Annotated in this window: 55 protein-coding genes, 2 tRNA genes, 1 rRNA gene and 1 pseudogene (1 of these 59 running past the window's edge); 29 read left to right on the plus strand and 30 right to left on the minus strand. The window is 34.2% G+C overall.

Translation table 11 applies throughout. From position 1 onward, the window contains the following. Positions 1-195 precede the first annotated feature (195 nt). The 8 genes from rrf (at position 196) to bshA (ending at position 7,196) form a co-directional block, all read left to right on the plus strand. Positions 196-307 (plus strand): 5S ribosomal RNA (gene rrf, locus BLW20_RS00855). Between the two features lie 127 nt (positions 308-434). Next, complete coding sequence (locus BLW20_RS00860) at positions 435-854, plus strand: PaaI family thioesterase (RefSeq protein ID WP_091095369.1); 420 nt, start codon at positions 435-437, stop codon at positions 852-854. Then, the gene (locus BLW20_RS00865) at positions 851-1,906 is read left to right on the plus strand and encodes an isochorismate synthase (RefSeq protein ID WP_091095371.1); all 1,056 of its coding nucleotides are present in this window, start codon (positions 851-853) and stop codon (positions 1,904-1,906) included. The genes BLW20_RS00860 and BLW20_RS00865 overlap by 4 nt, the downstream gene beginning before the upstream one ends. 64 nt (positions 1,907-1,970) lie before the next feature. Next, positions 1,971-2,687, plus strand: a complete 717-nt coding sequence (gene bshB1, locus BLW20_RS00870) for a bacillithiol biosynthesis deacetylase BshB1 (RefSeq protein WP_091095373.1) — start codon at positions 1,971-1,973, stop codon at positions 2,685-2,687. A gap of 64 nt (positions 2,688-2,751) precedes the next feature. Then, positions 2,752-2,827 (plus strand) — tRNA-His (locus BLW20_RS00875). A 39-nt stretch (positions 2,828-2,866) separates the two neighbouring features. Then, positions 2,867-2,942, plus strand: a tRNA-His gene (locus BLW20_RS00880). A 216-nt stretch (positions 2,943-3,158) separates the two neighbouring features. After that, the gene (locus tag BLW20_RS00885) at positions 3,159-6,044 is read left to right on the plus strand and encodes a glycoside hydrolase family 3 N-terminal domain-containing protein (RefSeq protein WP_091095375.1); all 2,886 of its coding nucleotides are present in this window, start codon (positions 3,159-3,161) and stop codon (positions 6,042-6,044) included. 18 nt (positions 6,045-6,062) lie between these two features. Next, the gene (bshA, locus tag BLW20_RS00890) at positions 6,063-7,196 is read left to right on the plus strand and encodes an N-acetyl-alpha-D-glucosaminyl L-malate synthase BshA (protein WP_091095377.1); all 1,134 of its coding nucleotides are present in this window, start codon (positions 6,063-6,065) and stop codon (positions 7,194-7,196) included. 34 nt (positions 7,197-7,230) lie between these two features. On the opposite strand, the gene BLW20_RS00895 is transcribed toward bshA, so the two are convergent. The 6 genes from BLW20_RS00895 to BLW20_RS00920 form a co-directional block, all read right to left on the minus strand. Then, complete coding sequence (locus BLW20_RS00895; RefSeq protein WP_091095379.1) at positions 7,231-8,820, minus strand: T9SS type A sorting domain-containing protein; 1,590 nt, start codon at positions 8,818-8,820, stop codon at positions 7,231-7,233. A gap of 203 nt (positions 8,821-9,023) precedes the next feature. Next, on the minus strand, positions 9,024-10,565 hold the full coding sequence (locus BLW20_RS00900) for a M28 family peptidase (RefSeq protein WP_091095381.1): 1,542 nt from the start codon (positions 10,563-10,565) through the stop codon (positions 9,024-9,026). Positions 10,566-10,641: 76 nt separating this feature from the next. Then, positions 10,642-11,718, minus strand: coding sequence for a peptidylprolyl isomerase (locus BLW20_RS00905; protein WP_091095383.1), 1,077 nt, complete (start codon positions 11,716-11,718; stop codon positions 10,642-10,644). A 13-nt stretch (positions 11,719-11,731) separates the two neighbouring features. Next, on the minus strand, positions 11,732-12,796 hold the full coding sequence (locus tag BLW20_RS00910; RefSeq protein WP_091095385.1) for a peptidylprolyl isomerase: 1,065 nt from the start codon (positions 12,794-12,796) through the stop codon (positions 11,732-11,734). Between the two features lie 2 nt (positions 12,797-12,798). Beyond that, positions 12,799-13,335 carry a gliding motility-associated peptidyl-prolyl isomerase GldI gene (gene gldI / locus BLW20_RS00915; protein WP_091095387.1) on the minus strand — a complete coding sequence of 179 codons (537 nt, stop codon included), beginning with the start codon at positions 13,333-13,335 and terminating at the stop codon, positions 12,799-12,801. A 4-nt stretch (positions 13,336-13,339) separates the two neighbouring features. Continuing rightward, positions 13,340-14,353: a DHH family phosphoesterase gene (locus BLW20_RS00920; protein ID WP_091095389.1), complete on the minus strand. Its 1,014-nt coding sequence runs from the start codon at positions 14,351-14,353 to the stop codon at positions 13,340-13,342. Between the two features lie 140 nt (positions 14,354-14,493). Here BLW20_RS00920 and rlmD point away from each other — a divergent pair, with 140 nt between their 5' ends. From rlmD to BLW20_RS00935, 3 genes are all read left to right on the plus strand, one after another. After that, entirely contained in the window at positions 14,494-15,906 is a 1,413-nt protein-coding gene (rlmD, locus tag BLW20_RS00925) for a 23S rRNA (uracil(1939)-C(5))-methyltransferase RlmD (protein ID WP_091095391.1), read from the plus strand. 73 nt (positions 15,907-15,979) lie between these two features. Beyond that, positions 15,980-16,474 (plus strand): DUF6452 family protein, encoded by a 495-nt coding sequence (locus tag BLW20_RS00930; RefSeq protein WP_091095393.1) that lies wholly within the window; start codon positions 15,980-15,982, stop codon positions 16,472-16,474. Beyond that, positions 16,428-17,168: a DUF6048 family protein gene (locus BLW20_RS00935; RefSeq protein ID WP_143037710.1), complete on the plus strand. Its 741-nt coding sequence runs from the start codon at positions 16,428-16,430 to the stop codon at positions 17,166-17,168. The genes BLW20_RS00930 and BLW20_RS00935 overlap by 47 nt, the downstream gene beginning before the upstream one ends. 53 nt (positions 17,169-17,221) lie before the next feature. Here BLW20_RS00935 and BLW20_RS00940 read toward each other — a convergent pair whose 3' ends face one another. The 8 genes from BLW20_RS00940 to uvrA all read right to left on the minus strand — a co-directional run bounded on the left by BLW20_RS00940 (position 17,222) and on the right by uvrA (position 26,007). Beyond that, entirely contained in the window at positions 17,222-18,037 is an 816-nt protein-coding gene (locus tag BLW20_RS00940) for a YoaK family protein (RefSeq protein ID WP_091095397.1), read from the minus strand. Continuing rightward, positions 18,021-18,509 (minus strand): hypothetical protein, encoded by a 489-nt coding sequence (locus BLW20_RS00945; RefSeq protein WP_091095399.1) that lies wholly within the window; start codon positions 18,507-18,509, stop codon positions 18,021-18,023. Before BLW20_RS00945 ends, BLW20_RS00940 begins: the two co-directional genes overlap by 17 nt. Further along, positions 18,506-19,012 (minus strand): adenine nucleotide alpha hydrolase family protein, encoded by a 507-nt coding sequence (locus tag BLW20_RS00950; RefSeq protein WP_091095401.1) that lies wholly within the window; start codon positions 19,010-19,012, stop codon positions 18,506-18,508. The genes BLW20_RS00945 and BLW20_RS00950 overlap by 4 nt, the downstream gene beginning before the upstream one ends. Positions 19,013-19,122: 110 nt before the next feature. Next, positions 19,123-20,499 carry a sensor histidine kinase gene (locus BLW20_RS00955; RefSeq protein WP_091095403.1) on the minus strand — a complete coding sequence of 459 codons (1,377 nt, stop codon included), beginning with the start codon at positions 20,497-20,499 and terminating at the stop codon, positions 19,123-19,125. Next, positions 20,496-21,194 carry a response regulator transcription factor gene (locus tag BLW20_RS00960; RefSeq protein ID WP_091095405.1) on the minus strand — a complete coding sequence of 233 codons (699 nt, stop codon included), beginning with the start codon at positions 21,192-21,194 and terminating at the stop codon, positions 20,496-20,498. Before BLW20_RS00960 ends, BLW20_RS00955 begins: the two co-directional genes overlap by 4 nt. 67 nt (positions 21,195-21,261) lie before the next feature. Next, positions 21,262-21,633 carry a VOC family protein gene (locus BLW20_RS00965; RefSeq protein WP_091095408.1) on the minus strand — a complete coding sequence of 124 codons (372 nt, stop codon included), beginning with the start codon at positions 21,631-21,633 and terminating at the stop codon, positions 21,262-21,264. A gap of 5 nt (positions 21,634-21,638) precedes the next feature. Next, on the minus strand, positions 21,639-23,120 hold the full coding sequence (locus BLW20_RS00970) for a DUF805 domain-containing protein (RefSeq protein ID WP_091095410.1): 1,482 nt from the start codon (positions 23,118-23,120) through the stop codon (positions 21,639-21,641). Between the two features lie 85 nt (positions 23,121-23,205). Then, positions 23,206-26,007, minus strand: a complete 2,802-nt coding sequence (uvrA, locus tag BLW20_RS00975; protein WP_091095412.1) for an excinuclease ABC subunit UvrA — start codon at positions 26,005-26,007, stop codon at positions 23,206-23,208. Positions 26,008-26,210: 203 nt separating this feature from the next. Here uvrA and BLW20_RS00980 point away from each other — a divergent pair, with 203 nt between their 5' ends. Further along, entirely contained in the window at positions 26,211-26,795 is a 585-nt protein-coding gene (locus BLW20_RS00980) for an RNA polymerase sigma factor (RefSeq protein ID WP_091095414.1), read from the plus strand. Between the two features lie 223 nt (positions 26,796-27,018). Here the strand turns inward: BLW20_RS00980 and BLW20_RS00985 are convergent, their stop codons facing one another. Next, a complete protein-coding gene (locus BLW20_RS00985) occupies positions 27,019-27,678 on the minus strand; it encodes an endonuclease III domain-containing protein (protein WP_091095644.1) in 660 nt (219 codons plus the stop codon). A 15-nt stretch (positions 27,679-27,693) separates the two neighbouring features. Further along, a complete protein-coding gene (locus tag BLW20_RS00990; protein ID WP_091095416.1) occupies positions 27,694-28,416 on the minus strand; it encodes a DUF4919 domain-containing protein in 723 nt (240 codons plus the stop codon). A 49-nt stretch (positions 28,417-28,465) separates the two neighbouring features. Between BLW20_RS00990 and bcp the strand changes: the two genes are divergently transcribed. Both bcp and BLW20_RS01000 read left to right on the plus strand, forming a co-directional pair. Next, positions 28,466-28,918 (plus strand): thioredoxin-dependent thiol peroxidase, encoded by a 453-nt coding sequence (bcp, locus tag BLW20_RS00995; RefSeq protein WP_091095418.1) that lies wholly within the window; start codon positions 28,466-28,468, stop codon positions 28,916-28,918. A 217-nt stretch (positions 28,919-29,135) separates the two neighbouring features. Next, on the plus strand, positions 29,136-29,990 hold the full coding sequence (locus BLW20_RS01000; protein WP_091095421.1) for an aldo/keto reductase: 855 nt from the start codon (positions 29,136-29,138) through the stop codon (positions 29,988-29,990). Positions 29,991-30,171: 181 nt separating this feature from the next. Here BLW20_RS01000 and BLW20_RS01005 read toward each other — a convergent pair whose 3' ends face one another. Beyond that, the gene (locus tag BLW20_RS01005; RefSeq protein ID WP_091095423.1) at positions 30,172-30,888 is read right to left on the minus strand and encodes an NRDE family protein; all 717 of its coding nucleotides are present in this window, start codon (positions 30,886-30,888) and stop codon (positions 30,172-30,174) included. A gap of 251 nt (positions 30,889-31,139) precedes the next feature. Continuing rightward, positions 31,140-32,174 carry a peptide-N-glycosidase F-related protein gene (locus tag BLW20_RS01010; protein WP_091095425.1) on the minus strand — a complete coding sequence of 345 codons (1,035 nt, stop codon included), beginning with the start codon at positions 32,172-32,174 and terminating at the stop codon, positions 31,140-31,142. A gap of 117 nt (positions 32,175-32,291) precedes the next feature. On the opposite strand from BLW20_RS01010, the gene recG reads away from it, so the two are divergent. Then, positions 32,292-34,400, plus strand: a complete 2,109-nt coding sequence (gene recG / locus BLW20_RS01015) for an ATP-dependent DNA helicase RecG (protein ID WP_091095427.1) — start codon at positions 32,292-32,294, stop codon at positions 34,398-34,400. Positions 34,401-34,405: 5 nt separating this feature from the next. Continuing rightward, a complete protein-coding gene (locus tag BLW20_RS01020) occupies positions 34,406-34,981 on the plus strand; it encodes a non-canonical purine NTP diphosphatase (RefSeq protein WP_091095646.1) in 576 nt (191 codons plus the stop codon). A gap of 7 nt (positions 34,982-34,988) precedes the next feature. Here the strand turns inward: BLW20_RS01020 and BLW20_RS01025 are convergent, their stop codons facing one another. Together BLW20_RS01025 and BLW20_RS01030 are read right to left on the minus strand one after the other, a co-directional pair. After that, on the minus strand, positions 34,989-35,489 hold the full coding sequence (locus BLW20_RS01025) for a hypothetical protein (protein ID WP_091095429.1): 501 nt from the start codon (positions 35,487-35,489) through the stop codon (positions 34,989-34,991). Positions 35,490-35,599: 110 nt separating this feature from the next. Further along, entirely contained in the window at positions 35,600-36,370 is a 771-nt protein-coding gene (locus tag BLW20_RS01030) for a DUF2490 domain-containing protein (RefSeq protein ID WP_177165005.1), read from the minus strand. 232 nt (positions 36,371-36,602) lie between these two features. On the opposite strand from BLW20_RS01030, the gene BLW20_RS01035 reads away from it, so the two are divergent. After that, complete coding sequence (locus BLW20_RS01035) at positions 36,603-38,399, plus strand: DEAD/DEAH box helicase (RefSeq protein ID WP_091095434.1); 1,797 nt, start codon at positions 36,603-36,605, stop codon at positions 38,397-38,399. Between the two features lie 77 nt (positions 38,400-38,476). After that, positions 38,477-39,193, plus strand: coding sequence for a peptidase associated/transthyretin-like domain-containing protein (locus tag BLW20_RS01040; protein ID WP_091095436.1), 717 nt, complete (start codon positions 38,477-38,479; stop codon positions 39,191-39,193). Between the two features lie 57 nt (positions 39,194-39,250). Here the strand turns inward: BLW20_RS01040 and BLW20_RS01045 are convergent, their stop codons facing one another. The 6 genes from BLW20_RS01045 to BLW20_RS01070 form a co-directional block, all read right to left on the minus strand. Next, a complete protein-coding gene (locus tag BLW20_RS01045; RefSeq protein ID WP_091095438.1) occupies positions 39,251-39,613 on the minus strand; it encodes a CoA-binding protein in 363 nt (120 codons plus the stop codon). A 58-nt stretch (positions 39,614-39,671) separates the two neighbouring features. Next, entirely contained in the window at positions 39,672-41,057 is a 1,386-nt protein-coding gene (gene glmM / locus BLW20_RS01050; RefSeq protein WP_091095440.1) for a phosphoglucosamine mutase, read from the minus strand. A gap of 212 nt (positions 41,058-41,269) precedes the next feature. After that, a complete protein-coding gene (locus BLW20_RS01055) occupies positions 41,270-41,887 on the minus strand; it encodes a WG repeat-containing protein (RefSeq protein WP_091095442.1) in 618 nt (205 codons plus the stop codon). A gap of 44 nt (positions 41,888-41,931) precedes the next feature. Then, positions 41,932-43,521: a ribosomal protection-like ABC-F family protein gene (abc-f, locus tag BLW20_RS01060; RefSeq protein WP_091095445.1), complete on the minus strand. Its 1,590-nt coding sequence runs from the start codon at positions 43,519-43,521 to the stop codon at positions 41,932-41,934. A gap of 128 nt (positions 43,522-43,649) precedes the next feature. After that, positions 43,650-44,465 (minus strand): ZIP family metal transporter, encoded by an 816-nt coding sequence (locus tag BLW20_RS01065; RefSeq protein WP_091095446.1) that lies wholly within the window; start codon positions 44,463-44,465, stop codon positions 43,650-43,652. Continuing rightward, positions 44,465-45,196, minus strand: coding sequence for an SAM-dependent methyltransferase (locus tag BLW20_RS01070; RefSeq protein WP_091095447.1), 732 nt, complete (start codon positions 45,194-45,196; stop codon positions 44,465-44,467). Before BLW20_RS01070 ends, BLW20_RS01065 begins: the two co-directional genes overlap by 1 nt. 82 nt (positions 45,197-45,278) lie before the next feature. On the opposite strand from BLW20_RS01070, the gene BLW20_RS01075 reads away from it, so the two are divergent. From BLW20_RS01075 to BLW20_RS01125, 10 genes are all read left to right on the plus strand, one after another. Continuing rightward, complete coding sequence (locus BLW20_RS01075; RefSeq protein ID WP_091095449.1) at positions 45,279-46,448, plus strand: THUMP domain-containing class I SAM-dependent RNA methyltransferase; 1,170 nt, start codon at positions 45,279-45,281, stop codon at positions 46,446-46,448. Beyond that, entirely contained in the window at positions 46,441-46,680 is a 240-nt protein-coding gene (locus BLW20_RS01080; RefSeq protein WP_091095451.1) for a hypothetical protein, read from the plus strand. Before BLW20_RS01075 ends, BLW20_RS01080 begins: the two co-directional genes overlap by 8 nt. Positions 46,681-47,463: 783 nt before the next feature. Beyond that, positions 47,464-49,785: a hydrogen gas-evolving membrane-bound hydrogenase subunit E gene (gene mbhE, locus BLW20_RS01090; protein ID WP_091095455.1), complete on the plus strand. Its 2,322-nt coding sequence runs from the start codon at positions 47,464-47,466 to the stop codon at positions 49,783-49,785. Continuing rightward, entirely contained in the window at positions 49,766-50,203 is a 438-nt protein-coding gene (locus BLW20_RS01095) for a Na+/H+ antiporter subunit B (RefSeq protein WP_091095457.1), read from the plus strand. The genes mbhE and BLW20_RS01095 overlap by 20 nt, the downstream gene beginning before the upstream one ends. 1 nt (position 50,204) lies before the next feature. Further along, positions 50,205-50,558, plus strand: a complete 354-nt coding sequence (locus tag BLW20_RS01100) for a Na+/H+ antiporter subunit C (protein ID WP_091095459.1) — start codon at positions 50,205-50,207, stop codon at positions 50,556-50,558. Beyond that, complete coding sequence (locus BLW20_RS01105) at positions 50,555-52,066, plus strand: proton-conducting transporter transmembrane domain-containing protein (protein ID WP_091095461.1); 1,512 nt, start codon at positions 50,555-50,557, stop codon at positions 52,064-52,066. Before BLW20_RS01100 ends, BLW20_RS01105 begins: the two co-directional genes overlap by 4 nt. A gap of 6 nt (positions 52,067-52,072) precedes the next feature. Continuing rightward, the gene (locus BLW20_RS01110) at positions 52,073-52,552 is read left to right on the plus strand and encodes a Na+/H+ antiporter subunit E (RefSeq protein WP_091095463.1); all 480 of its coding nucleotides are present in this window, start codon (positions 52,073-52,075) and stop codon (positions 52,550-52,552) included. 1 nt (position 52,553) lies between these two features. Then, positions 52,554-52,829, plus strand: a complete 276-nt coding sequence (locus tag BLW20_RS01115; RefSeq protein WP_091095465.1) for a monovalent cation/H+ antiporter complex subunit F — start codon at positions 52,554-52,556, stop codon at positions 52,827-52,829. Next, positions 52,822-53,196 carry a monovalent cation/H(+) antiporter subunit G gene (mnhG, locus tag BLW20_RS01120; RefSeq protein WP_091095468.1) on the plus strand — a complete coding sequence of 125 codons (375 nt, stop codon included), beginning with the start codon at positions 52,822-52,824 and terminating at the stop codon, positions 53,194-53,196. The genes BLW20_RS01115 and mnhG overlap by 8 nt, the downstream gene beginning before the upstream one ends. Before the next feature lie 54 nt (positions 53,197-53,250). Then, on the plus strand, positions 53,251-54,009 hold the full coding sequence (locus BLW20_RS01125) for a glycerophosphodiester phosphodiesterase (protein ID WP_091095470.1): 759 nt from the start codon (positions 53,251-53,253) through the stop codon (positions 54,007-54,009). On the opposite strand, the pseudogene BLW20_RS01130 reads toward BLW20_RS01125, so the two are convergent. Beyond that, positions 54,004-54,689: pseudogene (locus BLW20_RS01130) on the minus strand (SIR2 family NAD-dependent protein deacylase). The gene BLW20_RS01125 and the pseudogene BLW20_RS01130 overlap by 6 nt on opposite strands. Before the next feature lie 44 nt (positions 54,690-54,733). Between BLW20_RS01130 and BLW20_RS01135 the strand changes: the two are divergent. Beyond that, complete coding sequence (locus BLW20_RS01135; protein ID WP_091095472.1) at positions 54,734-55,414, plus strand: TrmH family RNA methyltransferase; 681 nt, start codon at positions 54,734-54,736, stop codon at positions 55,412-55,414. 181 nt (positions 55,415-55,595) lie between these two features. On the opposite strand, the gene BLW20_RS01140 is transcribed toward BLW20_RS01135, so the two are convergent. From BLW20_RS01140 to BLW20_RS01150, 3 genes are all read right to left on the minus strand, one after another. Continuing rightward, positions 55,596-56,291 carry a LytR/AlgR family response regulator transcription factor gene (locus BLW20_RS01140; protein ID WP_091095474.1) on the minus strand — a complete coding sequence of 232 codons (696 nt, stop codon included), beginning with the start codon at positions 56,289-56,291 and terminating at the stop codon, positions 55,596-55,598. After that, positions 56,288-57,079: a sensor histidine kinase gene (locus BLW20_RS01145; protein WP_218143505.1), complete on the minus strand. Its 792-nt coding sequence runs from the start codon at positions 57,077-57,079 to the stop codon at positions 56,288-56,290. Before BLW20_RS01145 ends, BLW20_RS01140 begins: the two co-directional genes overlap by 4 nt. A gap of 370 nt (positions 57,080-57,449) precedes the next feature. After that, positions 57,450-57,671, minus strand: partial view of an isopenicillin N synthase family dioxygenase gene (locus tag BLW20_RS01150; RefSeq protein ID WP_091095479.1) — the end only. It continues 729 nt past the right edge of the window; 222 of the gene's 951 nt are visible here — the last part of the coding sequence; the start codon falls outside the window, past its right edge; it ends in the stop codon at positions 57,450-57,452.

Raw genomic sequence — 57,671 nt, forward strand, 5'->3', positions numbered from 1 at the left:
CCCGTAAGCTTATGTGCTCTGGGAGTTGCTTTGTATAATGCTGACAGCAGTCAGTAATCAGATAAAGATTCTACAAAACAAGTATCGAAAATATGTTAACAATATTGCAGCAAAGCTGCGTTTAGAGTTTAAAGTTCAAGGTTTAAAGTTTTCAAGAACCTTAAACAAAAAAACATTAAACTTTAAACAAAAACTTAAGGTGGTTATAGCGTCGGGGCTCACCTCTTTCCATTCCGAACAGAGAAGTTAAGCCCGGTTGCGCAGATGGTACTGCGTCATAGCGTGGGAGAGTATGTCGCCGCCTTTTTTTGAAACCCTATCCATTTATTTGGATAGGGTTTTTTGGTTATATAAAATATTCAATTTAATTCATCGAAATCTATTTTATCAGTAAAAGTTTGTAAATTGGGTCTGAAATAATAAAGGAGAATTAAATGAATAAAAATGATATTTTAGAAAAGTGCAACGCTATTTCTAAAAATACTTTAATGAGTACTTTAAATATTGAATATGTTGATGTTGGTGAAGATTATCTCGTTGCAAAAATGCCTGTGAATAGTAGAGTGCATCAGCCAATGGGATTATTGCATGGCGGGGCATCTGTTGCTTTGGCTGAAAGTGTGGGAAGTGCTGCTTCGATGCTTTTTGTTGACTTGCAAGAATATGAAGTTCGCGGAATTGAAATTTCGGCCAATCATTTAAAAAGTAAGCGAGAAGGTACTGTTTTTGCTACTGCCCGAATGATTCACAAAGGTAACAAATTGCATTTATGGGAAATTAAGATTACCAATGAAGACAATCAATTAATATCTTTGTGTAAATTAACAAATATGATCTTACCTAAAAGAAAATGAACGATTTAATTAAAAAAGCGTTGTCTGAACAATTACCTTTTATTCTTTACAGAAAACCAAATGAAGAATCGTATTATGGTTGGTTTCAACAAACTATCATTTTAAATAAGGTTGCTGAATTAACAAAATCATGTTTCGTTTTCGCTCCGTTTTCTTCTGATGAAAAAATAGTTTTTTATCCTGAAGATTGTCAACTTATAAAAGAAAAAATCCATTTTTCAGTGGGGTTCTCTGAAGAGGAATCCTCATTAGAACCATCAAATAAAGATAAATCTTTTCATGTTCAATTGGTTTCAAAAGGTATTGAAGCCATTAAATCAAATCATTTTGAAAAAGTTGTCTTATCACGCAGAGAAGAAATTTCTATTCATTCAGATAAATATGAAGTCTATTTTCAACGTTTTTTAAAGAAATATCCCACCGCTTTTGTGTATTGGTTTTATCACCCAGAAGTCGGAATGTGGATGGGGGCGACTCCCGAACAATTGTTAAAAATTAATTATGATACTGTTGAAACCGTTGCATTGGCTGGTACAATGATTGATTCCGGAATAGATATGAAAGATGTGGTGTGGGGTGAAAAAGAACAACAAGAACAGCAAATTGTGACCGATTTTATCATTGATCATTTAAAATCTTTTTCAAAAAAAATCGATCAAACCAAACCTTACACACATCGTGCCGGATCTTTATTGCATTTAAAAACAGATATTAAAGCAGAATTGATACATCCAGAAAATGCTTGCCAGATGGTTGAATCTTTGCATCCAACACCCGCATTATGTGGTTTTCCTAAGGACGCAGCACGTGATTTTATCATTAATAATGAAGGGTACAATAGAGAGTATTACGGCGGATATTTAGGAGAATGGAAGTTTAATAACCTAGATTATTCCAATAAAAGCGATCTGTTTGTAAATTTGCGGTGTATGAAAATTATAAACGATAAAGCTTATCTCTTTTTGGGTGGCGGAATTAATAAAGACAGCAATCCGGAAAGTGAATATTTTGAAACAGTAAATAAAAGCAAAACAGTAAAAAGTATTCTATAAGATGTGTTTAGGTGATTCATCAAATAATTCACTAAAACATCTGATCATAAAAATAAAATAGCAAATGAAGTTAGATATATTAGCCTTTGGCGCGCATCCTGATGATGTTGAATTAGGTTGTGGAGCAACGCTGGCAAAAGAGATTTCAACAGGCAAAAAAATAGGGATCGTAGATTTAACCCGAGGCGAATTAGGAACCCGTGGATCGGCTGAAATCAGGGATAAGGAAGCTGCAAAAGCCGCAGAAATTTTAGGAGTGTCTGTTCGTGAGAATTTACGTTTCAAAGATGGATTTTTTGTTAATGATGAAAAACATCAGTTAGAAATCATTAAAATGATCCGTAAATACAAGCCCGAAATCGTTATTTGTAATGCCATAGATGACCGTCATATTGATCATGGCAAGGGAAGTAAATTAGTTTCAGATGCTTGTTTTTTATCTGGTTTAAGAAGAATTGAAACATCTTTAGATGAAAAAGTTCAAACTGAATGGAGACCAAAATTGGTCTATCATTATATTCAATGGAAAAACATCGAACCCGATTTCGTGGTAGATGTTTCTGGTTTCATGCAAAAGAAAATAGATGCAGTAATGGCATATAGTTCGCAATTTTATGATCCAAATTCAAAGGAACCGGTTTCTCCAATTGCCACAAAAAATTTCACAGAAAGCATTGAATACCGGGCAAAAGATTTGGGAAGATTGGTTTTTGTTGATTATGCAGAAGGATTTACAGTTGAAAGATATGTGGCAGTCAATAGCTTAACAGATTTGAAATAAAAAACTAAAAAAATGTTTGTCAAGCATTGAAATATCTGTATATTTGCACTCGTTAAACAAATACGGTGATTGTAGCTCAGTTGGTTAGAGCGTCGGATTGTGGTTCCGAAGGTCGCGGGTTCGAGACCCGTCTTTCACCCAAAAGCTCAGAGTTGGCTTTAAAAATAAAACTCTCACACGGTGATTGTAGCTCAGTTGGTTAGAGCGTCGGATTGTGGTTCCGAAGGTCGCGGGTTCGAGACCCGTCTTTCACCCGAAAAAAGCGATTCTGATAATGGATCGCTTTTTCTATCCTTTTTATTTTTCTTACAAAAGGCAACAATACATTAAATCAGGCAGACTGGGCTATTCTTACAATCTTATTGAACAGAATAATACTTCAAAAACTATTTTAACGGAAAATTCAGAATTAAAATTATAGAATTCAACTTCAAAAGTTTATTTTTGGAATTGTTTTATTTAAATCTGTTTATGAAAAAAATCTGGGTAGCATTACTACTTACTCCATCAATTTTATTTGCACAACCGAAAAAAAAATTTCAAACTCCTGATAAATGGGTCGATAGCATATACAATCAAATGTCGTTCAATGAAAAAGTGGGACAACTTTTTATGGTTGCAGCTTATTCAAATCGAGATGAAAAGCACGTAAATGAATTAATGGATTTAGTTAAGTCTAAAAATATCGGTGGGGTTATTTTCTTTCAGGGTGGACCGGGACGTCAGGCAAAAATCACCAATAAATTGCAGGCTGCTTCTAAAGTACCTTTGTTTGTCGGAATTGATGCGGAATGGGGATTAGGTATGCGGTTAGATTCAACTTATGTGTATCCGTGGAACATGACTTTGGGATCCATTCAAAACAATGATTTAATAGAACAAATGGGAAGCCAGATGGCAGAGCAGGCAAAACGAATGGGTATTCAGTTTATGTTTGCACCTGTGGTCGATGTGAATATCAATCCTTTAAACCCTATTATTGGCAATCGTTCGTTTGGTGAATCTAAAGAAAATGTTACCGATAAAGCCGGTGCTTTAATGAAAGGTCTGCAGGAAAATCAGGTATTTGCTACTGCAAAACACTTTCCCGGACATGGCGATACCGCAACAGACTCGCATCATTCTTTACCTGTTATAGATTTTGATAAAAAGCGTTTAGATAATATTGAACTGTATCCTTACAAAAAACTGATTAAAGAAGGATTGGCATCTGTTATGGTAGCCCACTTGTCGGTTCCGGCGTTAGAACCTGATAAAAAAATTCCTACTTCTTTGTCATACAATACCATTACAAACGTTTTAAAAAAGGAGCTGAATTTTAAAGGATTGATTTTTACCGATGCCTTGAATATGAAAGGTGTGGCAAATTACAAATCGCCCGGCGAAGTTGATTTAGCCGCATTTTTAGCAGGGAATGATGTGTTGCTTTTTGCAGAAAATGTTCCTTTGGCAATTGAAAAATTTAATGAAGCTTTTACTAACGGTGATTTTACCGAAGAACGTTTGGCACATTCGGTAAAAAAAATCCTGTTGTATAAATACAAAGCAGGCTTAAATCAATATAAACCAATCAATACGCAAAATTTATATCAGGATTTAAATAAACAAGAATACACCGATTTAAGCTACAAGCTATACGAAAACATTGTAACGATTTTAAAAAACAATAAAAACATTTTACCATTTAAAACAAATGACCCCAAACAAATCGCTTACGTGAAACTAGGCGATGATGTGAATGATACGTTTATTGAAGCATTACAGGCAAATCAACAGGTTACGGTGTTTAATCATTATCAGATTGAGGATCATTTAGACGATTTAAAAGCTTTTGATGTGGTTATTGTGGGCTATCACAAAGCTGATGGCGTATGGAAAAAACACGATATGGTAGCTAATGAAGTTGATTTATTGGCGAACATTGCCCAAAACAATAAGACCATTTTTGTGTCTTTTGTAAAACCGTATGCTTTAAGTGCTATTAAGGACTTTTCTAAATTTGAAGCAGTTGTTTTAGGTTATCAGAACAATGTTATAGCTCATAGAAAAGTAACCGATGTACTTTTTGGAATGCAGGGGGCTTCAGGAAAATTACCGGTTTCAATAGGTAATGCTTTTAAAGCGAACGAAGGAATTACAACTAAGGCAAACAAAAATCTGAGTTATGGTAGGGCAAGCGAAGCAGGTCTTGATGAAGCCAAACTAAAAGAAATCGATGCTTTTGTAAATACAGCCGTAAAAAACAAATATACTCCGGGAGCACAGGTTTTAGTAGCTCGCAACGGGAAAATCGTTTACAATAAATCGTTTGGAACAATGACTTATACTGATAAAGTAGCAGTTAACAATCAAACCATTTATGATTTGGCATCGTTGACCAAAATGTTGGGAACATTGCCCATGGTAATGAAAATGTACGATGACGGAAAGTTGCGTTTTGACCAGAAATTAGGTGATTTATTACCCGAATTTAAAAAAACAGATAAAGGAAATATTACCGTAAAAGAATTATTAACACACAATTCGGGCTTAATTGCATGGATTCCTTTTTACAAGGAAACATTAGACGCGAACGGAAAACCGAAAACCGATTTATATAAAAATACGTTTTCAAACGAATTTGATACACAGGTGTCAGAAAATTTGTTTTTAAAATCGGGCTATAAAAAAACAATTTTAGAAACCATTGCTGCATCAAAATTAGGCAGGAAAACTTATAAATACAGCGATTTAAACTTTATTTTGTTGGCTGAAATTGTTGAAAGACACTATAAAAAGCCAATGAATGAATTGGTTAACGAATATTTTTACGAAAAAATAGGTGCGAACAATTTAACCTATCTTCCGCAAACAAAATTTGACCTGTCGCAAATTGCCCCGACCGAAATCGATAATTATTATCGCTATACAACCGTTCAAGGGTATGTACACGATATGGGTGCGGCAATGTTTGGCGGTGTTGCAGGGCATGCCGGTTTATTTGGCAATGCGTTAGATGTAGCTAAAATGATGCAGTTATTTTTAGATGGTGGCGTTTTTAACGGTGAACGATTATTATCGCAAAAAACCATCGACGATTTCAATACGTGTTATTATTGCAAAGAGGGGAACAGGAGAGGAGCTGGTTTTGACAAACCGCAATTAGGCGAAAGCGGACCCACGTGTGGCTGTGTTTCAATGAAAAGTTTTGGACATACTGGTTTTACAGGAACCATGGCGTGGGCAGATCCCGAAAAAGATTTAATTTACGTGTTTTTATCAAACAGAACTTATCCTAATGCCGATGACAATAAATTGTCAAAAGCAAATACACGAGAAGACATACAGCAAGTAATTTACGATGCTTTAACTAATTAACAAACAGAACTTTAAAACATGAAAATAGCCATAGTTTGCTATCCAACCTTTGGAGGTAGTGGAGTAGTAGCCACCGAATTAGGTATTGAATTGGCAAAGCGCAATCACGAAGTCCATTTTATAACGTACAGCCAGCCTGTTCGTTTGGCACTTTTAAATAAAAATATTCATTATCACGAAGTGGTAGTGCCCGAATATCCGTTGTTTCATTATCAACCTTATGAATTGGCGTTATCAAGTAAGATTGTTGATACGGTAAAAGAATTCGGTATCGATTTGTTACATGTGCATTATGCCATTCCGCACGCCTTTGCCGGTTATATGGCAAAGCAAATGCTGGCTGATCAAGGCATCAAACTGCCAATGGTAACCACTTTGCACGGAACCGATATTACGTTGGTAGGAAACCATCCGTTTTATAAAACAGCGGTAAGTTTCAGTATCAACCAATCGGATTATGTAACGTCGGTTTCGGCAGATTTAAAAAAATCGACATACGAATTATTTGATACTACTAAGGAAATTGCTGTAATTCCAAACTTTATAGAAGATAAAAACACAGGCGATCTGCACATTCAATGCAGAAGAAGCTTATTTGCTAACGATGAAGAGCGTATTGTTACCCACGTGAGTAATTTTAGAAAAGTAAAACGAATACTTGATGTGGTACAGATCTTTAATGGCATTCAAAAAAAACTTCCAGCAAAATTAATGATGGTGGGCGATGGTCCAGAACGACAAGAAGCAGAACAATTAGTAAAAGATTTAGGCATTGAAAATAAAGTGATTTTCTTTGGAAACTCGTCAGAAATAGATAGTATTTTAAAATATTCCGATTTGTTTTTATTGCCGTCTGAAACCGAAAGTTTTGGTTTGGCAGCCTTAGAAGCAATGGCAAATAAAGTTCCTGTAATTTCATCAAACACCGGCGGATTACCCGAAGTAAACATTCAAGGTGTTTCAGGGTTTTTAGATAACATTGGTGATATTGACGGAATGGTAAACCACTCGTTACAAATTTTAAAAGACAATGAAACCTTAAACCAATTTAAAGAACAAGCCTATCAGCATTCTAAAGAATTCAGTGTGGAAAAAATCGTTCCATTATATGAAGTTATTTACAATAAAGCATTAAAAAACACGCTTGTTTAAGCGTGTTTTTTTGTTTTTATGATATTGTTTCGTATTATTTTACAATTACTTTTTTGGTGGCTTTACCTTGATTGGTTACAACCTGTACATTGTATATACCTTTTGCAAAGGCACTTACATTAATTGTTTTTTCGGTAGTTTCTTTTACCAATTTTCCGGTTGTATCGTAAACAAGAACTTTTTCTAAAGTTAAGTTTTCTTTCAATTCAATATTTAAAATATCTGTTGTTGGGTTAGGGTAGATATTGAAATTTTCTAATACAAAGGTATCAGATGATAAAATGCCTGATAAATCATAAACTTGTACAGAACCTGCTGTACCACTACCTTTTGCTTGGTAATTATTTGTTATGGATAAATTATCTGTAATCAGTTGCTCTTCAATATTTTTTGATGGTTTAGCTCCAACGCTGCCACTACCATAATTTCCAATAGCTAAATTGTGTCCGTCTTTAGAAAGAGCTATGGACCAACCAATTGCATCACCAGCATTTTGACCAATTACACTTCCTTGTTCTACCCAATTTCCTTGTATATTTTGAAAAACACGCACCTTACCGGTATCTGTGCCGTTTGCTGTATCAGCACCTGTACTACCTACTGCTAAAATATTTCCATTGGCGGATATAACTAAACCTTGACCACAAGTGTCTGATGCTGCTTCACCTACAATATCATTTCCTATCTGTATCCAATTATTACCATTAATTTTATAAACTTCTACGTTACCGGAATTTGTACCATTATTATCTGAATATCTTGCACTAATTGCCAAAACACTCCCATTATCAGAAAGAACTACTCTATGTCCAAAATCTGTATCGTAACTTTTTCCTGAAATCGTATTTCCTACTTTTATCCATGTTCCTAATAGATATTTATATACAACTACATATCCTATTTCGGTGGAAGAAGCACCAGTAGCAAGACCCGTTAAATCGCTAATGGCTATAGTATTTCCGTCACCTGATAATGAAACATTCCAAGCATAGTCCCCCCAAGATTGCCCGTCTTGATGTGTTAATGGTGAAATTTCACCTAGTTTAGTCCAATTTCCTGATGAAAATTTATAAACAATAACTTTATTATTATAATTTAAAGGACTATTCTGTCCAATAGCAATTGTGGTTCCGTCTGAAGATAAAGATAAAGACAAACCAAATCCGAAAGTTTGCCCAAAAATTGGCATTGGATCATCCTCTCTTAATTCTTGACCCATTTGTACCCAGGAATTATTTATATTTTTATAAACTTTTACAAAACCACCATAGCTAATATTATTTATCGTATATTTTGAATAGAGAGCAGAAAAAGCTAAAGTACTACCATCGTCAGAAAGTGCTATTTTATAGCCTATTTTGTCATCAAGGTTAGGTCCTTCAATATCTTGCCCTATTTGTGTCCACGTACCAGATGTTTTAGAATATACCCGAATATGTCCGGCATCGGTTCCGTTATTGTCATTATTAGGTGCTGAAACAGCTAACACATTTCCATCGGCAGAAAGGGCAACACCCCAGCCAAAGTTATCATCTGGCATATCTCCAACAATATCCTGCCCAATTTGTGTTTGTGCATTACTTATTGTAACAATTAATAATGCGAAAAGTAGTTTTAATTTCATAATTAAATTTTGTGTTAAGTATCAAATATAAAAATTAATTTACAAAAAAAATGAGAAATAATTAAAAGAGCGTGTCCGAAAAGTGTCATTTTGAGCGAAACGGAGTGAAGGCGAAAAATCTAAACTACTGACTATATGAGATTCCTCCTTCGTCGGAATGACAACGATACTTATATTATTTGACTTTTGGGACACCTTCTTTATTAATAATCTTCAGCACTCCGTTTAGGCTCTTTTACCGTTGGCCATTCGGTATCTTTTGGTAAAACCCTTTTTTCGTTTGAAATTTCGTTGGGATCATTCGCTGCTTCTAAAGTCAATAGGGTAGTGGTAATCACATTTTTTTCCAGTTCTTCAAAAACAATTTTATCGTAGGTATCCCGGTTAGTATGCCAGGTATATTGTCCGTAATCCCAGTTTTGTGTATTTAAATTAAAAGCGGGAATTCCGGCTGCTACAAACGATGCATTGTCTGTACCACGGCTTTGCGGCATTCCCGGAAAATCGGTTTTAATGTGTTTGCGAATGTGTTCGGGTACGCTTTGCAACCAGTTACCTAAATAATCGTATGAATTTACAAATCCTTGTCCGCCAATGTAATTAATCCGTCCGGTACCGCTATCTTGATTAAAAAGAACTTTAATCTTCTGTACTTCGGTAGGATGATCCATAATGTAGACACGCGATCCGTTTAAACCTTGCTCTTCGCTTCCCCAGTGACCAATAACAATGGTACGGTCGTTATTTGGGTGGTATTTTTGAATCAATCGGGCAACTTCCATCATTAAAATCGTTCCTGTGCCGTTATCGGTTGCTCCCTGAGCACCATCCCACGAATCTAAATGAGCAGAAAGCATCACGTATTCGTTCGGTTTGGTTTTTCCGGGAATAGTTGCAATGGTGTTAAAAGTTTTTGTTGTTCCTAAATTTTTTGATTGTGTATTGATTTTTATTTTGGGGCTTTTACCATTTGCCGCCAATCGATACAACAATCCGTAATCTTCTAAACTGACATCGACCATTGGAACCGTTTGAGCAAAACTGTAAAAAATGCGGTTAGCTCCCATTGTTCCTGTGTTATAAGACTGAACAAAACCTGCAGCACCCTTGGTCTCTAAATATTTAACCAGCTCGCGTAACGATTTTTCGGTGGCTTTAATGCTGTTGTTCCAAGCGGTTAAATCATCTGTTTTTTCTTTTTTATAGGTATCAAAATCTTCTTTGGTAGCGTGTTCTTTCCATTGATTTTCCGGACGTCCTGATTTTTGATATTGTGAAATCATTACTATTTTTCCTTTTACAGAACGAGCCCAATTTTCAAAATCATTTTTGGATTGAAAAACAGGCATTGCTACCACTTCGGCTTCTACGGCTTTTTTGCTATTGATATTCCAGGCCAATTGTGTGCCTTCAATCGATTTTATTCTTGGCGAAGTCATTGTAATTTCTGTTGTTCCACGCTGCCATGATTTCCATTCGCCATAAGGGATGTTTTCAGCTTTAATGTTCCATTTTTTGTAAGTAGCTACAACCCAATTATGAGCTTGTTCCATTTGGGGCGATCCCACCAAACGCGGACCGATCTCGTCTAACAATTCAAATGCGAGATGTTCTAATTGATTATTGGTTTCAACTTCGTTAATTATTTGATTGTAAACAGCTTGTTTGTTTTGTTGGAAATTTTGAGCATTTATAGTAACAGATACGAATGCGGTTAATCCTAAGAAGGCGTATTTTTTGTTCATTTGAATGATTTTTTGATTCGTAAATATATAACTTTCGATAGGAAATAAAAAAAGAGGCTTTTGCCTCTTTAGAAAATTATTTAGTTACGTGAATTTCAAAAATTAAATCGGTATTTGGTGGAATCATTCCCTGACCTCTTTCGCCATATCCTAAATGCGACGGAATAAAGATATACGCTTTGTCGCCAATATTTAACTGTTCGATTCCTTCGATGAACCCGGGAATCAAACCTGTTTTTTGACCATATTCAAACGGAATAGGAATGTATTGGTTCATTGCTTTTCTTTGGTTGTCTAACATATTGTATTTTGTAGCAATCTCTTCTAAGCTGGTATCAAACAAACGTCCGTCTTCAAAAAATCCGGCATACGCCACATTGATTTTATCACCGGCTTTTGGTTTTTCGTTTGTGCCTTTTTCAAAGATGTAATAGGATAAACCCGAAGTGTTTTTTGTAGCTTTTGCTTTTGCATCAGCCAAAGTAGCCTGCATTTCTTTTGAAACGTTTTCTAACGCTTTAGCGGCTTCTTCCTGTTTTTTTTGATTTTCATCTTGTTTTTCTTTAAACACTTTTGGTGCATCAAAAGCTTTGGCTTTATCGCCTGAACGAATGATTTTAACCGATTCTATTTTATCGCCTTGTGCAATGGTGTTTACCACTTCTTGTCCTTCAATAACGTGACCAAAAACACTGTGCTTTCCGTCTAAATGCGGTGTAGCTACGTGTGTAATAAAGAATTGCGAGCCATTGGTATTAGGTCCGGCATTTGCCATTGATAAAATTCCCGGTTTATCGTGTTTTAAATCATTGTTGAACTCATCAGCAAATTTATATCCCGGTCCGCCTTCCCCGGTTCCTGTTGGATCACCACCCTGAATCATAAAATTGGCAATTACGCGGTGAAAGGTCAATCCGTCATAAAAAGGTTTGTCTTTGTATTGTGCATCGACAAAAGGGTTGTTTCCTTCTGCTAAACTTACAAAATTAGCCACAGTTAACGGCGTTTTTTCGTACTCTAACTGTGCAACAATTTTACCTTTACTGGTGTTTATTTCGGCATATAAGCCTTCGGGTAGATTGGTTTCGTTGTCTTTTTTACACGAAACAAATAATGTGGCTGCTAATACAGCTACTGCTAAAATTTTCTTCATTGTTTATGATTGATTAAGGTTTAACATCTACGTAAAAAACAAGGTTTGAGTTTGCCGGAATAGGTCCCATGGCTCTTTCGCCATAACCTAATTGATACGGGATAAAAATATACGCTTTATCGCCTTTGTTTAATTGCAACAAGCCTTCGGTCATTCCCTGAATAAAATTACCTTTTTCGCCAAAAGTATAGTTTAACGGTTGGTAAGCATTAGCGTTTTTTCTTTGCGGATTTAGAATGCCGTGTTTTTCTGCCAAAGTTTCAATTCCGGTGTCAAACAACTTACCGTCTGCTAAATATCCGGCATAATCAAACGAAACATTTTCCCCTTCGGTTGGTTTTATTCCCGCACCTTTTTCGGCAACATATACTTTTACGCCCGATGGCAAAGCGGTTGCCTGAGCCTCATACGTATCAAACATTTTTTTTGTTTCTGTTTTTAAGGCTGCGGCTTGTTGTTTTTTTAATTCTTCTTCTTTTTTTATTTTTTCCATAGTAGCAGCAAACGTTTTCGGAGCATCAAACTTTTTGGCTTCTTTACCCACACGGATGATTTCAACTTTTTCAATCACATCGTTTTGCTGAATAGCATCAACAACATCTTGTCCGCTAACTACTTTTCCAAAAATGGTATAACCGCCGTCTAAATGTGGTGTGGCAACGTGCGTGATGAAAAATTGCGAACCATTTGTATTAGGCCCGCGGTTTGCCATTGACAAAACACCCGGACCGTCATGCTTTAATGTGGGAACAATTTCATCGGGAAACAAATAACCCGGCTCACCGGAACCATCACCCTTAGGATCACCTCCCTGAATCATAAAATCTGCAATAACACGGTGAAATTTTAATCCGTTGTAATAAGGTTTTCCTTTGTATTCTGCTTTTACTTGTGGATGATTGCCTTCTGCCAAAGCAACAAAATTGGCAACCGTTAACGGGGTTTCGTTATAATATAACTGTGTGGTAATGCTACCTTTTTGGGTAACAAAATTAGCGTACAAACCATCGGTTAAATTGTTTTTTTGTGCAAATACCTGTACTGAAATTAAGGCAAATAGAAATAATAACTTTTTCATTTTTATTCTGGTTTAATGTCGTTAAGAGTTACTTTACAGATCAGGGGAACGTTTGTTCCGATTTTTTGCTTATCACCCAAATAGCCATATGCCATGTGCGAAGGAAAAATAAACGAAATGGTTTCGCCTTTGTGCATTAATTTCACGGCATGACGCAAACCTACCATAATTTCTTGTTTATCAATAGCATATACTTTTGGAGCTGTTTCTGCTTTACCATAAATTAAATTGTTGTCTATATCGTAGATTTCAAAATCTAATTTAACGATATCTCCTTTTTTAGGCAAAAGACTGTCGGTGGTTACAGCTACATCATATTTATACCAAAACCCCAAATTTGATTGATAATAATGATGTGCCGAATCTTTTTTTATCACACTCTGAATAATTTTTTCTTCGTCCTGAACGATATTTTTATTGCGTTGAACCGATTCTTTAATAAATGTTCCAGAGCGATAGGTGATTGGTTTACGTGCTTCGGGTTGTTTACAGGCAAACAATAAACCGGTGAATGCCAAACACATTATTAATTTTTTCATATCGTTATTGTTTGTTGGTTTCTTTTAAAATGGTTTCAAACTTTAAAACAGTTTCATTTAAGCTGTCAAAAGATTTTCCGCCGGCAGCGTTAATGTGTCCGCCACCGTTAAAATAAGATCGGGCAAATTCATTCACATCAAAATCACCTTCTGACCTAAAAGAGATTTTAATCATGCCTTCTTCTTTATTCTCAATGAAAATGGCTGCCAGATTGATGCCTTTGATCGATAAACCGTAATTTACAATACCTTCGGTATCTCCTTTTTGATACTGAAATTCATCTAAATCCTGCTGTGTTAAAAAAGTATAAGCCGCACTGTGATTGGGCATTACTTTTAACTGTTGCAAGGCTCTGCCTAACAATTGCAGCTGATTGTATGAAGATGTATTGAATAACAAGCCATGTACTTTGGGGTTGTCAACACCTAAATCAATTAATCGTGCAACAATTCGGTGAGTATCGCCAGTGGTTTTAGTAAATTTAAACGAACCGGAATCGGTAACAATACCTGTATAAATACAAGTTGCCGCATCGGTGTTGATGTATTGTTGTAAATTTAATTGTTCTAAAAAGCGATACAGAAGTTCGCAGGTAGAACCAAACGATGTATCTGAAACGGTGATTTTTGCATAACCATCGGGCATTTGATGATGGTCAATCATCACAAAAGGTTTCCGTAGTTTTTCTAAATAAGAACCCATTTGATCACCTGCACGATGTAATGCATTAAAATCTAAGGTAAAAACCAAATGGCTTCCTTGTAAAAAAGTCTTGCAGTCATCAAAATTTTTTTCAAAAACCAACACCTTATCTGCTTCGGGCAGCCACGAAATAAATTCGGGAAATTCATTTGGTGAAACAACTTTTACCGTATGATTTAATTGTTTTAAAACGTGATAAAGTCCCAAACACGACCCTAAAGCGTCACCATCGGGGTTGCGGTGCGGTATTATTGCTATTTGTTTCGGCGTTTTTAAAAAATCGGTTAAAAACGCAACATCATTTGTGTTCATCATACTGCGAAAATAAACAAATTAGCAGTTACTTTAAAAAAGCTTGCTGAAATTTATTGTGCTAAATTTTAAAACCATTTTTATAAACAATCTAAATAACGCTTGCCATAGCATTTAATTAAACAATGTAGTATTTTTGCAAAATGGCACGAAAAAAAACAGATAAAATCGTATTCGAAAACGTAGAAGTCCTTGATGCAGGTGCAAAAGGCGTATCGGTAGCAAAAGCTGACGATGGTAAAATTATTTTTATTCCCAATGTGGTTCCTGGAGATGTGGTAGATGTTCAGACCTTTAAAAAACGTAAATCATATTACGAAGGCAAAGCGGTAACTTTTCACAAGTTATCAGATAAGCGCGTAGAGCCGGTTTGTGAGCATTTTGGAGCTTGTGGCGGTTGTAAATGGCAAAATATGGGTTACGAATTTCAGTTGGGATACAAACATCAGGAAGTTGAAAACAATTTAAAAAGAATTGGAAAAATACAACTACCCGATTTTGAGCCTATCCTGGGTTCTGAAAAACAGTTTTTTTACCGTAACAAGATGGAATTTTCTTTCTCTAATGCCCGTTGGTTAACCGATGCTGAAATTCAGTCGGGAGAAGAATTAGGAAAAGAAAATGCTTTGGGATTTCATATTCCTAAAATGTGGGATAAAATTCTCGACATCAAAAAATGTTATCTGCAACAAGATCCGTCAAATGCTATTCGGAATGAAATTCGTGATTTTGCAAATGAAAACGGATTGGAATTTTATAATCCGCGTGAAAATACTGGCTTATTGAGAACATTGATGATCAGAACGGCATCGACAGGAGAAATCATGGTATTGATCCAGTTTTTTAAAGAAGACAAAGAAAAACGTGAAATGCTGTTGGATTTCCTTAAAAATCGTTTTCCTGAAATCACATCGTTGCAATACGTTATCAACAGTAAATTAAACGATACTATTTACGATCAAAAGGTAATTTGTTATCATGGTCGTGATTATATTTTAGAAGAAATGGAAGGATTGCAGTTTAGCATCAATGCCAAATCGTTTTATCAGACCAATTCAGAGCAGGCTTATGAGTTATATTCCATTACCAGAGATTTCGCCGGGTTAACGGGTGAAGAACTGGTTTACGATTTATATACCGGTACGGGAACCATTGCCCAGTTTGTTTCTAAAAAAGCCAAAAAAGTAATTGGTGTTGAAGCGGTACCCGAAGCCATTGCCGATGCAAAAGTAAATGCAGACCGCAATAACATTACCAACTGCGAATTTTTTGTAGGCGATATGAAAAACGTGTTTAACGACGATTTTATTGCTCGGCACGGTCAGCCCGATGTGATCATTACCGATCCACCGCGTGATGGTATGCACAAAGATGTGGTTGCACAAATTTTAAAAATTGCACCGAAAAAAGTGGTTTATGTAAGTTGTAATTCGGCAACACAGGCACGAGATTTGGCGTTAATGGACGAAATGTACAAAGTAACCCGGGTGCGTCCGGTTGATATGTTTCCGCAAACACATCATGTTGAAAATGTGGTATTGTTAGAAAAGCGATAAAATATAGAAGAGCAGTGTAAAGCTGCTCTTTTTTAAAAATGATTTTGTATTTTTACTGTATATTATCCACCTTATGAAAAAAATCTGGTTTGTTTCTTTATGTATTTTTGGTTTTTTAGCCTGCGAAAAAGATGATATTTGTGCCGGCGAAGAATCGGAGACACCCAATATCATTATTGATTTATATGACCAAATAGAACCTGATAACTTAAAACAAGCAGTAAAAATTGCAGCTGTGGCAAATGGTTTTACGGACACTCTTTTTTTTGAGAGAACTTCTAAGATTGAACTCCCTTTACAAATAAATACCAATGCAACCGATTGGAATTTAACCCTGTACGAGCTTACTCCAACCAATGATACCATCTTTAAAAAAGATGAATTAAAGTTTACTTATACCACGGAAGCGTTATACGTTTCAAAAGCATGCGGTTATAAAACTATTTTTCACGAATTTAACGCCGTAAAAAGTCCAAATACAACAAATAATCCTTGGATACAGAGTATTTATAAGGTAACAAATGAAATTACAACAAACAACAATGCGCACATTCAGCTTTATTATTAGTCTTTTTTGTGTGTGCTCTTTGCAGGCACAAGAACAAGTTCCGCAGGTATATCCGGAAATATACGGATTGCGTATTGGTACCGATTTAATAAAAGCATCGCGCAATTTTTGGGATAAAGATTATAAAGGTTTTGAAATCTCTGCCGATTATCGATACAATAAACGCTGGTACCTGGCTGCTGAAGCCGGTTATGAAAACCGTTTAAAAACAGACGATCAGCTTTCATATACTACCGATGGAATGTTTTTAAAAATTGGAGCCGAAAAAAACTTTCACCAAAACTGGCTGGATATGAATAATTTAATTTATGTTGGTGGTCGGTATGGTTTTAGTTTGCATAGTCAAACACTGCATAGTTACCGAATAAATACGGGTGATGCCTATTTTGATGAAGAAATGCAGTATCCCGAATTGAAATCAACCGGATTGATGGCTCATTGGTTAGAAATGATTGTCGGCATAAAGGCTGAAGTGGTTGATAATTTATATATCGGAATGAATGTTCAGTTAAAAGGATTGTTCTACCAAAAACAACCCGAAGGTTTTGAAAATCTTTACTACCCGGGATTCGGACAAAAATACAGCGGAAATATTGGTGTTGGTTTTGGATACGGCATCAGCTATATGATCCCTTTTAAAAAGAAAATTATTCAGCCTGTTAAACAACAAGAAAATGAAATTAAAAAACGCTAAAGTTTCTCAGACCTTAGCGTTTTTTCTTACATGTAAACTAATTATATTATCTTTTAATAACAGGTGTTTTGTTCCGTTATGTTAGAATTTTGCTCTTCCTGAATGTTGTTTTTACGTTCTCTAACTTCTTGTTTTAAGCTAAAAAACTTTTTATGATTGTATTTCAAAACAGTTAATTTATAATAATCGTAGAAAATAATCACAGTTAAAACAAAACACACAATGTAAAAGGTGTAGTTTCGAATAGTGTTGTAAAGTATGCCCGTAATTACGCCACCAATTACATAAAAAAACATAATTGAACTTAAAAGCTGAATTTTTTCAATTACTTTTTCGTCTTTTCGGTAATGCTTTTTAGTAATCATGGAAAGTGCAATAGCCAGATCGGTAGTCAACCCTGTTAAATGGGTTGTTTTTACTGCCGAATTAGAAATACTTGCGGTTAATCCGTTTTGTAATCCCATTGCAAATAACAATAATCCAACTAAAAATTCGGTTTCCTGTAAACTTTCGGTATAAAAGTTCTGAAGGTAAATTCCAACTACAAGTAAACAAATAATTTCCAGAATAATTGGTATCGCGTGCGATAAATATCTGCCAATGTATTTGTTTCCATGAATAATGACAAAGTTTGATGTGAAGCTTCCAAAAAAGAATAGTATAATCCACAGAATGACAATAGCTGCCTGAAACCAGTTTCCTTTAGCAAGTTCCTGTGCAAAAACAGCATAATGTCCCGTGATGTTTGATGTAAAAGCAAAAAATACGATGACAGATATAACATTGACCATTCCTGCCGAAAAAGCAGTAAGCCCGCCAATTTTCAAATTATCTTTATGTGTTCTGTGTGTACTATATTTTCTGAGCATAATCTTGTTCTTGTACTTTTTTAAAGGTAATTTTTACGCTTCCCCTCATTTGTAAATCAAAATTGTAATAAATAACCATTGTATCTTTGGTTAGCTTATGTACCTGGTAACTTTCTACGGTATTGTTGCCGTATTTAAGTTCTAAAATATTTCCTCTGCCTTTTAAAAACCATTTCAGCTTTTTTTCTTCAAACGGGTCTTTAGACTTTAAGGTTAATTGTTTTTTGTTACAAAACTCCCATTCTTCTGCCTGATGAATCATCATGTTATTGTACAGCTCCTTTTTCTGATAAGACAGCAAGTTACCGTCTAACTTTGCAGAATCTACACTTATACGTTCAAAATTCCATGCTACTTCTTTCCATTTACCTACAATCAGATCTTCAGGACTATTGCCCTTAATCAGTGCGGTTCCAGAACACAGCAACACTATTAAAATTAAACTATAAGCTATTGGTACTGTTTTTTTCATTGTTCTATACCTGATAATAAAACATCGGCAAGCTGTTCCGAATGTTCCAGTTCTGACACAACATTCTGTGTACTTTCTATATTAATCAATGCTACTTTTGAAGCTTTTAAATAAGGCAGCAGGTTAAAACTGTTTTTTGATTTAAACTTCATCTTGTAATCGTTACTGCAAACAATACAGTCTATCTTATTTGCTTCCAAATAATTTTTAACGTAACGTTTGGTACTTCCCGTTAAAATGCCAAATTTTATTTTTGTTAAGCGCGACTGGTAGGTGTTTTCGATCAGTTTACATGATTCTCGAAATTCTTCGGACTGAATTTTTTTAAGAAGTTTATATTCCGAATAAAAGAGCAAATCCGATATCGAATAAGACATATCATACCCGTGCGCCAATGTAACTTCAAATTGGTCGGCTGGGTTTCTTCTTAAAAATTCTAACAATACATTTAACGATTTAACATTGAAATCGGTAGGAATCAAAACTTTTTTTACTGCGTTCATCTTTTTAAATAATGTTTGAAACAAAATTACGACCGCAGGTATTAGAAGGATTTAAAAATGAAATTATAAAGTTATTAGAAAAACAGGCAGTTATTAAAATGTTATTAGAATTACAGCTGGTAGTTTCCCGTTGGTAAAATAATTTGAACGGTAGTCCCTATTTTTTCGACAGATTTAATAAGCAATTCGCCATTGTGCATTTTAATAATGTTGCGGCTTAAAGGTAGCCCAATGCCGTAACCTTCGTAATTAAAGGTGTTCGATGCACGAAAATATGGATCAAAAATATAAGGCATTTCCGATTCGGGAATACCGATACCGTTGTCTTTAACAACAATCACAACAGATTGTTCGGTAGCACCCAGCGCAAGATAAACCTCGTTATTGTCTGAATATTTGCAGGCGTTCGATATAATGTTTGAAATAGCCAGGTGAAGCAGCTGCTGATTTCCTTTTATTTTCAGTTTTTCAGGACTTTCGGGTAACAGGCTAAAATCCATCTTAATTTTTAAATTCTTGTTTACCTTTAACAGGTTTTGTTGCACTTCCATTAAAATTTCGTCAACACGCACTTTATCAAAACGTTGGGTATTTTCGGTATAACCTGTGCGGGCTAAAAAAAGCAGGGCTTTGGTTTTCTCTTCTAATTTTTCGGCTTCCAGCAAAATATTCGTCAGTGCTTTTTCGTATTCGGGAATCGACCGTTCTTTAGAAAGAATCAGATCCGCCTCGCCTATGATCGATGTCAGCGGTGTGTTTAATTCGTGCGAAGCGTTGCTTATAAAATTCTTCTGGGTTTCAAAAGATGTCTCAATTCTGTTTAACATATCGTTAAACGTATATTTAAGTTCGCTTATGGGATCTTTATGTTTTATGGCTGATACTTCCAACCGAAGGTGTAAATTTTCCGACCCTATTTTATTTACTTCTTTAATGATGGATTTTACGGGGCGAATTAACGTACGAAGCACAAAATGAGAAATAACGAAAATGAGAAACAGAGAAAACAGCAGTGATGTTATTAATAAGTTACGCAGATAAATGATATGGTGGCTGTAAAAATAATTTTCTGCCGAAACCACTACAACATACTCGTTTTTTTGGGCATCTTTATAAATTAATCCTGTATAAAACTGATCTGCCTTGTTGTGATTAAAAGAGGTGCTTTTTAAGGTATTACTTATTACTTTAAAAGGAATTTCCGCCGGAATTTTGTCTGCAATCCGGTTGTTCTGAACCGGTAAAATATAATACTTTTGGTTGGGAAGGTTTTCTAAAAAATTTTCATAGGTTTCTTTTACTTTAAGTGATTCAGCTGGTTCACCCAATTTCATGGTAGCAATGGTTCCGGCTCTTAATTCTAAACGTTTGTAGAAATCTTCAAAAGCAAAGTTTGAAAAAGAATAGTAAATGTAGCCGGTAAAAATTAAAGTGTAAACAACAAAAATCAGTACAATTGTCAACACTGTTTTGTTATACGTTTTCATGCATCGTTTTTTAAAACATACCCCATACCGGTAACGGTGTGTATTAACTTTTTGGTTCCGAATTTATCAAGCTTTTTACGCAGGTAATTTACGTAAACATCTACCACGTTTGTGCCGTTGTCAAAATTTATTCCCCAAACGTTATCCAATAAATCGCCACGGTTTAAAACCTTTGTAGGTTTTTTCATAAACTCTAACAGCAAGCGGTATTCTGTAGAGGTTAATGAAACTTCATTGTTGTTGCGGGTTACTTTTTTGGTGTAGTCGTTTAGTTCTAAATCGGCAAATTTGTACACATCGTTTATAACAGAACCGTTTGCGTCAAAAAATTCACTTCGTCTTAAAAGATTTTTAATTCGGGCTTTCAGTTCAATCAACTTAAAAGGTTTAGCCAAATAATCATCGGCACCGGTATCAAAACCTAAAACAATATTTTCTGCACTACCCAAAGCCGTTAAAATAAGTACGGGAAGCTCGGTATATCCGTCATTACGTATCTGTCTGCAAACTTCCAACCCATTCATTTTTGGCAGTAAAATATCTAATATTACCAGCTGGATATTTTTGGTTTTAATTAATTCTATTCCTTTTAAACCATCAGCAGCATGGAGTACTTTATAACCCTCTTCTTCCAAACTTTGCTTAATCAGGTCGGCTACGTGTTGTTCATCTTCAATTATTAATATTGTACTCATTATTTTTAGCTGTAATTGTCAAAAATAAAATTTGTTCATTTAACATTCATTAAAATTGCATTAGAATTTATTTAATGACTGCCGATATATGCCATAGAACGCCATTTAAATCTATTAAATGACAAACGCGTTTTCCCCACGGAAAATTCTGAGGTTCACGTACATTGGACCCGGGATATTTCTGATTAAGATTTAATTTTTTAAGCTTCTCATACCAAGCATCGGCATCGTTAACCTCAAGAATAATCATAAAATTACCATGCATCCACTCTGCAGGATATTTTTGGAGAATAATTTTGTTTTCATCAATAATCATAATGGCAATTTCATCATCAGTATAATCTAGAGAAAACCCTATTTCGGTATAAAATTCAATTGCTTTCTGTAAATCGCTTCCGGCAGAAATAAAAGTTGTTATATTGTTCGTTTTTAAGCTCATAATAATTAAAAAATGGTGTGATATATACCGTAAAGATACACCATAAACGAAAAAAACATGTATCCCTTAGTAAATGCTAATTCATTTGGTGCTGTTAAGTTATTAAAAACATATAACTGACTTAAGAAAAGCAAAGAAATAAGTAGCAATAATGGATTAGAACTATGCAAAACACCAAAATTAATTCGGGTGTCTTTATCGGTATTTGAATTGATTAACCGAACGTATTGAATTTCATTTGTATTATTTCTTGCAATCTTGTACGTATCGTATTTTCTTTTTGATAAAATTTCATAAAAATCATTTTCGGTAACATTTACTGAAATTTCATCATTAAAAACCACAAAATAATCTCTGTATATACGCCCGTTCGATTGCGGTCTGGAAGTTTCTATGTAATGCGATGTTAACCGTACTTCTGTTTCATTAAAGCTTTTAATCGTTTTAAAAAAGACCAGTAGTACCAAAAGTGCAAAAGATCCAAATGATATCTTATAGATAAAAGGCATTCGGTTATTTAGTTGTTTCAGCTTATCTGAAATCCAATTTAAAAAGGTCTTGCTTGACTGTTTAGGCGGTAATCCAAATTTATTTTCGGTGGCTTCGCTATCTGAGACCAACAATTCTTTCACGAGAAAAAGATTATACAAAGGAATAAACAATTGCCACACATTGTTTTTTAACTTTTCTATATCGTGTATTCTTTTGTAACACTGGCTAAAAATAACCCAAAGAAGTACTATATGTATTAAAAAGGATACTATTTGTATGGTTGAAAATAAAAACAAAAACGTATTTAAAACCATTGGAATACTCAAAAAGACAAGCCGGTTTTTAAACTCATTTTTATTGATACGGGCATTCATTCCAAAAAACGTCTCCTTTTTAAAATGAGCTTCGTCCACATCAGGAAACTGCAATTTTATTTTTTGAAATGCCTTTTCTGCCGGATTGCTATTATCGTATAAAAGTTTTATTTGATATTTGTATGCTGTGTTATCTAGACCTGTAATGGTCATTAAAATAATGATTTCATCAGCAAAATGATCCATTTTTAAATAATGGGTTCCGGCAAAAGAAACATTGCCCAGCACATTTATATGTACAGCCTTACATTGGCTCACATTCCACTGCAAAAGAACAAGGTCATTTACAGCAAAATGTTTTTTATTTACCTGAAAAACATGAATTAAAGGTTTGGTAACCGGAGGGGAATACTGCCTGTTTTTTTGTAGATTACTTTGAGTGTAATTTGTTTTTGTTGATGCTTGATTTGCTACCGCGTGTAAATACTGATGCAGCAACATGCGTTTGTTGGCATCCATTAAAAAATCGTAAGCTTCATTAATTTTCAGGAAATAGGTAGTGGCAAACGGATCTTTATTAATATCGGGATGATATTTTTTAGACAACGTTCGGTACGCTTTCTTAATGACGGCTTCATCAGAAAAATTCGGAATTTCTAATACAACGTAATAGTTAATCATTAATAAATAGCAATGTTTTTACTCGTCGTTTTTATCGTTTCAAGGTACTAAAAATAGTGATAAATATTAAAAAACAAATGATTATCTACAACTTCTCTTTCAAATACTTTCCGGTAACTGATTTTTTATTTTTTGCAATTTCTTCGGGCGTTCCGGCAGCAACAACGGTTCCACCATTTTTACCACCATCGGGACCGATATCAATCACATAATCGGCACATTTTACCATGTCTAAATTGTGTTCAATAACAATAATTGAATGCCCTTTTTCTATCAATGCCTGAAACGATTGTAATAATTTCTGAATATCGTGGAAATGTAAACCTGTGGTGGGTTCATCAAAAATAAACAATGCTCGTTCTTTAACCGCTCCTTTTCCTAAGAAAGTAGCCAGTTTTACACGTTGTGCTTCACCGCCCGATAAAGTTGACGAGGATTGCCCCAATGCAACATATCCCAAACCAACATCTTGCAGAGGCTGAATTTTCTGTGCTATTTTTTCCTGATTATTTTTTGTAAAAAATTCAATGGATTCATCGACTGTTAACGTCAAAATATCATAAATGTTTTTTCCTTCAAAATGTACTTCAAGAACTTCTTTTTTAAAACGTTTTCCTTTACAAGCATCACACTCTAAATGAACATCTGCCATAAACTGCATTTCAATGGTCACCACACCATCGCCTTTACAAACTTCGCAACGACCGCCGTCTACGTTAAAAGAAAAATGTTTGGGTTGGTAGTTTCTTATTTTTGAAAGCTTTTGTTTTGAAAACAAATCTCTGATGTCATCATAGGCTTTAATATATGAAATGGGATTAGAACGCGAGCTTTTACCAATAGGATTTTGATCTACGTATTCTATGTGTTTAATGTGCGAAAACGAACCTGTTATTCCGTTGAATTGTCCGGCTTTTTCACTCGTTCCGGTTAAATGTTTTTCTATTGCAGGATACAAAATCTTTTTAACCAAAGTTGATTTTCCGCTACCCGAAACACCTGTAACCATGGTTAAACAATCTAACGGAAATACAACATCAATATTTTTTAAATTGTTTTCCCGTGCGCCTTTTACCTCAATAACGTTTTTAACCGGTCTGCGTTTTTCAGGTACTTCAATTTTTAAGGTCCCGTTTAAATAATTGGCAGTTAATGTATCGCTCTTTAAAATTTCATCAAACGTACCTTGCGCCACCAACTCACCGCCAAGCACACCCGCTTCAGGACCAATGTCGATGATTTCATCCGCAGCCTTCATAACATCTTCATCGTGTTCCACAATGATAACGGTGTTGCCCAAATCGCGAAGATTTTTAAGCACATCGATTAATTTTTCAGAATCACGTGAATGCAGACCAATACTTGGTTCGTCTAAAATATACATAGAACCTACCAAACTACTTCCCAATGAGGTTGCCAGATTAATGCGTTGCGATTCACCGCCCGAAAGTGTTGAAGATTTACGGTTTATGGTCAGGTAATCTAACCCCACATCGCTTAAAAACTGTAAGCGGTTGTTGATTTCAAGCAGTAAACGTTTGGCAACTTTTTCTTCAAATTCATTTAACTGAACGGTTTTAAAGAAATCGCGTAATTCATTAATTGGCAAGTCAACTAAATCAGAAATGGTTTTACCGGCAATTTTCACGTAATTAGCTTCAGGTCGTAAACGTTTTCCGTGACAAACGGTACACTTTGTTTTTCCTCGGTAACGTGAAAGCATTACCCTGTTTTGAATTTTATAATTATTGGCTTCTAAATCTTTAAAAAAATCATTTAAACCGGTGAAATAACTGTTTCCTTCCCAAATTAATTTTTTCTGATCGTCAGATAATTCATAATAAGGTTTGTGAATAGGGAAATCGAATTTATGAGAATTATTTACCAATTGATCGCGGTACCACGACATGCTTTCTCCACGCCACGGATAAATCGCGTTTTCATAAACAGATAATGCGGTATTTGGAACGACCAGATCTTCGTCGATACCAATAGTGGTGCCAAAACCATCGCATTTTGGACAAGCACCATACGGATTGTTGAAACTGAATAAATGAACATTTGGTTCTAAAAACGTGATGCCGTCCAGTTCAAATTTATTGTTAAACTCTAATTGATTTCCTGTTCCCAATTCATAAAGATACAAAACACCTTTTCCTTCAAAAAACGCCGTATCCACAGCATCTGATAAACGATTGTAAAAATCTTCTTCGTGACGGACAACCAAGCGGTCAATAATCAACTGTACATTAGCTGCTTTAATGGTTTTTGGAGAAAACTGTTCTATAAATTCATCAATCCTGTGTGTTTCGTTTTTATAAAATAAACGTGCAAAGCCTTGTTGTAAAGCTATTTTTAATTGATCGATAACAGACCGTTCTTTCAATTCGTAAATCGGTGCAAGCAATAACCATTTAGAGGTTTTGTCGAACGTTTTAACCGTATCAGTAACATCGGTTACTGTGTGTTTCTTTACTTCATTACCCGAAATTGGAGAAAAAGTACGACCAATGCGTGCGTAAAGCAATTTTAAGTAATCATAAATTTCGGTTGATGTACCCACGGTTGACCGTGCATTGGTAGTGTTCACTTTTTGTTCAATAGCAACAGCCGGTGCAATACCTTTTATATATTCTACTTTGGGCTTGTTGATACGACCAAGAAATTGCCGAGCATAAGAAGACAAACTTTCCACGTAACGTCGCTGACCTTCGGCGTATAAGGTATCAAAAGCCAAACTTGATTTACCAGAACCCGATAAACCGGTAATGACAACCATTTTATTGCGCGGAATAACCACATCTATATTTTTTAAATTATGTAGATGTGCACCCTTTATAATGATATTTTGTTTTGGATCGATTGTAGAAAAATCTGGTTTTTTCATTTTTTATAAAATAACTACAAATTTACGAATTATTAAGAGAAGATGCTTTGTGGTTGTGCTACAATAATTTTAAAAAAAATCAATAATATTTTTATTAAGTTTTTTTTAAGAAATATTTTTTTATATATTTGTTCATAACTCTTAAAAAAAAGAAGCCTATAACACATCTGTACTTATAATAAAAACCTAAAACATAAGTGAGGATGGCAAAAGAAATTTTGTCAGATGCGGTATTATTAAATGAATACGCTTCTGGAAACGAATGGGCTTTGGCGCAGTTAATTGAGCGTCATAAATCAAAATTATACAGTTTTATTTTTTCTAAAGTAAAAGACAGGGATTTATCTGACGATATTTTTCAGGATACTTTTATTAAGGTAATCAATACCATTAGAAAGCAAAATTATAATGAGGAAGGAAAATTCTTGCCTTGGGTAATGCGTATTGCCCATAATTTAATCATTGATCACTTTAGAAGGCAGTCAAAAGTTAAAATGCAACGCGAAAAAGAAGAATTTCCTCTTTTTAGTAAAATTCTTGATAGTGAAATGAATATTGAAGCCCGCATTATAACCGGGCAAATTGAAGATGATTTACAATCATTGGTATTAAAATTACCCGAAGACCAACAAGAAATAATACGGTTGCGGTTATATGACGATTTAACGTTTAAGGAAATTGCAGAATTAAACGGTATCAGTATCAACACAGCTCTGGGCAGAATGCGTTATGCCATTATTAATTTGCGTAAAATAATCAATCAAAAACAAATTATTTTAAACGATTAAACAATATAAAGAAAGGTTGTGGCGTTATATCATAAAATTAAGTTTTATTCTATGATAAAAAATTACAAAAGCAACAGTAAACAACAAAACAATCTATTACCTAAAAAGAGTACCATTGATTTTGTTTTAAATTATTCAAAAAGTACCAAAATGGTAAAAAAAGACTCTTTTAATTTCATAACTTTTCAAAACTAAAAAAGGAACTTTTAATAAGTTCCTTTTTTTATTGCTTATTGGTTTTCAACAATTCATTGATAAGAGATTTCTTGCCAATGGTTCGGGTAATGATGTCTTTTTCCAGTTTCCAGCCACGTGCCGGCGAATACTCTCTGCCGTACCAGATCATCTGTAAATGTAATTTGTTCCAAGTGTTTATAGGGAAAAGTTTTTTGGCGTCCATTTCGGTTTGAACAACACTTTTTCCTGAACTTAGATTCCAGCGGTACATCAATCTGTGAATGTGCGTATCTACAGGAAAAGCAGGAATGTTGAAGGCTTGCGACATGACCACAGATGCCGTTTTGTGCCCCACGGCAGGTAATGTTTCTAATATGTTTATATCTGCCGGTACTTCGCCTTTATATTGATCGATTAAAATTTTACTTAAACCGTAAATTCCTTTGGATTTCATGGGTGATAATCCACACGGACGGATAATATCTGCAATTTCTTCCACAGTAAGTTTAACCATATCATACGGGTTATCGGCAATAGCAAATAATTTTGGCGTTATCTGGTTCACGCGTACATCGGTACATTGAGCAGAAAGCAAAACCGCAATTAATAAGGTATAAGGATCTTTGTGATCTAACGGAATAGAAACTTCAGGATATAATTTCTCTAAAGTGTCAATTACAAACTGAACTTTTTCTTGTTTTTTCATATTCATTAAATAGAATTATTTGAATCGTTCGGCATATAATTCGAATAGCCTTGTTACATCAAAATAAAGACCTTCTAGTCGGTCAGCATTCTCTGTTTCTTCCTTATCATCATCAGTGTATTTAACAGCCAAAAAATCATAAGATCTACCTTCGTTGTCAGTTAACAAGCTTTGTCCACTTACATTTAAATCTAACGTTTGCATTATGTAATATTCGTGTGTTGTAGAAATCACATCCATTGCTGTTTCTTGGGTAAGTCCATTACCGGTTTCAAGTAAAGCACCTAATAGTTTGTCATATAAAGCACCTAATTTATTATATTTATCAAGATTGTTTGTAATATGATATGCTGTTAATAAAATGTCGAATGCTTCAAAATCAATAAATAACTCTTTTGCTATCAGGTTTTCATTATAAGTAATAATTTCATTCCATTGTTCGTCAGAGATATTTTCAGATTGGTAATATTTAAGAATTTTTTCATCAAGAGTATGACGATTGTGAACCTTGAAATCATTCATTAAAGAACTACCATAATACAGATGGTGTAAATGGGTAGTTGTTAATGTAGTATCTAATTCAACAAATCGCTTTTTTAGATTTTGGAAATAGAATTCAGAATCTTTATTCTTAATTTCTTTTTCAATAGATTTATAATCTACTTTTTTTGTATTAGGACTTTGTTGAGAGAAAACATTTAAACTAAATATTAAAAAAGCTAGAGTAATAATTTTCATAAAGTATGGGTTTATTTATAATTTTACCAAAAATAGTAAATTTTAATTTATGACCACATTACAAACAGGCGATAAAGCTCCAAACTTTTCAGGAATTGATCAAAATGGAAATACTGTAAATTTATCAGACTTTAAAGGTAAAAAAGTAGTGTTGTTTTTTTATCCAAAAGCTTCAACTCCTGGTTGTACTGCCGAAGCTTGTGATTTACAAAACAATATTGAGCGGTTTATTGCGGAAAATTATCAAATTGTTGGTGTAAGTGCCGATTCTCAAAAAAGACAATTGAATTTTGCTGTAAAAAATAATCTGAATTATCCGTTAATCGCCGATGAAGACAAAACAATCATTAATGCGTTTGGCGTTTGGGGACCAAAAAAATTTATGGGACGCAAATACGACGGAATTCACAGAACTACCTTTATTATCAATGAAAAAGGAATTATTGAAGATATTATCTCAAAAGTAAAAACAAAAGAACACAGCAACCAGATTTTAAAATAAAATGAGTGCTACTTATTTTATACCAAGATATGTTTAAACTCGCCACTTCTGGTAGCGTAACAAAGTGAAGCCTTTCTACAAGCTCAAAACAGGCTATGGAGAAGTCTTTGAAATTATAAGATCTCGACTTCGCTTGAAGTGAATAAAATATTAATTATATTCTATTTTGGTGTAAAGTTCGTGATAATCATAATATTTAATAATAAATGTTTGAATCATGAAGTATATTCAATTAAATAACGGCAACAAAATACCGTCTATTGGCTTTGGCACATACAAAGCAACGGAGCAAGAAGGGATAGAATCGGTAAAGCAAGCCTTGCAAAACGGTTATCGGTTATTAGATAGCGCAGCTAAATATGAAAACGAAGAAGCGGTTGGGTTAGGTATTAAAGAAAGTGGTATTCCGCGCCAAGAGATTTTTGTTACAACAAAGGTTTGGAGAGAAAATTTAGGATACGAACCGACTAAAAAGGCTGTGGAAGAATCTTTAAAAAAACTTCAATTAGATTATATTGATTTGTATTTGATTCATTGGCCGGCAAACTTTAAAAATTTTGGTAACGACTGGAAAAAGGTAAATGCGGAGACATGGCGTGCCATGGAAGAACTGCAACATGAAGGAAAATTAAAATCAATTGGTGTAAGTAATTTCTGGATCGAACATTTAGAAGCTCTTTTGGAAACTGCAAAAGTTATGCCTGCAATCAACCAGATCGAATTTCATCCCGGGTATTGGCAGCCTGAACTAAAAGATTATTGTAATGCTAAAAATATTCTAACAGAAGCTTGGTCGCCCTTAGCAAGAGGTCAGGTTTTCTCGAATGAATTGCTCCAAAATATTGCACAGAATCATCAAAAATCAATTTCACAAGTGTGTTTGCGTTGGTGTTTGCAACATCAGGTTATTCCAATTCCTAAGTCAACAACTTTAGAAAGAATTAAAGATAATATTGACGTTTTTAATTTTGAACTAACCCCAGAAGAAATGGAACAAATCAATCAAATTCCAGCAATGGGTTTCAGTGGAGAATTACCCAACGAATGGCCTGATCGTGTTCCTGTCAGCTAAAACACATGCAAAAAGAAACCATTGAACCCTATACATTCGTTTTTGGCAGAAACAATTGCCCTTTCATTAATCGTTGTTAAAATTCTACCAAACGACAGATCAATTCCTTAAATTTCAGAAAATTTAACTGCGACAGATTATTCAACATAACAATTAATATATACTACGAAAACTATTGTATTTACAGTACTTTATCAACAAGTAAGTTCTTATCTAAATCTTCATATTTGTATTTTATGATGTCGTCTTTTACAAATTGTGTAATACTTTTGGTGCGGATAAATCCTCTGTCCATGATAAAATCGGTTGTTTTAGTACCATTTCCGGCTGTATGGTGGAAATCCCAAATTTTATCAGGAGAAATCTGTGGTGTTTCATTGATAAACTGGTTAAACCATGCTGTTCTGTTTTGGTGGACTTCTCTTGTGTAAAGTGGAGTGGAAGACCATATTTTAGGTTTCCATGCTAATTCAGTAACGTGAAGTTTTTCTTCGTCCCAAATCAATTCAAAAGCTTTAAATTTCTCAGTATTTGCTTTGTTTTGCGGTTCTATTAATACAATAGTGAAAGGTTCAATGCCGCTAAAATCAAATGTTTTTAGAAATTCCATTATATTTTTTGCTTGAAGCAGTTCTGTCATTGCAATCCCTCTGCTAAGTCGGTAGCTGTCTTTTCTTTCGTGTGGTACTTTTCCTCCGTTCATCAAACTGGCAACTCTACCGTTTTTATTGGCACCAATCCAGGTTCCGCCTGCTTTTTTGTCTTTCGGATAAATCAAAATATCTCCATTGTGTTCGTATTCCATTGGTGGAATGGTTTCACGCATAGGTTGTTCATCCCGATTGCTCGTCAAAACAAATTTATCATCGGTTATAGGGAAAAATGTAAGCGTACACATAAGATGCTATTTTTTACTTATCAAATTTACAATTTATTCATAAGATTATGTAAGATCAATACCGCATCTGGATTTTTAAGGTATTTTGAGTTTGAAAAAGAGAAGATAAAAAGTGTAGAAACCGGAAGATATTCTGAAATTGCAGGAGCTCCGTAGATGAAACATGGATAATGTATAGTATAGTAAAGACAATCTTTCAATTTTATATTAAATTGAAAAAAAAGACTTCCGATTGGGAAGTCTTTCTATGGTTAATCTGTAACCACAGGTTTTGTAATTGGATTATTGCTTTTAACCACCACAAAAGTAGAAATGGCATAATACGCTTCACCGTTACCGTTATTGTTTGTCCAATCTTCAAATTCATATTCAAATCCAAAACTAGACCCGAATAATGTTTTTTGAAGGTTATCAAAACGAACCGGAACAACCATTCCCGGACACCAGCCCGCACGATCCGGCTTCCAGTTACCTGGTGATTGATTGTTAATTGGATTGTCTGCACAACCAATCCCCTCTAAATTATGTTCGAAAGTTTGTGTACCGTTAATGTTGATATGATGGGTTCTGTAACACCATTCGGCACATCCGCGTCCATCGGTATCGTTTGGTGTGGCGTGCCCCCAACCTGAAATAATCGTTCTTAAATAAGCAATTTCGGTAGTTGCAGCAATGTTTATCTGTTTGTCCATATCAAAATCATGTGTTTTACCATAAGGAACACCGTCAATTGACGATTTGTTATACTGAAAAACAGGAACCACAGCTGAATATTTATAATCAGGAGTTCCATATTCAAAATCAAAATCAACGCTGTAAGTTCTTCCTTTCGCGTTCCATGTTTCGGTATAAATTTTTAGTTCGGTTGAGCCTGTTAATAAAGATTTAAAATCGGTTACGTCAATTTCATATCCTCTTTCTAATTTTTCGGTTCCCACCCAATATGGAGTAATAAAACGTCCGATTTCATACCATTCGTTCGAAGTTTTATCTTTTACATAGATGTTTGCAAAACGATCCCACTCATCACAATCTTTATTCGGACAAAAATCTTGAATGTACATTTTCACCGTTTTAATATTCTCAATATCTGTAGGAAAACTAACTGTCTTTTCTGCACTTTGCGATGCACCATCTGCAAAAGCTACTTTTACTTTTTCAAATGTTTTTACATTGGTAATTTTTGGTTCGTCAGGTTGTGGTTCATCTATGTCTTTTGGTGTGTTATCATCTCCGCAAGACATCATGGTTAAGATTAACCCTAATAAATATAAAGTTTTCTTCATAAAAGATATAGTAAATGTTAATGAATTGTAAATATACTTTAATTTGTAATATAATCTGTATTTCTTTAGAAATTTTAAAAATTAACGAAATACGTTTAACTTTACAAAAAAGTAAAAATGCAGTACAATATTTTAGATACACCTATTGAATACCTGAAAGGAGTTGGTCCTCAAAGAGCTGATGTATTGAAAAAAGAATTGCAGATTTTTACGTATAAAGACCTGGTTAACTTTTATCCTTATAAATATCTTGATCGTACCAAATACTATAAAATCAACGAATTAAATGCGGGGTTGAATGCAGAAATTCAAATTGTTGGGAAAATTATCAGGTTAAAAACCGTTGAGCAAAAAAGAGGCAGTAGATTAGTTGCTGTGTTTACCGATGGTTATGGTGAAATGGAATTGATATGGTTTCAGGGACAAAAGTGGATGAAAGAAAATTTACAAATCAATCAACCGTATGTAATTTTTGGAAAGATCAATCATTTCAACGGAATATTTTCAATGCCACACCCCGAAATGGAAACCGTTGAAGAGCACAAAAAAAGTTTGCAATCTGCTTTGCAACCCGTGTATCCATCTACAGAAAAATTAACCAAAAAGAATATTTCTAACAGAAGCATTACCAAAATGATGCAGCAGGTTTTTATAGAAACACATCATTTATTCAAAGAAGTTTTTCCTGAAAATTTAATAAACGAACTGAGGTTGTTGCCTAAAAATGAGTCATTTTTTAATATTCATTTTCCTAAAAGTTCTGAATTATTGAACCGGGCACAATTTCGGTTAAAATTTGAAGAATTGTTTTTTATTCAGTTGCAATTGCTGTCTAAAAATGTGGTACGTAAACAGAAAATTAAAGGATTTGCCTTTGAACAAGTGGGCGATTATTTCAATATGTTTTATCACGAACATTTGCCTTTTCCGCTGACCAATGCCCAAAAACGGGTTTTAAAGGAAATCAGAACCGATATGGCACGCGAAGCTCAAATGAACCGTTTATTGCAAGGCGATGTAGGGGCCGGAAAAACCATTGTTGGTTTTATGTCAATGTTACTGGCGTTAGACAACGGTTTTCAGGCATGTTTAATGGCTCCGACCGAAATTTTAGCCAATCAGCATTTCATCGGAATAAAAGAAATGGCTGATAAAATAAGCATCAATGTGGCACTCTTAACCGGATCTACAAAAACAAAAGAACGCAACCAGATCCACGAAGATTTGCTCAATGGAAGCATTCATATTTTAATAGGAACACACGCTTTATTAGAAGATAAAGTGCAATTTAAAAATTTAGGATTATCCATCATCGATGAACAGCACCGTTTTGGTGTGGAACAACGTTCTAAAATGTGGAAGAAAAATATATTACCACCCCATGTGTTGGTTATGACCGCCACTCCAATTCCCAGAACACTTGCAATGAGTTTGTACGGCGATTTAGATGTTTCGGTGATTGATGAATTACCGCCGGGAAGAAAACCCATTCAAACACTTCATTTCTTTGAAAGCAAACGCTTACAAGTATGGCAGTTTATCAAACAGGAAATCGCAAAAGGCAGACAAATCTATATCGTTTATCCGCTGATTCAGGAAAGTGAAAAATTGGATTATAAGAATCTGATGGAAGGTTATGATGCTGTCAGCCGTGATTTTCCATTGCCTGATTATCGTGTAAGCATTGTGCACGGACAAATGACTCCGAAAGATAAAGATGCCGAAATGGAACGTTTTGTAAAAGGAGAAACCCATATTATGATTGCTACTACGGTGATTGAAGTGGGTGTTAATGTGCCCAATGCATCGGTAATGATTATTGAAAGTGCAGAGCGTTTTGGGTTGAGCCAGTTACACCAGTTACGGGGAAGAGTAGGGCGTGGTGCCGAACAAAGCTATTGTATTTTAATGACCGGCAATAAATTAAGCAATGATACCAAAATACGTATGGATGCTATGTGTAAGACGAATGATGGCTTTGAAATTTCTGAAATCGATTTAAAGTTGCGTGGACCGGGTGATATTATGGGTACACAGCAAAGCGGCGTTTTAAATTTGCAGATTGCCGATTTAGTCAAGGATCAGGAAATTTTAAAATTGGCAAGAATAAAAGCCATTGAGCTTTTAAAACAAGACATCAATTTTGAAAAACCGGAACATCAGGCGTTAAAATCTGCCTTTGAAGTCCTTGCCCGAAAAAATAATATTTGGAATTATATAAGTTAAAAAAAATGAAAATAATCTTTGCATCAAACAATAAAAATAAGGTTCAGGAAATTCAAAATCAACTGCCTGAATTTATTCAAATTATAACTTTAGAAGAAATTGGCTGTACCGAAGAAATTGCTGAAACGGCAGATACCATTGAAGGAAACGCCCTTTTAAAAGCGAATTATGTAACTGAAAAATATGGTTTGCCTTGTTTTGCCGATGACACCGGTTTAGAAATTGAAGCCTTGAACGGAGCTCCCGGAGTGTATTCGGCCCGATATGCCGGCGAAGATAAAAATGCGGAGAAAAATATGGATCTGGTTTTAGAGAAAATGCAAAACGAACCCAACAGAAAAGCACAGTTTAAAACCGTAATTGCTCTAAACATTAATGACCAGCAGCATTTATTTACAGGAATTGTAACTGGTGAAATTAGAAAGGAAAAAACAGGAGCAAACGGTTTTGGTTACGATCCCATTTTTGAACCTGAAAATCTTGGTAAAACTTTTGCCGAAATGACATTGGAAGAAAAAAACAAATTAAGCCATCGCGGCAGAGCAGTTGAGCAATTGATTGAGTTTTTGAATAATCTTTAGATTGTATTTATTCTAATTTCCAATCCGTCAAAACTAAAGTTATAATTGCGTGAGGCCAAATTTCAACACCTGACAATTTTGGTCTCACAGGTAAAATACTTGTTGATTTCCAATCATTACTATCAGGCGTATACATAAGGGCAGTGTAAATTAAATTTTTATCAAAAGGGTTTTTTACAGTTAAAAACATTGAAACTTTACTTCGATCTTCTGCATATTGTTCAAAATCAACTTCAATAGTTTTTTCAGGATAAAGATTTTCCTTTACTACTTTCATTGAAAAAATCGTATCGTTTCTAATTTCAGTTTCAATAAATAACTTTTCGGTTGGATATAATTGAAGAATATTGTCTTTTACAAAATATGGTGAAGATTCAACATTCATTCCATAATTTTGCTCACTATTCATCACAATATTCAAATAAAATGGATCTCTATAACTTTTTTCATTTTGCGAGAAACTTAATAGCGTAAGCAAATTGAATAGTAATAAAAAAATGCTTTTCATAAAATTTATTAATTAGGTTGATGTTTTTAATTCAAAAGTAAGTTATTTATTAACGTTAACTATTAAAATTATAAAATAATAAACATACAGAATTTAAGTTTTTATCTCAGTTAAAACAAATCTTTAAAAACCATATCAAATGCAAAATAATCAACAGCATAACTGTTCGTTGCTCCAACAATATTTTTCATATATCCCAAACTAAAAGTAACGGGAATTTTCACAGGTGAATAAGAGTAATACAAAGAAAAACGACTTTCACGATAATTAAAATCAGACCATTGGGTGGTTTCTTTGCTTATTGAAAACAGTTGTTCTGAATTAAATGTTAATTTATGATGTTTGTCCGCATCTAAATTTATGGCTAATTGCAAACGGAAGCGTGAACGCAATTGAAAATTTTCATAAGTATTTGTAAAATCAGGAGCATAGAATTTTCTAAATTCTTGTCGGATGGTAGGTGTAAATTTTAAACGTCCGGTTTTAAAAATATACGAAAACCTGCCATAAATCCGAAATTCTTGTTTCCATTTTGGATCATCTTCTTCATAAGGAAACGTGTCTGAGTATTCGTTTTGTTTTCGGTAACTTAACGCCACAGAATACTGCAAGTTGTTATGAAACTGATGATAAAACTCTTGATTAATAACAAAAATTGCCGGTTTATGAAAAGGATTGTTCGTATCGGGATTACTTTTTCTGCCCACGCCAACATAAGTCATCGACTGCCAATTTTTATATTGTATGGTATCAAGCTGCTGCTGTACCCCAACGGCGAACCAATTGGCATTGTTTGCTTTCCCCAGCCCCGGAGAACTTATTTGAGCAGTGATGGTGTTTGCAAAACAAAGAACCAATAGGAATGTAAAATGTTTTTTCAATTTAATAGGATATTTAGTTTATTACTTTTAAAATCATGCAACAAAGTAAATCCTGAAATTGGGAAACATTTGGGAACGAAATTTTTTACATTATCTTTTGTTTACTATAAAATGTTTTTTTAGTTAAGATCCGCTTCATTTTAAACAAAATATAAAAACAAATACCTTTTCTTGTATTAAAATTGAGAATCAGCAAAAAAATCCGTACCTTTGCACCTATTTTAAAAATTATATGAATAAATTCCAAGAATTAGGATTAAACGAATTGCTATTAAAAGCAATTCAGGACTTAGGTTTTGAAACACCTTCAGAGGTTCAGGAAAAAGCTATTCCCTTATTGTTGCAACACGATACAGATATTGTTGCATTGGCGCAAACGGGTACTGGGAAAACAGCTGCTTTCGGGTTTCCTCTGATTCAAAAAATTGATCCGGAGAACAGAAGCACACAGGCATTAATCCTATCGCCTACCAGAGAATTGTGTTTACAAATTACAAACGAAATTAAACAGTATTCAAAGTATGTGAAAGGATTACATACCGTGGCTGTTTATGGTGGTGCCAGCATTACAGAGCAGGCAAAAGAAGTAAAACGCGGTGCACAGATTATTGTGGCAACACCGGGACGTATGCAGGATATGATTAACAGAAACTATGTTAACATTAAAAACATACAAATTTGCGTATTAGATGAGGCTGATGAAATGTTAAACATGGGATTCTATGACGACATTACCTCTATTTTATCTGATACACCAGAAGAAAAAAATACGTGGTTATTTTCGGCAACAATGCCACAGGAAGTAGCGCGAATTGCCAGAGAGTTTATGACGAAACCTCAGGAAATTACTGTTGGTCATAAAAATCAGGGGTCTGAAAACGTGTCGCACGAGTACTATTTGGTAGGTGCACGCGACCGTTATCCGGTATTAAAACGTTTGGCAGATATGAATCCCGATATTTTTTCGGTGGTTTTCTGTAGAACCAAACGCGATACACAGGCAGTTGCTGAAAAATTAATTGAAGACGGATACAACGCTGCTGCTTTGCACGGAGATTTGTCGCAAGCACAACGTGACGGAGTAATGAAAGCGTTCCGTGGCCGTCAAATTCAAATGTTGGTTGCTACCGATGTAGCTGCCCGTGGAATTGATGTTGACGATATCACACACGTTATCAACTATCAGTTACCCGATGAAATTGAAACCTATAACCACCGTTCAGGTCGTACCGGGCGTGCTGGTAAAACGGGTACGTCAATTGTTATCGTTACAAAATCTGAATACAAAAAAATCAGTCAGATTGAACGTATCATTAAAAAGAAATTCGTTCAAAAACCAATTCCAACCGGAATGGAAATTTGCGAAGTGCAGTTAATTCACTTAGCAAACAAAGCAAGATGTGTGGAGGTTGATTCAGAAATTGATAAATACTTGCCAAAAATTGAAGAATTATTGGGCGATTTATCAAAAGAAGAATTAATCAAAAAAATGTTTTCGTTAGAATTCAATCGTTTTATTGAATATTACAAAAAACAAAATACAATCGATTCTCCAAAATCTCGTGAAAAAGGTGAAAGATCGGTTAATTCAGACGGATCGGTTCGTTATTTCTTAAACTTAGGTTCAAGGGATAATTTTGACTGGATGAGTTTGAAAGATTTCTTACGCGATACCTTAGATTTAGGCAGAGACGATTTGTTTAAGGTAGATGTAAAAGAAGGATTTTCATTCTTTAACACCGATGCTTCGCATAGCGAACGTGTGATGGAAATTTTAAATAACATGCATCACGAAGGTCGTCAGGTAAATGTTGAAATTTCTACCAGCGGTGGCGGTTCATCACGAAGAGATCACAATGGAAGAGGCAGAAGCGGTGGTTTCCGCAGCGAACGTTCCTCATCAGATAGAAGATCATCAGGCGGAGAACGAAGAACGGAAGGTAAATTTGGTCGTCGCAGAGAAGATGATCGTCCGGTTCGCAACGAAAGAAGATCGGTAAGAGGCGATCGTCCACGCAGATCTAACTAAATTGTTGTTAATATTTACAAAATAAAGACATAAAACTGCAAAATATCCTGTATTTTTGGTTCATACTAAAAACAAATATGAGATATTTCGCAGTTTTATTTTTTTTTCTACTTTCTGCTGCTAATTATGCACAAGAAAAAAATATTCAGGGAACAGTTTACAGTGAATTAAGCTACGGTCCGGAAAGCAATGTAAACATCATTAATTTAAGCTCATTAAAGGTTGCACAGACAAGTACTGACGGTGTTTTTACCATTTTGGCAAACGTAAATGACACATTACATATTTCTTCGGAAGGATTTCGTTCATTAAAAATAAAAGTCACAAACGACTGGTTAAAAGAAGGAACGATGAAGATTTATATTAAAGATACTTCTACGGTTTTAGACGAGGTGGTAATTAATACGTTGAAACTGACCGGAATTTTATCTGTTGATACTAAATTGATTGCCTTGGCAGATTATCCTTATTACCGCGATTTTGGTCCGACAGGTTACGTGCCTAGTTATAATCAGGGCTTAAACCCAATTAATGGTATTTACAATGCCATGAAACGAAATTCGCGTGAAACAAAAAAAATCAATCAGATTCGTAAAGAAGTAGAGCTGATTGAACTAATGAAAAAGAAATACGACCGCGAAATGGTTTCTGCTTTACTTGATATTTCTAAAGAAGAAATTGTAAAAATATTACAGCGCTGCAATCATTCTGAACGCTTTATTTATACTGCCAGCGATTACCAGATTTTTAATGCTGTTAACGAATGCTATGCAAATTATAAGTTAGGCAATTGATGTTGTTGTACTCAAAAAATAAAAACCGTTTCAAAACAATGAAACGGTTTTTATTTTTTAATATTGATTGGTACTTAACAAAACCAATGTGCAGGCTTCTTCAAAACTGATATTGTTTTCTTTTAATAAATTTTGCAATTCACTGTTTTCGGTTCCTGGATTAAAAATAACCCTTCTTGGCTTTAAACCTAAAATATAATCATAATATGGTTTTTGATTGGTAGGATTTAAATATAATGTTACCGTATCAATAATATCGCAGTGCACAGGTAGTTTTTCTATTGTAACACCTTCAACCTCTCCACCGCGGATACCAAAAGCTTTTACCTTGTGGTTATGACTCAACAATTTCCTGATTGCCATATTAGAGTACCTTTGTACGTTTTCAGAAGCACCCATTACTAACGTTGTATCTTTCATGATTTTTTTTACAAGTTACAATTTTTAAATCAAAGATAAAAGGGTAGATTATAGATTACTATTTCACAATCTCTTGAATTTCATTTAAAATTGTTTGAGCCACCCCATCTGCCTGTTGCTGTGTGTGTGCTTCGGTATAGATACGGATAATGGGTTCGGTATTTGATTTTCTCAAATGAACCCAGCTCTCTGCAAAATCTATCTTAACACCATCAATCGTAGTGATTTTTTCGTTGGAATAGCGTTTTTTCATTTCTTCCAGAATAGCATCAACATTGATTTCGGGTGTCAGTTCGATTTTATTTTTGCTCATAAAATATTGCGGATAGCTTGCACGCAGACTTGCTACATCTAAATCTTGTTTGGCTAAATGCGTTAAAAACAAAGCTACACCCACCAAGGCATCGCGGCCGTAATGGATTTCCGGATAAATAATCCCGCCGTTTCCTTCGCCACCAATTATTGCATTATTTTTCTTCATCAACTCCACCACATTCACTTCGCCCACAGCCGATGCTTCGTACATTCCACCGTGTTTTTCGGTAACATCTTTCAAGGCACGGGAAGACGACATATTAGACACCGTATTGCCCGGAGTTTTACTCAACACATAATCGGCTACAGCCACCAAGGTATATTCTTCGCCAAACATTTCGCCATCGTTGCTGATAAAAGCCAATCGGTCAACGTCCGGATCTACAACAATTCCGAAATCGGCTTGTTCTTTGACAACCAGTTCGCAAATATCTTTCAGATGCTCTTTCAACGGTTCGGGATTATGCGGAAAATGTCCGTTGGGTTCGCAGTACAATTTCACGACTTCAACGCCCATTTTTTCCAATAATGCAGGAATAACGATTCCGCCCGAAGAATTTACTCCATCAACAACTATTTTAAATTTTCGTTGTTTTACAGCTTCCACATCAACTAACTTTAGATTCAAAACCTCGTCGATATGTCTGTCCATATAATCGTTGATTTCAGTAATCGTTCCTAAGTTGTCCACATCGGCAAAATTGAAATTATCGGATTCAGCAATGTCTAAAATCAAAGCTCCTTCAGCACCGCTTAAAAACTCGCCTTTATTGTTCAATAATTTCAACGCATTCCATTGTTTTGGGTTGTGGGAAGCGGTTAAAATGATTCCGCCATCAGCTTTTTCCATTGGTACGGCAACTTCAACAGTCGGCGTGGTCGATAAGCCCAAATCGATTACATTAATACCCAAACCAACCAAAGTCTGCATCACCAATTGATGAATCATCGGACCGGAAATACGTGCATCGCGTCCAATTACAACGGTTAAATTATCTTTTTGCAAACTGTTTTTTAAGAACGTTCCGTAAGCCGAAGCAAATTTTACCGCATCAATAGGAGTTAAATTTTCGCCTACATTTCCACCGATGGTTCCTCTGATTCCGGATATAGATTTTATTAAAGTCATTTTAGTTATTTTTAAAAACAAATATAAAGATTCCTTTGTGAATTAAAGTAAATGGAAAGTTGAAAATTATTTGTAAATGATTTCGCGTTTGGTTGTTAATCACAAACAGCGTTGCTATGGTTCAATTTTTATTCTAATCAGGGTTGTCATTAAAATCACAAACTAATAAATTGTTAAAATTGCATATTAATGAGAGTTAAAAGATAAATTATTTAATACCCATCATAGGTCTTCCAATCAATTTCTTCTTTTATTTCATCAAAGGTGTAATTCCCTAATTTTAAAATAGTTCCTTTTTCATCAATATATCCCTGATATTCACATGTGATAGAGTAGTGGTGGCAGCCGTTTTCATCTTCATGATTGCCCCAAGGAATTTTTTTGCATTTTTTTCCAATAATTGCTTTGCCGTTGTAAAATGAAGTGGCAATTTCAAACTGTGGTTCTATTATGATTTCTCCTTTTTCGTTTGCAAACCCAATTTTATCTTCGTTATCAATTATTCTGATTTTATTTTCAATTAAATAATCAGGGCTTGGTTCTCCAAAACTGGTATTAAATACTTGAAATAGAATGTTTTCATTCACGTCAATCGCTGACCAGCCCGGGGAGTTTTTTTTGCCGAAAATTGCGAAATATCCTATCGTATCATCATTCATAGAAATATAGTATTTTGCAGTATCTAAGACTTTTAATGTCTTTCCATATTCGTCAACTAATGAATAGATGTTTCGCCAGTTTTCTATTTCTGTTCCTACCACTTTAAACTTTGTTTGGGCTGTTACTATATTAAAGAGAAAAACGGATAATAGTGTTAAGGTGAATTTCATAATTTTTTAAATTAAAGCGGATAGATGGTTACTAAATTAATGAATTATTCTATTACAATTGATCGTTCCATGTTTGTTTGTTCTAAAAAAATTTCGTCGTGTGATACAATTAATAAAGTGCCTTGATATTCATTGATAGCGTTTGTTAGTATATGTACATTTTGAATATCTAAATTATTTGTGGGTTCGTCTAATATGATGATGTCTGGAGCTTTATTGTGTATTGTCAGGCAACAAAGTAACAAACGCATTTTTTCGCCGCCACTCAACGCACTACAAGGTTTTTGCCAATCTTCTTTTGAAAACAGAAAACGGTTTAATCTAATTTTAATTTCGTGTTCTTCTAAAGCAGAACTGTTGAATTTTTTGGCTTGTTCGTAAACGTTGAGGTGATTATCAATCAAAGAATAATCTTGATCGATATAAATCGCTTTGTTTGCAGCCCGATAAAGTGTTCCTGTTTGTGGTTCAAAATTTCCTAAAAGAATATTGATCAAAGTAGTTTTCCCCGATCCGTTTTTTCCTTTCAAAGCAATGCGTTCGCCGCTTGTAATTTGAAAATTAAGATTAGTTTTCCACAATGGTTTGTTAGTGTAACCAAAAGTAAGATCTGTTGCAGTGAATAAAATTTTGCCTTTGTGTAATTGCGAATTATCAAATCCAAATTTCATTTTATCCGTATCAGGAACAGCAGAACGAAGTGTTTGAAGGTCTTGAGAAATGCCGTCTATTTTTTCTGTATGAACACTTTTGAGCTTAGAGGTACTGTTTTCAGCCTTATTGCGAAGTGTATTCATCATTATTCGGGCAACGCCTGCTTTTTCTTGTTTGTTTTTACCACGACTGTCCGCCTTTTGTTGTCGTTCTAGAGTTTCGCGTTCTTTTTCTTTGGCTTTTCGCAATATTTTTTCTTTGTTGTGAATGTCCTGATTTAGTGCATTTTTTTCCATTTCTTTTTGTTCTGCATAAAAATCATAATTGCCGCCATATACTTTAATTCCATTTTTATTTAATTCGCAAACCGTATGTAACAGATTCAGTAATTTTCTGTCATGACTTACAATAATTAAGGTGTTTTTTGTAGATTGAATGTAATTATACAAAAGTTCACGACTTTCGGAATCTAAATGATTACTGGGTTCGTCTAACAAAACCAATTCGGGATGGTGAATAGAAATTCCTGCGAGAAAAACCTTTGTTTTCTGTCCGCCACTTAACGATTCTAATTTTTGCGACAAATCTAAATCGTTCAGCTGCCAATATTTTAAAGCTTCGTTGCAACGGTCTTCAATGGTCCAGTCATCGTTTAACACATTAAAATTTTCTTCGGTAGTGTTTCCGTTTAAAATTTCTTTTAAGGCGTTTAATTTGCCATCAATTTTTAGTGCTTCTGCAATGGAAAGATGGTTATATTGTCCAAATATTTGAGGAACAAAATAGGGAATAGTATCAATAATAATTTGTCCGTTAGACGGAGCTAATTCCTGATTAATAATTTTTAATAAAGTTGATTTTCCCGCACCGTTATTGCCGATTAGGGCTATTTTATCATGATTGTTTACTGCTAGATGAATAGTGCTAAACAGCAAATCTTTGTTAGGATGTGTGTATGAAATGTTTTGTAGAATAAGCATAATTTCCTTCTTTAAAATGAAACAATATAACAACCGCTTTTGCCGTTGTTGTTTTGGTTTATCTGAAAGAAATTATTTTTTACATTTCGTGCTTATTTAATTTTTACTGCTGCAAATATACGAATAAATTAAACAAAAAATCCTAAAGAAATTCCTATAATGATTGCTAATAATTTGGCAAGGTTAAATTTATGTCCTTCGCTGCTTTCAAAAATAATGGTTGATGAAATATGAAAAAGAATGCCTATTACAAAAGCAGATATCGGTACATAATAATCATTCAAAAATGATAAGCTGTGAGAAAGATAAGTGCCTAAGGGCGTCATCAATGCAAAAGCAACCATAAAAATAAAAACAAACTTTTTGTCTAATTGAGCTTGTAAGAAAAATAAGGTTAAAATAATAGCTATAGGAAAATGGTGTATTGCAATTGCCCATGCTAAATGATGGTGCTGGCTAATGGGCATTCCTTCAAATAATGCGTGTAAACATAAACTACCAAATAAAAGCCAAGGTAACGAGGTCATTTTTTCGTGTATGTGCACGTGACCGTGTTCGGCTCCTTTTGAGAAATATTCTAAAATGATCTGAAATACAATTCCCAACATAATAAACAACCCGATTTCTTTCATTGCGTTATGGTCGTGGTTGTGTGTGGTGTTGTTAGTTAATTCATAAGAAGTATGATCGCAATTTTCATGATTGTGATCATTTAAATATTGCACCACAGAAAAATCTGCTTGTTCTGTAGTACTTTCAATATGATTTCCTTCAATAACATAGGCATAAACCTCTGGTAATAAATGCGACACGGTCATGGTGAGTAAAAAGGCACCGCTGAAAGCCAATAAAAGTTTAATGGTTTTTTTGTTGTTGGGTTTGATAACTATTGCCACAAAATACCCTAACACTACAGCTATGAAAGGAAGTAAATAAGTTGTCATTATTTAAAAATCATTATTAAACGGTCTGATTCTTTTTCGTGGAATTTATGCAGCTTATAATCGCCAAAAGTATCCAGTAAAAAGATACCGGCTTGATCCATAAGCTTTTCAAAATCGTTCAAAGTCAATGCTTTTACGCGCTCGGTAAAATCATAGCTTTCATTTTCATGTTCAAAACAAATGTTTTTAAAAATATATCCGTTTTCTGTCCACCGCTTAATGTTAAAAACAATTCCGTCTACTTCTTTGGTTTCTTTTGCTACCAAATGTTCAATAACCTTGTGCACATTCATAAAATCAAGTACAGCAAAACCATATTCAGATAAACTTTCTTTAATAGCTTTCAAGGTTTCCAGATTGTCATTTTCGGTTTCAAAATATCCAAAACTGGTAAAAAGGTTAAAAACAGCATCAAATTTTTCATCAAAAGGCTCACGCATGTCTTTTACCTTAAAATGTAAGGTGTCGTTTTCAAACTCTTTGGCAAAATTAATACTGTTTTCCGATAAATCGGCACCTACCACATTGTATCCCAATTTATTCAGATAAATAGAATGCCGTCCGTGTCCGCAAGCCAAATCAAGTACTTTTGCGTGTTCAGGCAAATTCAGGTATTCTGTAATATTATCAATAAACAATTGTGCTTCTGCATAATCACGATCTTTGTATAAAATGTGATAAAAAGGGGTATCAAACCAGTTGCGAAACCATGTTTTTTTAGATTCTTGCATTTTAGAAATTTTGTAAAGGCAAAAATACGCTATTTTTGTAGAATTAAATAAATTTATCATTCCCGAAGGAAAGGAATTGAATATGGAAAACTTTAAAATGGTCGCTAAAACCTTCTTTGGTTTTGAAGAAATTTTAGCAAATGAATTAGTAAAGCTTGGTGCACAGCGTGTTGAACAAGGTACCCGAATGGTTAGTTTTTATGGTGATAAAGGTTTTATGTACAAAGCCAATTTATCATTGCGTACCGCATTAAAAATTTTGAAACCCATAAAACAGTTCAAAGTTTATAACGAAACCAGTTTGTATAACGGTGTTCAAAGCATTGATTGGACAGATTTTATCAGTGTTCACCAATCATTTTTAATAGATGCGACTGTTTTTTCAGATCAGTTTAACCATTCGCAGTTTGTGGCACTAAAAAGCAAAGATGCTATTGTTGACCAGTTTAAAAAGAAATTTGACGACAGACCAAATATTGATAAAGACCACCCCGATTTAAGAATAAACATTCACATTCAGCAGGATGTTTGTACGGTTTCGCTGGATACGTCAGGAGCCTCACTACACCACCGCGGGTATCGAACAGCTACTAATATTGCACCGATTAATGAAGTATTGGCAGCCGGAATTTTATTGTTAAGCGGATGGAATGGTCAATCACACTTTTTGGATCCCATGTGCGGATCGGGAACTTTTTTGGTGGAAGCTGCAATGATTGCCTGCAATATTCCGCCAAATATCAACAGAAAAGAGTTCGCTTTTGAAAAATGGAACGATTGGGATGCCGATTTGTTTGATAAAGTAGAAGAATCGTTATTGAAAAAGATTACTGATTTTCATTATGATATTTTTGGATACGACAAAGCACCATCGGCAGTTGCTAAAGCAAAAGACAATGCCCGAAACTCTAATTTAGACGAATACATAAAAATAGAACAACGGAATTTTTTTGAAACGGAAAAAGAAACCGAAGGAACGTTGCACATGGTTTTCAATCCCCCTTATGGCGAACGCTTAGATATTGATTTAGAACGTTTTTACCGTGAAATAGGCGATACGTTAAAACAAAGTTATCCTGATACCAATGCATGGTTTATTACCGGAAACATTGAGGCGTTAAAATATGTGGGTTTAAAACCATCGAGAAAAATTAAGTTGTTTAACGGTAAATTAGAAGCCCGTTTAGTAAAATACGAGATGTACAAAGGAAGTAAACGAACAAAATTTCAAAATAAAACAGAAAATGAATAAAGCGACAAAAGTATTGGTTATACAGTTTTTATTTTTTGCAGTTATTTTTTTAGCTGCACGCTACATTATTGCTCATTTTGAATTGCTTACCGGAATTTGGATTCCTGTTGTTAGCGGAATTATTACTATTGTTCTGGTTCCACAATTCAAAGTTTTTAAAATAGATGGGAAAGATACCGTTTTTGTAGCCTGGCTGTTTAGCAAAAAAGGAACACCTGTAAATTGGTTGTAAGTTTGTTTTTGTATTAATTTTTAAAATGAATAATAAAAGAATATATCATTGGACAGAATCAAAAAGTTTAAACGAAACTATTTATGAATATTATATTTTTTTTAAAAAACTTTTGGATAGATTTTTTTGCGGCTAATCATAGTAGATTAATGAAGAATGCCAGTTACGAAACACCAATCAGTACTTTATTACATTTATCATTTACTCAAGCAGTTAATTTTAATACTATTTTTATATTAATCTTACATTTTTTGTTTGAAGTAAAACTGAACTTTGTAATATTATTTTCACCAATTGTTATTATAGCGCTTATTAATAGTTATTATTTCTATAATAAGCTAAATTCTCGGCAAAGAGCAGAAATAATTAATAGAAAGCCTAATTACAAGAGGTTGATTTATGATATGTATGATGTGTTTTCAACATTATTATTTATAGCGTCATTAGTTTTAGTTTCAAAATACAGGTAATGAACCCAATGTTGCGGATTTGTAATCTGTGAAAGTAAAAAGGAAAGCACCTACTGCTGTATGAATCTTTCGTATGGTGATCTTTTAAAGCAAAATTATATGTACCATATGATGTAATTCTGTGGTAAACTTGATTCAGCTTCTCACAAGTAATGAAAATCATCATTTTAAGATTACTTCGTTTAGTTTTTACTGCCTTACACCTAAAAAAATCTAACATACATTTAATTCTAAAAAATCAATTATTTTTTTTATTTTTGTAAAAAATCACAAATAATACCATTTATCAGAGAAAGGATTTAACTTACATATTATGCTTTTACCTATTATCATCACCTTTTTGTTGGCGTTTGTAATGTTGCTTTTTAAGCCACAAAAAATGGCTAGGTTTTTTAAATTCATAAGTGTAATCCCCCTGTTACTGTTTCTCTACCTCTTAAGTTATTTACCGGCGGTTCATTATGGTGTAAAATCGGTCTTTTTTAAAAACGACTGGATTCCTTCACTGGGTATTTCGTTAGATTTTAAAATAGACGGGCTTTCGATGTTGTTTTCACTAATGATTACCGGTATTGGTACATTGATTTATCTGTATGCTGCAGAATATCTTAAAAAAGACGAAAACATTCACAGATTTTATTGTTACCTCACGCTTTTCATGGGAGCAATGTTGGGCGTGGTACTGTCTGACAATTTAATTACATTGTTTGTTTTTTGGGAGCTTACAAGTATCAGTTCTTATTTTCTTATTGGATACAACACCAACGAAGAAGATTCAAGAAAAAGTGCCTTATGGGCATTGAGCTTAACAGGGTTAGGAGGGTTTTTAATGCTGGCATCTTTTTCTTTAATTGGAATGGTTTCCGGTACTTATTCCATCAATGAATTGCTGACGCAACCGGGTATTTTAGTAAATAACGAATATTATTACATTATTATATCTTTACTCTTTGCCGGTGCTTTTACCAAATCGGCACAGTTTCCGTTTCATTTTTGGTTGCCGGGTGCTATGAAAGCTCCCACGCCGGTTTCTGCTTATCTGCACTCTGCAACAATGGTAAAAGCCGGAATTTATTTATTGGCTCGTTTTTCACCCATTTTAAGTGGAGATGAGGTTTGGAATTATAATTTAATGATTGTTGGGGGTATAACAATGCTGATAGGGGCGTTATTAAGTATTTTTCATAAAGATATGAAAGGCTTGCTGGCTTATACCACCATTTCTGCATTGGGTATCATTGTTTTTTTACTGGGTATTGGTACCGAAACTGCGTATTACGCTGCCTGTACATTTATTTTGGTGCACGCATTGTACAAAGCCACCTTATTCTTGGTAACAGGTATTGTTGACCACGAAACCCACACACGCGATTTATCTGTTTTAAGAGGATTGGGGAAAGTAATGCCGCCGGTTGCCATTGCTGCTTTTATTGCTGCTTTGTCAAGTGCCGGAATTCCGTTGACTTTTGGGTTTTTAAGTAAAGAATTGTTTTACGGGGTAACTACAGGTACTATCTGGACACGGGAATCTGTTTTTATACTGACCGGAATCATGTTACTGACTAATGTATTTCTGACTTCGGCAGGATTTTTAGCAGGTATTCGTCCGTTTTTTGGAAAATTGCCTCAAGAGTTTAAAAAGATACATAAACCGAATGTCTTTTTATGGCTTCCGCCTGTGGTGTTAAGTTTTCTTACCTTGTTTTTTGGTGTATTACCGGCTATTGTAGATCAAACAGTAATCAATGCAGCCACCAGTGCCGTTTTTGGGAAATCAACAGACATGTATCTTGTATTATGGCATGGGTTTAATATGGTTTTACTGTTAAGTATCATCACCATTGTATTGGGAACCGTATTATATTTTACAATAAAACCATCAAACAAAAACGAAGGCAGGTTAAAAGGTTTAGACGATTTTTCACCACAAACAATTATCACCAACATAGCAGTAGGTATTCGTTTGTTTGCGTTTAAATATACCCGCTTTTTTCACAATGGATACCTGAGAATCTACATACTGATCATTATTTTGTTTTTTACAGGTATTGTGGGATACAAACTGTTTGCTGATGTGCCTTTACGGGTAAATACCGAAGGTTTGTCAGAATTTAGAATTTACGAATTTATTGTTTTCGTAATTACCATGATTGCCATTTATATCATCACAAATACCACCTCAAGGTTAACGTCTATTGCTGCTTTGGGAGTGGTGGGCTATTCTATTTGTTTGATATTTGTGTTTTATGGTGCACCCGACCTAGCAATGACGCAGTTTGCAATCGATACGCTTACGGTGGTTTTGTTTGTATTGGTATTGTTTAAATTACCGCCTTTCCTGAAATTTTCAAATGGTAAAATTCAATTTAGAGACGGAATCATTTCAGTCAGTTTCGGTGTATTGATTTCATTGATCACGCTTCAGGCACTAGTTTCGCCGGCAGATAAAAGTGTGAGTAAATTTTATGCCGATAATGCTTATGTAATGGCAAAAGGTAAAAACGTGGTAAATGTAATACTGGTTGATTACAGAGGATTTGATACAATGATTGAAACAATTGTGCTATCTATTGCTGCAATTGGCGTTTACAGCATTTTAAAATATAAAACACAAGATGGAGAGAAATCGGAATAACGAAAAATTAGATAAAACAATTTTACGGACATCGGCTAATTATCTGTTGCCGCTTTTAATTTTGTTCTCTATTTTTTTATTGATACGAGGGCATTATTTACCGGGAGGTGGATTTATTGGCGGATTAATTGCGTCGATAGCTTTTGTACTGCATTCATTTGCTTACAGCCCTATGCAAACATTGAGAATGTTTAGCATTAAACCTTTTTTCTTGATTCCCACCGGATTATTAGTCAGCTTTTTAAGCGGATTATTGCCGGTTGTTTTAGGAAGGTCGTTTATGACCGGTGTGTGGTTTGCAGAATCAGTGGTAGTTATCGGAGCTTTTGGTTCGGCTTTGCTGTTTGATTTGGGTGTTTATATGGTGGTAGTTGGTGTGGTCTTAACAATATTGTTTACAATATCTGAAAATACATAAAATGGAATTATTATTAGTTATTTTAGTCGGAGCTTTTTATTCTGCAGGTATCTATATGATGTTTCGCAGAAGTATGGTAAAATTATTATTAGGCTTGTTACTTTTGGGAAACGGAGCAAACATATTAATATTTCTTATTGGAGGAATCACTAAAGGAAAAGCACCGATTATAAAACCGCAAAATACCGAATTTTTAGAAGTTTATGCCGATCCTGTTCCGCAGGCTTTAATTCTTACGGCAATTGTCATCAGTTTTGCATTAACGGCATTTGCTATTGTGTTGCTAAAAAGGGTATATACAACTACCGGATCTGATGATTTGGATTCATTAAATATTCAAGATTTAGATATATGACAACAAACTTTATACTGGCACCCGTATTAATGCACTTGTTTACCGCAATTCTTTTATTGTTTTTCTGGCAAAAAGTTTTTGTACAAAAAGTAATAAGCATTGTAGGAAACAGCATTGCATTTATATTGTGTTTGCGCTTGTTTGAAATGACGTTGACAAACGGGTATCTAACCTTGCAATTAGGTGGTTGGCAGGCACCTTTCGGGATTACTTTTATGGCAGATACACTTAGTGCCATTATGGTACTTTTAACAGCATTGGTTTCCTTGGCTGTAGGTATTTATTCTACATCGAGTTTAAATATCAGCAGAATAAAATTTGGATATTTTTTTATTTTCCACTTTTTAGTAATGGGACTTTTAGGTGCTTTTCTAACCGGAGATATTTTTAATCTGTACGTATGGTTTGAAGTGGTTATTATTTCATCGTTTATTTTACTGACTGTTGGCGGAAAGAAAATGCAGATGGAAGGGGCTATTAAATATGTAACCATGAATATGCTGGCATCAGTTATTTTCCTTACTGCGATTGGAATTTTATACGGAATTACCGGAACATTAAATATTGCCGATTTAGCAGGTAAAGTGGCTCAAGTAGAAAATAAGGGACTGGTAACGGTAACGTCATTGCTGTTTTTTGTAGGTTTTGGAATTAAATCAGCGGTTTTTCCACTGTATTTCTGGTTGCCCTCGGCCTATCACACACCGCCGTCTGCCATTGCGGCTATCTTTGGCGGACTGTTAACAAAAATGGGAATTTATGCCATGCTGCGTGTTTTTACCGTGGTTTTTCAACCTGATCATTTTACGCTGACATTGTTTTCTGTAATTGCAATATTAACCTTAATTACCGGAGCTTTAGGTACCATTAATAAAAGAAGTATCCGTCGGATTTTATCTTATCTTATCGTGTGTCACATCGGGTATCTTATTGCAGGTTTGGGATTAAATACCGAATTGGCTTTTGTGGCCGTGATTTTTTACCTGATTCACGACGTTATTGTGAAGAGTAATTTCTTTATGATTTCCGGAATCATTTTAAAAATGCGGGAAACCGTAGATATCACTCGGTTAGGAAGTTTGTTGAAAGATTATCCAAAGTTTTCTTTTATGGTTGCTTTAGTACTTTTTTCTTTGATTGGTATTCCGCCATTATCAGGATTTTGGCCTAAAGTATTGCTTTTTCAGGAAACCTTTAAACAAGAAAATTATGTACTGCTTGCAGCATTGATTGTAGCAAGTTTTGTAACGCTTTTTGTGGTTATCCGTATTTGGTCTGAAGCTTTCTGGAAAGAATCGCCTAAACCCATTACAGAAGAAATAGATCATTTTAGACCTTTTTCGCTTTCGGGTAAAATCGCTTTGATTGCTCCTGTAATCGGATTAACTGCAGTATCTTTATTTATAGGTTTAAATGCCAACAATGTTTTTAAGTTGGCAGAAAAAGCTGCTTATGAGATGAAACATCCCGAAATTTATATAAACAACGTTTTAAGCACAAAAGAATAATTAAGCATGTTACAAAATTTCTTATTAAACATATTACTTACATTTGTTTGGGTAGCGTTAACAGGGCAGTTGGGTTATACCAATTTTGTATTTGGCTATGCCCTTGGCTTTTTTATTTTGTGGATGGTCAACAAATCTGTTAACGCCAGTACCGAATATTTTTACAGGGTTCCAAAGATTTTTGCTTTTATCCTGTTGTTTTTTTATGATTTAATGAAAGCAAATTACGAGGTTACTAAAGATGTAATTACACCTAATTACAACATGAAACCCGGTATCATTAAATATGAAATGGAAGCAAAAACCGATTTTGAAATTACCATGCTTGCCAATATGATTGCTTTAACTCCGGGAACGGTGGTTGTAGACCTGTCTAAAAATAAAAAGTTTATGTACATCCATGTGATGTACTTAACCAATAAAGAAGAATTTATTGAAAGACTAAGTAGCAGAATAGAACGAAAATTATTAGAAATAATCAGATAAAATGACGGTTGAAGATTACATAGCATATATTGTAATGCCAATTATTTGTTTGGCAATATTTTTTATAATGTTACGATTTATAAAAGGTCCGCAAGTGGTTGACCGTGTGGTTGCACTTGATTTACTGATTACTGTCGGTGTGGCTTTTATAACCCTTTTCAGCATCATTGTAAACAATCCGTTGTTTTTAGATGAGGCAATGATTTTGGCTCTTATTGCCTTTTTAAGTACGGTTGCCTTTTCATTTTATATATTTAAAAGAAAAAGAGATGAATGATTTGTTAATAAAAATTTTAAGCACATTAGGTGCCGTTTTTGTGCTTATAGCCTCGTTCGGCGTTTTTAAAATGCCCGATTTTTATTCGCGGCTATCAGTAACAATAAAAGCTGCCACGTTGGGTATTGGCTGTATTCTTATTGCTGCTACAATACATTTTGCCGAGTTTTCTGTTACCACAAAAGCCATTGCGATTATCTTTTTCTTGTTTATTACCTCGCCGGTTGCTGGTTTTTTAATTAGTAAAGTGGCTTATATTACCGGAACAAAACTTTGGAAAGATTCTATTATTGACGAATTAGAAAATGATCCCGACAGTAATTGTACCAATCCCGCATTGCCAAAGGATAAAATCAAGAAAGAATAATATTCTTAAAACATTCGCTTAATACAGCAAAGGTACTTTTGTAAAAAATTAATTATGAAGTACGTTTTTTTATTATTTTTAGCCAGTTTTAATTTATGGGCACAAAATATGGATACTAAAATCATTGCTCACCGCGGTGCCTGGAAAGAATACAATCTGCCACAAAATTCAATTGCGTCTTTAAACAAAGCAATTGAACTGAAATGTTTTGGAACCGAATTTGATGTTCACTTAACAAAAGACAATGTAGTTGTTGTAAACCACGACCACGATTTTTATGGTTTGGATATCGAAACATCCAATTATAATGAATTATTGATGAAAGAGCATCCAAACGGAGAAAAAATTCCTACACTTGCCGAATATTTTGCTGCCGGTTTAAATCAAAAGGCAACAAAATTAATTTTAGAAATTAAAACGTCAGCCATTGATGGTACCAACCGTACAAAGAAACTAATCGATGTGATTCTGAAAGAATTACCACAAACAGCCACACCTGATAACGTAGAATTTATACTTTTTGATTTTGATTCGGCAGTTTATCTAAAACAACAAGCACCCCATTTTTCGGTTCATTACTTAAACGGAGATAAAGCTGCAGAAGAAATTCAAGCCGTAAATTTAAACGGAATTGATTATCATTTTAAACTGTTTTTAAACAATCCCGATTTACTGAAAGAGTTTCAGCAAAAACATCTAAAAACCAATTCGTGGACGGTAAACGATTTAAATATTGCCAAGCAGTTTGATGCAGCAAAAATCGATTATATCACCACCGATTATCCGCAACTTTTTTTACAAAATGGATTATAACTCGTTGAGAATTTGTTGTAAATCACGCATTCCTGCTGATGCCTTTTTTGCTATTACCTTAATGGGCTTATTAAAATAACTGGTTTCAGCGGGATTTTGATCAATATAAAAAAAATGTTTGGCATTTAAGGCATAATCAATTAATCCTGCAGCGGGATATACTTGTAACGATGTACCTATAATGACTACAATATCTGCCTTTTCGATCACTTTAATTGCGTTTTCAATTTCAGGAACTGCTTCGCCAAACCAGACAATGTGAGGACGTAGCTGATGGTTTTCTCTATTGGTTGTTCCTACCAAAATATCGTCTTTCCAATTGTAAATTAACAGATCGTTTTCTACACTTCGGGCTTTGAGTAATTCGCCATGTAAATGAATGATTTTTTTACTTCCGGCACGTTCATGCAAATCATCAACATTTTGTGTTATAACGGTTACATTAAAATCTTTTTGTAAATCAGCAATAACGAAATGTGCCTAGTTTGGCTCAACCTCTTGTAATTGTTTTCTGCGTTTATTGTAAAAGTCTAAAACAATTTCGGGATTGTTCTGAAAACCTTCAAAACTGGCAACTTCCGTAATATGGTGTCCTTCCCATAAACCATCGGCATCTCTAAAGGTTTTTATGCCACTTTCAGCAGAAATTCCTGCACCGGTAAAAAAACTAAATTCTTCATTGAATTTGTAAATAGTATCTTTGTTATAAATTTAAACAAAAGCAATGAATTTAACAGATTTATATAAAAGCAATGACTATTTAAATTACTTAGAACGTTTTATAACCGAAAACCGAAGATTGAATTTTGATCGGGTTTTAATGAACCGAACCAAACATTTTTGTGTGGGTGTTGAAGATGTTTATCAGTTGCACAATACAAGTGCCGTAATGCGAAGCTGTGAGGTTTTTGGTATTCAGGATGTACATATTATTGAACAAAAATTTAGCAAAACAATTGACAAGGAAATTGCGATGGGAGCAGAGAAGTGGGTAGATGTTCACACACATAAAAGCACGCAAAGCTGTTTACATGCATTAAAAAGACAGGGTTATCAAATTGTTGCAACCACACCGCATGCCGATGCGTATTTACTGGATGATTTTGATATCAGCAAACCGTCGGCTATTTTTTTTGGGACAGAAAAATCAGGGCTTTCAGATGAGGTAATGAAAAACGCCGATGCTTATATAAAAATTCCAATGTATGGTTTTACTGAAAGTTTAAATATTTCGGTTTCTGCAGCTATTATTATCAATAACATCACCACCCGATTAAGAAGTAGTATTATTGATTGGAAATTGACCGATGATGAACTTTTAATGAAAAAAATAGATTGGACTCGAAAATCAATCAAAAACATCGATTTTATAACTGAACGATTTTTATCAGAAAAAGACTTATAAAAAAAGTGGGTTTACCGAAATAAACCCACTTTAATAACCAAAAAAAACACTTATGAAAAACTCAAAAATTCTAAAACATTCTAATTACTTGTCCTGTAGTAGATGAGTTACTGTTACAAATGTACAACGTTTTTTTTAATATGCAATAGTAGTTCGAAATTTTTTTTAGTTTGTAGGTAAATTATTCTTTTTTATCGGTTAATTGCTGAAAAATGGAAGCTTTGTAAGTATCTCCCACAGGAAACTCCTGATCATTTATAAAAATTTGTTTGCTTTGTACTGATGTAATTCTGCGAATGGGGATGATAAAAGAACGGTGAATTCTGATAAAATCCTTTTCAGGTAATTGTTCCATAATATTTTTCATTGACATTCGGGCTACAATTTTACTTTGCCCTTCAATATGAATCTGAACGTAATCGTCTAAGCCTTCAATAAACAGTATGTTTTTTAGATAAATTCTGTTCAATTTATAATCTGCGCGTATTAAGATAAAAGCATCTTCGGCAGAAACGGTGGGTAGTTGTTTTAATTTTTTTACTTTATCAATAGCCGTTTCAAAACGTTCGTGTGCAATAGGCTTCATTAAATAATCAACGGCATTTACATTGAATCCTTCAACGGCATAGTGATCAAAAGCCGTGGTAAAAATCACCAAAGGTTTTATTTGTAACGATTTATAAAACGAAACACCATCGTTTTCGGGCATTTGTATGTCAAGAAAAAGCAAATCTACCGGAAATTTTTCCAGATAATTTAAAGCCTCCTTTTGAGAAGTAAATGTTTTTTCTAAAGAAATATCATTGGTTTTTGAACAAAAATGTTCTAAAATGGTCAATGCTAAAGGTTCATCGTCAATTGCAATGGCTTTTATCATTTTAAATTAATTTTTAATTGCACTTTATAATCATCAAGGGTATCGGTAATCTGTAAATTGTAATTGTTAAGATACAAAATATCTAAACGTTTCTGTGTATTGATGATTCCTGTTTCTGTTTTTTCTAATTCGTTAATATTTTTTGCCGATTTTTTATTGTAAGTTTCTAAAAGGATTTCATTGCCCGAAACAGTAATGTGAATTTTAATAACAACACGTTCTGTTTGATTGATACCGTATTTGAAACAATTTTCGATAATCGGAATAAAAAGCAAAGGGGCAATTTTTTGTTGGTTCACATTTCCGTTAATTTTATAGTCGATGTTTGTGTTTTTTGTTAAGCGTAGTTTTTGTAAATCGATATAATCGGTAATATAATTCAGTTCGCTTTTTAAGGCGACTTTTTCCTGTGAACTTTCGGTTACCACATAACGCATAATTGATGAAAGCTTTAAAATAGCGTTTGGTGTATCGTCTGATTTTACCAATGCCAATGCATAAAGTGAATTGAGCGTGTTAAACAAAAAATGCGGATTGATCTGTGCCTTTAAATACGAAACTTCGCTTTTAAGCATATCTTGTTTCATTACGTTAATGTATTGGTTATTTTTCAATAAAATACCAATTGATAAAGCAAGATAAAATTGATAAGCATTGCGGTCTATTAATAATTCCATTAAAAAAGGAGAACGAGGTGGCATCATTCGCCGGCGCATTTTTCCCGGATTTTCAGCCAATAAGGCATTGTAAATATCATTTTTTGTGATAATTAAATCGGGAACTTTCACTGCTATTATTAAAAAAAATACTGTTATAATGATAAAGATGATATATCTTTTCTTACGATAAAAATAGGGAACAAAAAGAAAATAGTTTAGATAAAAATAAAGCACAATTATTAAATTCTCTAAACAACGTTTGTAAAATATAAGCGAATTAAAAAATGAATCATTGTTTTGTAATTCAGGAGCATTGATAAACGGAATTACAAAAAATAAAATAGAAATTACAATTGCTATTACTGTTTGCTGATACTTTTTAAACATTTTGATAAATTAAATCAAATATAAATGAAATAACAGTAATTTATAGAATATTGAGGTGAATAACGGTTTTTTAAAAGAAAAGAGGCTGATCTTTTTGCCCAGCCTCTTTTAGTTATTTTTTAATCAATCCCAATTCAATTAACCGTTCGGTTAAAAAATCGCCGGCTGTTATATCTTCATATTGTTTAGGGTTTTTTTTATCGATGCAGTTTTCTAAACAATCTAATGGCATTTCACTTATTGGATGCATAAAAAACGGAATAGAGTAACGAGATGTTCCCCACAATTCTCTTGGAGGATTAACCACTTGGTGTATCGTAGATTTTAATTTGTT

The sequence above is a fragment of the Paenimyroides marinum genome (assembly GCF_900108395.1).
Classification (GTDB): domain Bacteria; phylum Bacteroidota; class Bacteroidia; order Flavobacteriales; family Flavobacteriaceae; genus Flavobacterium; species Flavobacterium marinum.

Bases quoted from the DNA above. Each gene is read 5' to 3' on its own strand.
- bshA (WP_091095377.1), top strand. From the start codon at position 6,063: ATGAAAATAGCCATAGTTTGCTATCCAACCTTTGGAGGTAGTGGAGTA.
- BLW20_RS00980 (WP_091095414.1), top strand. From the start codon at position 26,211: ATGGCAAAAGAAATTTTGTCAGATGCGGTATTATTAAATGAATACGCT.
- BLW20_RS01110 (WP_091095463.1), top strand. From the start codon at position 52,073: ATGTTACAAAATTTCTTATTAAACATATTACTTACATTTGTTTGGGTA.
- BLW20_RS00900 (WP_091095381.1), bottom strand. From the start codon at position 10,565: ATGAACAAAAAATACGCCTTCTTAGGATTAACCGCATTCGTATCTGTT.
- mnhG (WP_091095468.1), top strand. From the start codon at position 52,822: ATGAATGATTTGTTAATAAAAATTTTAAGCACATTAGGTGCCGTTTTT.
- BLW20_RS00895 (WP_091095379.1), bottom strand. From the start codon at position 8,820: ATGAAATTAAAACTACTTTTCGCATTATTAATTGTTACAATAAGTAAT.
- BLW20_RS01105 (WP_091095461.1), top strand. From the start codon at position 50,555: ATGACAACAAACTTTATACTGGCACCCGTATTAATGCACTTGTTTACC.
- BLW20_RS01020 (WP_091095646.1), top strand. From the start codon at position 34,406: ATGAAAATAATCTTTGCATCAAACAATAAAAATAAGGTTCAGGAAATT.
- abc-f (WP_091095445.1), bottom strand. From the start codon at position 43,521: ATGCTTATTCTACAAAACATTTCATACACACATCCTAACAAAGATTTG.
- BLW20_RS01000 (WP_091095421.1), top strand. From the start codon at position 29,136: ATGAAGTATATTCAATTAAATAACGGCAACAAAATACCGTCTATTGGC.
- BLW20_RS00865 (WP_091095371.1), top strand. From the start codon at position 851: ATGAACGATTTAATTAAAAAAGCGTTGTCTGAACAATTACCTTTTATT.
- BLW20_RS00965 (WP_091095408.1), bottom strand. From the start codon at position 21,633: ATGAGCTTAAAAACGAACAATATAACAACTTTTATTTCTGCCGGAAGC.
- BLW20_RS01010 (WP_091095425.1), bottom strand. From the start codon at position 32,174: ATGAAGAAAACTTTATATTTATTAGGGTTAATCTTAACCATGATGTCT.
- BLW20_RS01125 (WP_091095470.1), top strand. From the start codon at position 53,251: ATGAAGTACGTTTTTTTATTATTTTTAGCCAGTTTTAATTTATGGGCA.
- BLW20_RS01115 (WP_091095465.1), top strand. From the start codon at position 52,554: ATGACGGTTGAAGATTACATAGCATATATTGTAATGCCAATTATTTGT.
- BLW20_RS01070 (WP_091095447.1), bottom strand. From the start codon at position 45,196: ATGCAAGAATCTAAAAAAACATGGTTTCGCAACTGGTTTGATACCCCT.
- BLW20_RS00950 (WP_091095401.1), bottom strand. From the start codon at position 19,012: ATGAACGCAGTAAAAAAAGTTTTGATTCCTACCGATTTCAATGTTAAA.
- BLW20_RS00905 (WP_091095383.1), bottom strand. From the start codon at position 11,718: ATGAAGAAAATTTTAGCAGTAGCTGTATTAGCAGCCACATTATTTGTT.
- BLW20_RS01140 (WP_091095474.1), bottom strand. From the start codon at position 56,291: ATGATAAAAGCCATTGCAATTGACGATGAACCTTTAGCATTGACCATT.
- uvrA (WP_091095412.1), bottom strand. From the start codon at position 26,007: ATGAAAAAACCAGATTTTTCTACAATCGATCCAAAACAAAATATCATT.
- BLW20_RS00990 (WP_091095416.1), bottom strand. From the start codon at position 28,416: ATGAAAATTATTACTCTAGCTTTTTTAATATTTAGTTTAAATGTTTTC.
- recG (WP_091095427.1), top strand. From the start codon at position 32,292: ATGCAGTACAATATTTTAGATACACCTATTGAATACCTGAAAGGAGTT.
- BLW20_RS00920 (WP_091095389.1), bottom strand. From the start codon at position 14,353: ATGATGAACACAAATGATGTTGCGTTTTTAACCGATTTTTTAAAAACG.
- BLW20_RS00910 (WP_091095385.1), bottom strand. From the start codon at position 12,796: ATGAAAAAGTTATTATTTCTATTTGCCTTAATTTCAGTACAGGTATTT.
- BLW20_RS01025 (WP_091095429.1), bottom strand. From the start codon at position 35,489: ATGAAAAGCATTTTTTTATTACTATTCAATTTGCTTACGCTATTAAGT.
- BLW20_RS00945 (WP_091095399.1), bottom strand. From the start codon at position 18,509: ATGAAAAAAACAGTACCAATAGCTTATAGTTTAATTTTAATAGTGTTG.
- bcp (WP_091095418.1), top strand. From the start codon at position 28,466: ATGACCACATTACAAACAGGCGATAAAGCTCCAAACTTTTCAGGAATT.
- BLW20_RS00955 (WP_091095403.1), bottom strand. From the start codon at position 20,499: ATGAAAACGTATAACAAAACAGTGTTGACAATTGTACTGATTTTTGTT.
- BLW20_RS01080 (WP_091095451.1), top strand. From the start codon at position 46,441: ATGAATAAAGCGACAAAAGTATTGGTTATACAGTTTTTATTTTTTGCA.
- BLW20_RS01100 (WP_091095459.1), top strand. From the start codon at position 50,205: ATGGAATTATTATTAGTTATTTTAGTCGGAGCTTTTTATTCTGCAGGT.
- BLW20_RS01075 (WP_091095449.1), top strand. From the start codon at position 45,279: ATGGAAAACTTTAAAATGGTCGCTAAAACCTTCTTTGGTTTTGAAGAA.
- bshB1 (WP_091095373.1), top strand. From the start codon at position 1,971: ATGAAGTTAGATATATTAGCCTTTGGCGCGCATCCTGATGATGTTGAA.
- BLW20_RS01065 (WP_091095446.1), bottom strand. From the start codon at position 44,465: ATGACAACTTATTTACTTCCTTTCATAGCTGTAGTGTTAGGGTATTTT.
- BLW20_RS01045 (WP_091095438.1), bottom strand. From the start codon at position 39,613: ATGAAAGATACAACGTTAGTAATGGGTGCTTCTGAAAACGTACAAAGG.
- BLW20_RS01040 (WP_091095436.1), top strand. From the start codon at position 38,477: ATGAGATATTTCGCAGTTTTATTTTTTTTTCTACTTTCTGCTGCTAAT.
- BLW20_RS00985 (WP_091095644.1), bottom strand. From the start codon at position 27,678: ATGAAAAAACAAGAAAAAGTTCAGTTTGTAATTGACACTTTAGAGAAA.
- gldI (WP_091095387.1), bottom strand. From the start codon at position 13,335: ATGAAAAAATTAATAATGTGTTTGGCATTCACCGGTTTATTGTTTGCC.
- BLW20_RS00960 (WP_091095405.1), bottom strand. From the start codon at position 21,194: ATGAGTACAATATTAATAATTGAAGATGAACAACACGTAGCCGACCTG.
- BLW20_RS00970 (WP_091095410.1), bottom strand. From the start codon at position 23,120: ATGATTAACTATTACGTTGTATTAGAAATTCCGAATTTTTCTGATGAA.
- BLW20_RS00885 (WP_091095375.1), top strand. From the start codon at position 3,159: ATGAAAAAAATCTGGGTAGCATTACTACTTACTCCATCAATTTTATTT.
- BLW20_RS01035 (WP_091095434.1), top strand. From the start codon at position 36,603: ATGAATAAATTCCAAGAATTAGGATTAAACGAATTGCTATTAAAAGCA.
- BLW20_RS00935 (WP_143037710.1), top strand. From the start codon at position 16,428: ATGAAATTACAACAAACAACAATGCGCACATTCAGCTTTATTATTAGT.
- BLW20_RS00860 (WP_091095369.1), top strand. From the start codon at position 435: ATGAATAAAAATGATATTTTAGAAAAGTGCAACGCTATTTCTAAAAAT.
- BLW20_RS01005 (WP_091095423.1), bottom strand. From the start codon at position 30,888: ATGTGTACGCTTACATTTTTCCCTATAACCGATGATAAATTTGTTTTG.
- mbhE (WP_091095455.1), top strand. From the start codon at position 47,464: ATGCTTTTACCTATTATCATCACCTTTTTGTTGGCGTTTGTAATGTTG.
- BLW20_RS00940 (WP_091095397.1), bottom strand. From the start codon at position 18,037: ATGCTCAGAAAATATAGTACACACAGAACACATAAAGATAATTTGAAA.
- glmM (WP_091095440.1), bottom strand. From the start codon at position 41,057: ATGACTTTAATAAAATCTATATCCGGAATCAGAGGAACCATCGGTGGA.
- BLW20_RS01135 (WP_091095472.1), top strand. From the start codon at position 54,734: ATGAATTTAACAGATTTATATAAAAGCAATGACTATTTAAATTACTTA.
- rlmD (WP_091095391.1), top strand. From the start codon at position 14,494: ATGGCACGAAAAAAAACAGATAAAATCGTATTCGAAAACGTAGAAGTC.
- BLW20_RS01055 (WP_091095442.1), bottom strand. From the start codon at position 41,887: ATGAAATTCACCTTAACACTATTATCCGTTTTTCTCTTTAATATAGTA.
- BLW20_RS01095 (WP_091095457.1), top strand. From the start codon at position 49,766: ATGGAGAGAAATCGGAATAACGAAAAATTAGATAAAACAATTTTACGG.
- BLW20_RS00930 (WP_091095393.1), top strand. From the start codon at position 15,980: ATGAAAAAAATCTGGTTTGTTTCTTTATGTATTTTTGGTTTTTTAGCC.